Origin of the sequence: Streptomyces sp. NPDC088762 (genome assembly GCF_044750905.1) — a bacterium.
Classification (GTDB): Bacteria; Actinomycetota; Actinomycetes; order Streptomycetales; family Streptomycetaceae; genus Streptomyces.
The window spans coordinates 1-54,118 of the sequence record NZ_JBIVKT010000013.1 but is presented as its reverse complement, the minus strand read 5'-3'; the positions used below and the strand labels follow the sequence as shown (position 1 = coordinate 54,118).

The 54,118-nt window shown below is 69.9% G+C and carries 64 protein-coding genes (1 of these 64 cut by a window edge); 59 read left to right on the top strand and 5 right to left on the bottom strand.

What is annotated here, in order from left to right:
• The 4 genes from ACIP5M_RS26070 to ACIP5M_RS26055 all read left to right on the top strand — a co-directional run.
• Window positions 1-1,107, top strand: partial view of a hypothetical protein gene (locus ACIP5M_RS26070; RefSeq protein WP_401201285.1) — the 3' portion only. 228 nt of this gene lie to the left of the window's left edge; only the last 1,107 of its 1,335 coding nucleotides appear in the window; its start codon lies beyond the left edge, outside the window; its stop codon occupies window positions 1,105-1,107.
• A gap of 68 nt (window positions 1,108-1,175) precedes the next feature.
• The gene (locus ACIP5M_RS26065; RefSeq protein ID WP_401201284.1) at window positions 1,176-1,865 is read left to right on the top strand and encodes a glycosyltransferase family 2 protein; all 690 of its coding nucleotides are present in this window, start codon (window positions 1,176-1,178) and stop codon (window positions 1,863-1,865) included.
• A complete protein-coding gene (locus tag ACIP5M_RS26060) occupies window positions 1,862-2,323 on the top strand; it encodes a DUF2304 domain-containing protein (protein ID WP_401201282.1) in 462 nt (153 codons plus the stop codon). Before ACIP5M_RS26065 ends, ACIP5M_RS26060 begins: the two co-directional genes overlap by 4 nt.
• Window positions 2,324-2,329: 6 nt before the next feature.
• On the top strand, window positions 2,330-3,229 hold the full coding sequence (locus tag ACIP5M_RS26055) for a glycosyltransferase family 2 protein (RefSeq protein WP_401201281.1): 900 nt from the start codon (window positions 2,330-2,332) through the stop codon (window positions 3,227-3,229).
• A gap of 85 nt (window positions 3,230-3,314) precedes the next feature.
• Here ACIP5M_RS26055 and ACIP5M_RS26050 read toward each other — a convergent pair whose 3' ends face one another.
• Window positions 3,315-4,988, bottom strand: a complete 1,674-nt coding sequence (locus ACIP5M_RS26050; protein WP_401201278.1) for a hypothetical protein — start codon at window positions 4,986-4,988, stop codon at window positions 3,315-3,317.
• A gap of 256 nt (window positions 4,989-5,244) precedes the next feature.
• Between ACIP5M_RS26050 and ACIP5M_RS26045 the strand changes: the two genes are divergently transcribed.
• From ACIP5M_RS26045 to glmM, 40 genes are all read left to right on the top strand, one after another.
• Window positions 5,245-7,041 carry a hypothetical protein gene (locus tag ACIP5M_RS26045; protein WP_401201276.1) on the top strand — a complete coding sequence of 599 codons (1,797 nt, stop codon included), beginning with the start codon at window positions 5,245-5,247 and terminating at the stop codon, window positions 7,039-7,041.
• Between the two features lie 140 nt (window positions 7,042-7,181).
• A complete protein-coding gene (locus tag ACIP5M_RS26040; RefSeq protein WP_401201273.1) occupies window positions 7,182-9,830 on the top strand; it encodes an N-acetylmuramoyl-L-alanine amidase in 2,649 nt (882 codons plus the stop codon).
• 104 nt (window positions 9,831-9,934) lie between these two features.
• Window positions 9,935-11,050: a hypothetical protein gene (locus ACIP5M_RS26035; protein ID WP_401201271.1), complete on the top strand. Its 1,116-nt coding sequence runs from the start codon at window positions 9,935-9,937 to the stop codon at window positions 11,048-11,050.
• A gap of 470 nt (window positions 11,051-11,520) precedes the next feature.
• Window positions 11,521-11,829 carry a 30S ribosomal protein S10 gene (gene rpsJ, locus ACIP5M_RS26030; RefSeq protein WP_003948644.1) on the top strand — a complete coding sequence of 103 codons (309 nt, stop codon included), beginning with the start codon at window positions 11,521-11,523 and terminating at the stop codon, window positions 11,827-11,829.
• 14 nt (window positions 11,830-11,843) lie between these two features.
• A complete protein-coding gene (gene rplC / locus ACIP5M_RS26025) occupies window positions 11,844-12,488 on the top strand; it encodes a 50S ribosomal protein L3 (RefSeq protein WP_007265899.1) in 645 nt (214 codons plus the stop codon).
• A gap of 4 nt (window positions 12,489-12,492) precedes the next feature.
• A complete protein-coding gene (gene rplD, locus ACIP5M_RS26020; RefSeq protein ID WP_266574534.1) occupies window positions 12,493-13,143 on the top strand; it encodes a 50S ribosomal protein L4 in 651 nt (216 codons plus the stop codon).
• Window positions 13,143-13,466: a 50S ribosomal protein L23 gene (rplW, locus tag ACIP5M_RS26015; protein WP_007265901.1), complete on the top strand. Its 324-nt coding sequence runs from the start codon at window positions 13,143-13,145 to the stop codon at window positions 13,464-13,466. Before rplD ends, rplW begins: the two co-directional genes overlap by 1 nt.
• Window positions 13,467-13,505: 39 nt before the next feature.
• Complete coding sequence (gene rplB / locus ACIP5M_RS26010) at window positions 13,506-14,342, top strand: 50S ribosomal protein L2 (protein ID WP_007265902.1); 837 nt, start codon at window positions 13,506-13,508, stop codon at window positions 14,340-14,342.
• A 12-nt stretch (window positions 14,343-14,354) separates the two neighbouring features.
• Window positions 14,355-14,636 (top strand): 30S ribosomal protein S19, encoded by a 282-nt coding sequence (rpsS, locus tag ACIP5M_RS26005; protein WP_007265903.1) that lies wholly within the window; start codon window positions 14,355-14,357, stop codon window positions 14,634-14,636.
• A gap of 43 nt (window positions 14,637-14,679) precedes the next feature.
• Window positions 14,680-15,027 carry a 50S ribosomal protein L22 gene (rplV, locus tag ACIP5M_RS26000; RefSeq protein ID WP_401201266.1) on the top strand — a complete coding sequence of 116 codons (348 nt, stop codon included), beginning with the start codon at window positions 14,680-14,682 and terminating at the stop codon, window positions 15,025-15,027.
• Entirely contained in the window at window positions 15,027-15,866 is an 840-nt protein-coding gene (gene rpsC, locus ACIP5M_RS25995) for a 30S ribosomal protein S3 (RefSeq protein WP_007265905.1), read from the top strand. The genes rplV and rpsC overlap by 1 nt, the downstream gene beginning before the upstream one ends.
• Before the next feature lie 5 nt (window positions 15,867-15,871).
• Window positions 15,872-16,291, top strand: coding sequence for a 50S ribosomal protein L16 (rplP, locus tag ACIP5M_RS25990; protein ID WP_030026326.1), 420 nt, complete (start codon window positions 15,872-15,874; stop codon window positions 16,289-16,291).
• Window positions 16,291-16,515, top strand: coding sequence for a 50S ribosomal protein L29 (gene rpmC, locus ACIP5M_RS25985; RefSeq protein ID WP_054222532.1), 225 nt, complete (start codon window positions 16,291-16,293; stop codon window positions 16,513-16,515). Before rplP ends, rpmC begins: the two co-directional genes overlap by 1 nt.
• Entirely contained in the window at window positions 16,515-16,796 is a 282-nt protein-coding gene (gene rpsQ / locus ACIP5M_RS25980; RefSeq protein ID WP_030008467.1) for a 30S ribosomal protein S17, read from the top strand. Before rpmC ends, rpsQ begins: the two co-directional genes overlap by 1 nt.
• Before the next feature lie 106 nt (window positions 16,797-16,902).
• On the top strand, window positions 16,903-17,271 hold the full coding sequence (gene rplN, locus ACIP5M_RS25975; RefSeq protein WP_003956455.1) for a 50S ribosomal protein L14: 369 nt from the start codon (window positions 16,903-16,905) through the stop codon (window positions 17,269-17,271).
• A 2-nt stretch (window positions 17,272-17,273) separates the two neighbouring features.
• Entirely contained in the window at window positions 17,274-17,585 is a 312-nt protein-coding gene (gene rplX / locus ACIP5M_RS25970; RefSeq protein ID WP_150258782.1) for a 50S ribosomal protein L24, read from the top strand.
• Window positions 17,585-18,136, top strand: coding sequence for a 50S ribosomal protein L5 (gene rplE / locus ACIP5M_RS25965; protein WP_030298216.1), 552 nt, complete (start codon window positions 17,585-17,587; stop codon window positions 18,134-18,136). Before rplX ends, rplE begins: the two co-directional genes overlap by 1 nt.
• 5 nt (window positions 18,137-18,141) lie before the next feature.
• Window positions 18,142-18,327, top strand: coding sequence for a type Z 30S ribosomal protein S14 (locus ACIP5M_RS25960; RefSeq protein ID WP_003956452.1), 186 nt, complete (start codon window positions 18,142-18,144; stop codon window positions 18,325-18,327).
• Between the two features lie 223 nt (window positions 18,328-18,550).
• Window positions 18,551-18,949 (top strand): 30S ribosomal protein S8, encoded by a 399-nt coding sequence (gene rpsH / locus ACIP5M_RS25955; RefSeq protein WP_007265911.1) that lies wholly within the window; start codon window positions 18,551-18,553, stop codon window positions 18,947-18,949.
• Between the two features lie 20 nt (window positions 18,950-18,969).
• Window positions 18,970-19,509, top strand: coding sequence for a 50S ribosomal protein L6 (gene rplF, locus ACIP5M_RS25950; RefSeq protein WP_215015307.1), 540 nt, complete (start codon window positions 18,970-18,972; stop codon window positions 19,507-19,509).
• A 2-nt stretch (window positions 19,510-19,511) separates the two neighbouring features.
• On the top strand, window positions 19,512-19,895 hold the full coding sequence (gene rplR, locus ACIP5M_RS25945) for a 50S ribosomal protein L18 (protein ID WP_030026334.1): 384 nt from the start codon (window positions 19,512-19,514) through the stop codon (window positions 19,893-19,895).
• 45 nt (window positions 19,896-19,940) lie between these two features.
• Window positions 19,941-20,543, top strand: coding sequence for a 30S ribosomal protein S5 (gene rpsE, locus ACIP5M_RS25940; protein ID WP_030388857.1), 603 nt, complete (start codon window positions 19,941-19,943; stop codon window positions 20,541-20,543).
• Window positions 20,543-20,725 (top strand): 50S ribosomal protein L30, encoded by a 183-nt coding sequence (gene rpmD / locus ACIP5M_RS25935; RefSeq protein WP_005313525.1) that lies wholly within the window; start codon window positions 20,543-20,545, stop codon window positions 20,723-20,725. Before rpsE ends, rpmD begins: the two co-directional genes overlap by 1 nt.
• Window positions 20,726-20,727: 2 nt before the next feature.
• Entirely contained in the window at window positions 20,728-21,183 is a 456-nt protein-coding gene (rplO, locus tag ACIP5M_RS25930; protein WP_069921525.1) for a 50S ribosomal protein L15, read from the top strand.
• A 187-nt stretch (window positions 21,184-21,370) separates the two neighbouring features.
• A complete protein-coding gene (gene secY / locus ACIP5M_RS25925) occupies window positions 21,371-22,684 on the top strand; it encodes a preprotein translocase subunit SecY (RefSeq protein WP_401201254.1) in 1,314 nt (437 codons plus the stop codon).
• Window positions 22,684-23,331 carry an adenylate kinase gene (locus ACIP5M_RS25920; RefSeq protein WP_401201251.1) on the top strand — a complete coding sequence of 216 codons (648 nt, stop codon included), beginning with the start codon at window positions 22,684-22,686 and terminating at the stop codon, window positions 23,329-23,331. The genes secY and ACIP5M_RS25920 overlap by 1 nt, the downstream gene beginning before the upstream one ends.
• Window positions 23,332-23,424: 93 nt before the next feature.
• Window positions 23,425-24,285, top strand: coding sequence for a type I methionyl aminopeptidase (gene map / locus ACIP5M_RS25915; RefSeq protein ID WP_401201249.1), 861 nt, complete (start codon window positions 23,425-23,427; stop codon window positions 24,283-24,285).
• Between the two features lie 138 nt (window positions 24,286-24,423).
• Entirely contained in the window at window positions 24,424-24,645 is a 222-nt protein-coding gene (gene infA, locus ACIP5M_RS25910; RefSeq protein ID WP_003956442.1) for a translation initiation factor IF-1, read from the top strand.
• A gap of 74 nt (window positions 24,646-24,719) precedes the next feature.
• Entirely contained in the window at window positions 24,720-24,833 is a 114-nt protein-coding gene (gene rpmJ / locus ACIP5M_RS25905; protein WP_003956441.1) for a 50S ribosomal protein L36, read from the top strand.
• Window positions 24,834-25,031: 198 nt separating this feature from the next.
• Entirely contained in the window at window positions 25,032-25,412 is a 381-nt protein-coding gene (rpsM, locus tag ACIP5M_RS25900) for a 30S ribosomal protein S13 (RefSeq protein WP_007265919.1), read from the top strand.
• 54 nt (window positions 25,413-25,466) lie between these two features.
• On the top strand, window positions 25,467-25,871 hold the full coding sequence (gene rpsK / locus ACIP5M_RS25895; protein WP_003956432.1) for a 30S ribosomal protein S11: 405 nt from the start codon (window positions 25,467-25,469) through the stop codon (window positions 25,869-25,871).
• A gap of 131 nt (window positions 25,872-26,002) precedes the next feature.
• Window positions 26,003-27,025, top strand: coding sequence for a DNA-directed RNA polymerase subunit alpha (locus tag ACIP5M_RS25890; RefSeq protein WP_007265920.1), 1,023 nt, complete (start codon window positions 26,003-26,005; stop codon window positions 27,023-27,025).
• A gap of 105 nt (window positions 27,026-27,130) precedes the next feature.
• On the top strand, window positions 27,131-27,595 hold the full coding sequence (gene rplQ / locus ACIP5M_RS25885) for a 50S ribosomal protein L17 (protein ID WP_215023458.1): 465 nt from the start codon (window positions 27,131-27,133) through the stop codon (window positions 27,593-27,595).
• Window positions 27,596-27,691: 96 nt separating this feature from the next.
• Window positions 27,692-28,543: a tRNA pseudouridine(38-40) synthase TruA gene (gene truA, locus ACIP5M_RS25880; protein ID WP_401201245.1), complete on the top strand. Its 852-nt coding sequence runs from the start codon at window positions 27,692-27,694 to the stop codon at window positions 28,541-28,543.
• Window positions 28,544-28,662: 119 nt separating this feature from the next.
• Window positions 28,663-30,258 (top strand): hypothetical protein, encoded by a 1,596-nt coding sequence (locus ACIP5M_RS25875; RefSeq protein ID WP_401201242.1) that lies wholly within the window; start codon window positions 28,663-28,665, stop codon window positions 30,256-30,258.
• A 54-nt stretch (window positions 30,259-30,312) separates the two neighbouring features.
• The gene (locus ACIP5M_RS25870; protein ID WP_401201239.1) at window positions 30,313-31,932 is read left to right on the top strand and encodes an ABC-F family ATP-binding cassette domain-containing protein; all 1,620 of its coding nucleotides are present in this window, start codon (window positions 30,313-30,315) and stop codon (window positions 31,930-31,932) included.
• Window positions 31,933-31,977: 45 nt separating this feature from the next.
• Entirely contained in the window at window positions 31,978-33,231 is a 1,254-nt protein-coding gene (locus ACIP5M_RS25865) for a glycosyltransferase family 87 protein (RefSeq protein WP_401201236.1), read from the top strand.
• Window positions 33,232-33,466: 235 nt separating this feature from the next.
• A complete protein-coding gene (gene rplM / locus ACIP5M_RS25860) occupies window positions 33,467-33,910 on the top strand; it encodes a 50S ribosomal protein L13 (RefSeq protein ID WP_008739660.1) in 444 nt (147 codons plus the stop codon).
• A gap of 42 nt (window positions 33,911-33,952) precedes the next feature.
• Window positions 33,953-34,474, top strand: a complete 522-nt coding sequence (gene rpsI / locus ACIP5M_RS25855; protein ID WP_150518302.1) for a 30S ribosomal protein S9 — start codon at window positions 33,953-33,955, stop codon at window positions 34,472-34,474.
• Between the two features lie 135 nt (window positions 34,475-34,609).
• Window positions 34,610-35,968: a phosphoglucosamine mutase gene (glmM, locus tag ACIP5M_RS25850; protein WP_401201231.1), complete on the top strand. Its 1,359-nt coding sequence runs from the start codon at window positions 34,610-34,612 to the stop codon at window positions 35,966-35,968.
• A 27-nt stretch (window positions 35,969-35,995) separates the two neighbouring features.
• Here the strand turns inward: glmM and ACIP5M_RS25845 are convergent, their stop codons facing one another.
• A complete protein-coding gene (locus ACIP5M_RS25845; protein WP_401201228.1) occupies window positions 35,996-36,952 on the bottom strand; it encodes a DUF389 domain-containing protein in 957 nt (318 codons plus the stop codon).
• A gap of 20 nt (window positions 36,953-36,972) precedes the next feature.
• Window positions 36,973-38,022 carry a type I pantothenate kinase gene (coaA, locus tag ACIP5M_RS25840; RefSeq protein ID WP_401201225.1) on the bottom strand — a complete coding sequence of 350 codons (1,050 nt, stop codon included), beginning with the start codon at window positions 38,020-38,022 and terminating at the stop codon, window positions 36,973-36,975.
• Between the two features lie 291 nt (window positions 38,023-38,313).
• Here coaA and ACIP5M_RS25835 point away from each other — a divergent pair, with 291 nt between their 5' ends.
• The 8 genes from ACIP5M_RS25835 (at window position 38,314) to ACIP5M_RS25800 (ending at window position 46,266) form a co-directional block, all read left to right on the top strand.
• Window positions 38,314-39,084 (top strand): hypothetical protein, encoded by a 771-nt coding sequence (locus ACIP5M_RS25835; RefSeq protein WP_401201222.1) that lies wholly within the window; start codon window positions 38,314-38,316, stop codon window positions 39,082-39,084.
• A gap of 119 nt (window positions 39,085-39,203) precedes the next feature.
• Window positions 39,204-41,051 carry a glutamine--fructose-6-phosphate transaminase (isomerizing) gene (gene glmS / locus ACIP5M_RS25830; protein ID WP_401201219.1) on the top strand — a complete coding sequence of 616 codons (1,848 nt, stop codon included), beginning with the start codon at window positions 39,204-39,206 and terminating at the stop codon, window positions 41,049-41,051.
• Window positions 41,052-41,065: 14 nt separating this feature from the next.
• Window positions 41,066-41,434 carry a holo-ACP synthase gene (locus tag ACIP5M_RS25825; RefSeq protein ID WP_401201217.1) on the top strand — a complete coding sequence of 123 codons (369 nt, stop codon included), beginning with the start codon at window positions 41,066-41,068 and terminating at the stop codon, window positions 41,432-41,434.
• A 26-nt stretch (window positions 41,435-41,460) separates the two neighbouring features.
• The gene (locus ACIP5M_RS25820) at window positions 41,461-42,852 is read left to right on the top strand and encodes an NAD(P)H-hydrate dehydratase (RefSeq protein ID WP_401201215.1); all 1,392 of its coding nucleotides are present in this window, start codon (window positions 41,461-41,463) and stop codon (window positions 42,850-42,852) included.
• 109 nt (window positions 42,853-42,961) lie between these two features.
• On the top strand, window positions 42,962-44,098 hold the full coding sequence (gene alr, locus ACIP5M_RS25815) for an alanine racemase (RefSeq protein ID WP_401201211.1): 1,137 nt from the start codon (window positions 42,962-42,964) through the stop codon (window positions 44,096-44,098).
• A 35-nt stretch (window positions 44,099-44,133) separates the two neighbouring features.
• Window positions 44,134-45,417: an alpha/beta fold hydrolase gene (locus ACIP5M_RS25810; protein WP_401201208.1), complete on the top strand. Its 1,284-nt coding sequence runs from the start codon at window positions 44,134-44,136 to the stop codon at window positions 45,415-45,417.
• 19 nt (window positions 45,418-45,436) lie between these two features.
• Window positions 45,437-45,931 carry a tRNA (adenosine(37)-N6)-threonylcarbamoyltransferase complex ATPase subunit type 1 TsaE gene (tsaE, locus tag ACIP5M_RS25805; protein WP_401201485.1) on the top strand — a complete coding sequence of 165 codons (495 nt, stop codon included), beginning with the start codon at window positions 45,437-45,439 and terminating at the stop codon, window positions 45,929-45,931.
• A gap of 116 nt (window positions 45,932-46,047) precedes the next feature.
• Window positions 46,048-46,266, top strand: a complete 219-nt coding sequence (locus tag ACIP5M_RS25800; protein ID WP_401201205.1) for a hypothetical protein — start codon at window positions 46,048-46,050, stop codon at window positions 46,264-46,266.
• A gap of 52 nt (window positions 46,267-46,318) precedes the next feature.
• On the opposite strand, the gene ACIP5M_RS25795 is transcribed toward ACIP5M_RS25800, so the two are convergent.
• A complete protein-coding gene (locus tag ACIP5M_RS25795; protein WP_401201202.1) occupies window positions 46,319-46,882 on the bottom strand; it encodes a hypothetical protein in 564 nt (187 codons plus the stop codon).
• Window positions 46,883-46,991: 109 nt separating this feature from the next.
• On the opposite strand from ACIP5M_RS25795, the gene tsaB reads away from it, so the two are divergent.
• Genes tsaB through ACIP5M_RS25770 form a run of 5 tightly spaced genes read left to right on the top strand, consistent with a single transcriptional unit; the run spans window position 46,992 to window position 50,313 of the window.
• A complete protein-coding gene (gene tsaB, locus ACIP5M_RS25790) occupies window positions 46,992-47,654 on the top strand; it encodes a tRNA (adenosine(37)-N6)-threonylcarbamoyltransferase complex dimerization subunit type 1 TsaB (RefSeq protein ID WP_401201200.1) in 663 nt (220 codons plus the stop codon).
• Window positions 47,655-47,683: 29 nt separating this feature from the next.
• Entirely contained in the window at window positions 47,684-48,229 is a 546-nt protein-coding gene (rimI, locus tag ACIP5M_RS25785; protein ID WP_401201483.1) for a ribosomal protein S18-alanine N-acetyltransferase, read from the top strand.
• Window positions 48,222-49,367: a tRNA (adenosine(37)-N6)-threonylcarbamoyltransferase complex transferase subunit TsaD gene (gene tsaD, locus ACIP5M_RS25780; protein ID WP_401201197.1), complete on the top strand. Its 1,146-nt coding sequence runs from the start codon at window positions 48,222-48,224 to the stop codon at window positions 49,365-49,367. Before rimI ends, tsaD begins: the two co-directional genes overlap by 8 nt.
• Window positions 49,368-49,390: 23 nt before the next feature.
• On the top strand, window positions 49,391-49,645 hold the full coding sequence (locus ACIP5M_RS25775; RefSeq protein ID WP_401201481.1) for a hypothetical protein: 255 nt from the start codon (window positions 49,391-49,393) through the stop codon (window positions 49,643-49,645).
• Between the two features lie 53 nt (window positions 49,646-49,698).
• Window positions 49,699-50,313, top strand: a complete 615-nt coding sequence (locus ACIP5M_RS25770) for a hypothetical protein (RefSeq protein WP_401201194.1) — start codon at window positions 49,699-49,701, stop codon at window positions 50,311-50,313.
• A gap of 265 nt (window positions 50,314-50,578) precedes the next feature.
• On the opposite strand, the gene ACIP5M_RS25765 is transcribed toward ACIP5M_RS25770, so the two are convergent.
• On the bottom strand, window positions 50,579-51,778 hold the full coding sequence (locus tag ACIP5M_RS25765; RefSeq protein ID WP_401201191.1) for a methyltransferase domain-containing protein: 1,200 nt from the start codon (window positions 51,776-51,778) through the stop codon (window positions 50,579-50,581).
• A gap of 168 nt (window positions 51,779-51,946) precedes the next feature.
• Between ACIP5M_RS25765 and ACIP5M_RS25760 the strand changes: the two genes are divergently transcribed.
• Both ACIP5M_RS25760 and ACIP5M_RS25755 read left to right on the top strand, forming a co-directional pair.
• Window positions 51,947-52,891: a polysaccharide deacetylase family protein gene (locus ACIP5M_RS25760; protein ID WP_401201189.1), complete on the top strand. Its 945-nt coding sequence runs from the start codon at window positions 51,947-51,949 to the stop codon at window positions 52,889-52,891.
• Between the two features lie 305 nt (window positions 52,892-53,196).
• A complete protein-coding gene (locus ACIP5M_RS25755) occupies window positions 53,197-53,769 on the top strand; it encodes a polysaccharide deacetylase family protein (RefSeq protein ID WP_401201187.1) in 573 nt (190 codons plus the stop codon).
• Window positions 53,770-54,118: the final 349 nt, after the last annotated feature.

Below are 54,118 nucleotides of genomic sequence, written 5' to 3'. Positions count from 1 at the left end.
GCCCGCGTGGTCCTGGGCCAGGGCACCGCCCCGGTGCTGCGCCGGGCCACCCTGCTCACCGCCGGGATCCTCGGCGCGACCCTGCTCGTACTGGGCCTCGGCGCACGGCCGATCGCCGAGCTGCTGTTCCACGGCGACCGCGCCCTGGTGGCCGCCCTCGGCGGGGCCTTCGCCGGAATGGCCGCCTGCTACCTGACCCGTGGGGTGCTGGCCGGGCTCGGCCGCTTCGGCGCGTACGGCACCCAGCTCGCCGTCGACGGCGGCCTGCGGATCGTCCTCGCCTTCGCCTGCGCCCTGTTCGGGCTGCACTCGGCGCTCGCCTTCAGCCTCGTCCTGGCCGTCGCGCCCGTCGTCGCGACGCTCGTCACGCTGCCCGCGCTGCTGCGCGCCGTGTCTCCCGGCGAGCCGATCGCCTGGCGGGAGCTGTGCAACGGGCTGGGCCTGCTCGTCTGCGCGACCCTGCTGTCCCAGCTGGTGGTCAACGCCGCGGTGATGAGCACCAAGTTGCTGGCCCCCTCCGACAGCGCGCTGATCGCATCCCTGATGAGCGCCCTGGTCCTGGCGCGGGTGCCGCTCTTCGTCTTCGGCTCGCTCCAGGCCTCGCTGCTGAGCGGCCTCACCGCCGCCTTCACGGCCGGCGACCGAGTCGCCTTCTGGGCGATGCTCCGCCGGATCGGCATGGTCGTCGGCCTGCTCGGTCTGCTCGGCGGCGTGCCCGCGACCGTCCTCGGCCCGTGGCTGATCGAGGTGCTCTTCGGGGCCGAGGACCCGGTGCTCGGCTGCCTCGACTTCTTCCTGCTGTCCGCCGGCACCGTGGCGTACATGTTCGCGATGGTGCTCGGACAGGCGCTCATGGTATTCAAGCGGCACAACCTGCAGTTGCTCTGCTGGGCCGTCGGCACGGCGGTCCTGGTGGGCATCACCCTCACGCCGGGCGATGTGGCGATGCGCGTGATCGTCGCCTACGCCCTCGGCTCCGTCGCCACCGTGCTCGCTATGCTGGCAGCACTGAGGCTGAGCTTCCCCGGAGCGGCCGCGGCAGCCACCGAAGGGCCCGGACAGACGGCCGGCACCGGCCCCCTGGGCGTGGGTGCGGTCGGAAGATGACCACGCCGGCCCGAGACGTCACACCGATCACCGCGCACTCGTTTGTGCCACATTCCGCTGGAGCTACCGTGTCCCAATACGACGATGTCTGGCTGGTCATACCGGCCTATAACGAGGGCCAGGTGATCGCCGACGTGGTCGAGGGGGCCCGCAAGACGTTCCCCAACATCGTCGTCGTCGATGACGGCTCCACGGACGACTCGGCCAAGCACATAGCCACGACCGGCGCCCACCTGGTGCGCCACCCGGTCAACCTCGGCCAGGGCGCGGCCCTCCAGACCGGTCTCACGTACGCGCTCGCCCAGCCCGGCGCCCGCTACTTCGCCACCTTCGACGCGGACGGCCAGCACCAGACCAAGGACGTCGAGAAGATGGTCGCGGTGCTGCGCAGGGGAGAGGCGGACGTCGTACTCGGCTCCCGCTTCATCGAGCAGAACGGCCAAGTGCCGTGGATCAAGCAGGTCGTGCTGCGCACGGCCGCCGCCGTCAGCCCCACCGCCCGCAAGCTCAAGCTCACCGACGCGCACAACGGCCTGCGCGTCCTGGGCCGTGAAGCCGCGGAGCAGCTGAACATCACCATGAACGGCATGGCCCACGCGTCCGAACTCGTCGGCTTCCTGGCCGGCTCGGGGCTGCGCGTGACCGAGGTACCGGTGGACATCCTCTACACCGACTACTCGCGCGCCAAGGGCCAGTCCCTGATCAACGGCGTCAACATCCTTTTCGACATCTCTCTGCGGGAGCGTGGCCGTCGATGAAGTACTTCTGGATCCAGCTGGTGCTGATCGTCGGCTCGGTGTCGATGGCACTCATGTTCATACGCACGTGGGGCCAGGCCAAGAACCGCGCCTGGAAGCGCATCGCGTTCTCGGTGTTCGTCGTCGTCAACGTGTACGCGGTGCTCCGCCCGACCGACGTCACCTGGGTCGCCCAGCAGCTCGGCGTCGGCCGCGGCACCGACCTGGTGCTCTACGTGATGGTGCTCGCGATGGGCTTCCTCACGCTCAACACCTTCCTGCGTTTCCGCTCGCTGGAGAAGAAGATCACCGACCTGGCGCGGACCGTGGCCATCAACGAGGGCGTCCGGCACAACGACGAGCGCCTCGGCTCGGACGCCGAGGTCCCGGCGAAGGCCGCCGCCCCTGCCGCCACCGCCGACGTCGATGCCGATGCCGATGCCGATGCCGACTCCGACTCCGACTCCGTGAAGGCCTGACGCTCCATGGCGACCTTCGACTTCATGCTCCCCTACTACGGGGACGTGCAGCTGATGCAGGACGCGGTCCGCAGCGTCCTGGCGCAGACCGACCGTGACTTCCGGCTCGTCGTCATCGACGACGGCAAGGAGCCGGACGTACCCGGCTGGTTCGAGCAGCTCGGCGACGAGCGGGTGCACTACACCCGCAACGAGCAGAACCTCGGCATCACCAAGAACTTCCAGAAGTGCGTGCAGCTCTCCGAGGCCGACTACGTGGTCATCATGGGCTGCGACGACCTCCTGCACCCGCACTACCTGGAGACGGTCCGCGGGATCATCGCCGCCCACGAGGGCATCGGCATGGTCCAGCCGGGCGTCGAGGTGATCGACGGCGAGGGCCGGGTGACGCAGGGCCTGGCGGACAACACCAAGAAGCGGCTGTACGCGCCCCAGGTGAAGGGCCGTCGGCTGATGGCGGGGGAGGAGCTGGCCGCCAGCGTGCTGCGCGGCAACTGGCTCTACTTCCCCTCGATCGCCTGGCGCGGCGAGGTGCTGCGCAAGGTGAACTTCCGGGACGACTACTCGGTGATCCAGGACCTGGCGCTGGTCGTCGACCTCCTGGAGGCCGGCGAGGAGATGGTGATCGACAACTCGACCACCGTCTTCCGGTACCGCCGGCACGCCGTCAGCGAGTCCTCGGTCCAGGCGTTCTCCGGCACCCGCTTCGCCGAGGCCGAGCGGTACTTCGCCGCGGTGGCCGCCCGCATGGACGCCCGCGGCTGGCCCAAGGCGGCCCGTGCGGCCCGTTTCCACAGCGCCTCGCGGCTGCACGCGCTCACGATGCTCCCGGGCGCGCTGCGCCGCGGGCACCGCGAGGGCGTCCGCACCCTTGCCAAGCACGCCTTCACCTCCGGGCAGGGCTGACGAGCACCCCGGACACGAAGAAGCGGCCTGCCGCCGGTCCTCGGACCGCGGCAGGCCGCTTCTTCGCGTTCGTGCGCCGCCCGGGTCAGGGCTGCTTCTTCACCGGGCCGGGGCCCGGGCGCTCCGGCAGGTTGAACGCCCCGCAGACGTCCTTGGGGGCGTAGTGCGGGCACTTTCCGTTCGGCTGCTGGAGGGTGTGGGAGTACCAGGCCAGCGTGCCGAGCGATCCCTTGGAGGGGTCCTTCGGCATGAAGGCGTCGGCGGTCGCCGAGCCGGCCATGCCGTAGAGCAGCCCCAGACCGCACAGCGCGCCGATGACGACGGACCGGCGCGCGGGCCCCCGGCCGGGGCGGCGGGGCAGCACCAGCGTCTCGTGGCTGCGGGACCAGTCCCGGAGGCGCTGGGCGGAGTAGTACACGGCCAGCCCGGTCAGCGCGAGCAGGCAGTACATGATCTGGATGCTGGTCCGCGGGTAGAGCTGGACGGCGTGGTCGCGCGCCATGTGCGAGGCGTACCAGTAGCGCAGCAGGAACGCGCTCGCCGTGCACGCCGCCAGGGTCAGCACCATGGGCTGGCGCAGGGCGAGGCCGAGCGCCACCGCCAGTCCGAGTACCAGCAGGATCGGGAAGAGACCGACGCCGCCGAGCTCACCGAGCGGCGGCCAGCCGGCGAGCCGCTGCGGGCCGGGGCTGTCGACGCCCCACATCGCGAAGTACGCCGGGTCGGTGTAGGTGTCGAAGTAGAAGTACGTGTCCTTGGTCGTACCGCTCGCACCCAGCAGGCGGACCATGTACCGGCCGGCCAGCGCGAGGAAGACCACCGTGGCGGCCAGCAGCGGCAGCAGCCCCTGCCACAGCGCCCGCACCCCGCCGGAGCGGGCGAGCCCGCCCAGCACGATCGCGAAGAGCACGACCACGCCGACCGCGGACCAGACGAACCAGCCCGCGTACATCAGGAACAGCCCCGCGAGCAGGGCGCCGAGCCCGCCGCCGACGGCCAGGGCCTGGCCGCGGCTCAGCATCGCCGAGCGCATGGTCACCTGCACCAGCTTGGCGAACACCGGGATCACGACGACCAGGACGAGCGGGGAGTACGGCTTGTACAGGTCGAACAGCGGCAGGGCCGAGGTCAGCCCGATGCCGAGCGCCCACAGCGGGGGCAGCAGCATCCGCCAGGCCAGGTAGGCGACCGGGCCGGAGACGGCGAGGAAGCCGATCATCACCCACTTCGCCGCGTACGCCACCTGACCGTCGAAGAACAGCTGGGCGACGAGGGCGAGGAAGTGCGGGAAGCCCGGCGGGTACTCCGGCGGCAGCGGCACCCCGTCGATGACGTTGTACGCCCACGTCTGCAGGTTGCCGACGTCGCCGCCGTACCCGTTGAGGGGCCACGTCGTGCCGCGCAGGGCGACGACGTTGCCGGCCGCCGTCACGCCGGTCGCCAGCCCCGCCACCGTCGCGGCGCCGATGTTGACGGCGGCCCCCGGCCACCGCCGCGAGAGGGCGAGGTAGAGCAGAACGGTCACCGCGAGGAGCAGCAGCAACCGGAGCTGGATGGCCGCCAGGCCGCTGACCTGCCCGATTCGCTGCATCGGGTTCACATGCAGACGCTTGCCCAGGTAGGTGAGCAGAAGAGCGGCGAAGACCGAGACCGCAGCCTCGGCCGATACAAGGGCGATGGCGCGTCTGAGGCGGCCGCCGCGGCCGCGCGGGGCCCGGCGTTCGGCCACCGGGGACGGCGCGGGAGCGGTAACTATCATGACTGTTGACCTTACCGGCAGGCGCCTGCCGCATGTGAGTCGGTCGGCCTTGCCGGACAAGGCCTCCGCTCCCGCCCGCTTGGTAAGTTGGCCGTTGCGGGGGACGCGACGGCCGGGCACGCATGTGACACGGATCGCGCGATTTCACCAGCGGGTACCGGATCCGAGAGATCGGCGATCGCTTGCTGCCCGGCGTGCCCACACAACCGCGACCCGAGCCCTTCGGGTGCTCGACGCGGTGACACTCGCGACGGAAGTGGATGAGATGACGAACCTGGCCCCCGACCACCTGGCCGGAGAGGCCGGTGCGGCGCGCAGCCGGACCGAAGCCCCGGACGGCGCGTCGGCACCACGCCGGGGCCGGAGACTGCCCGCCTGGACCTCCACGCGCTGGGCGCTCATCCTCGCCGAGGTCGTGGTGAGCATCACCGCGGCCCTCGGCTACACGCTGCTGAGCAGGCACATCAGCGTGAACCCGATTCACCGCATCGGCCAGGTCAGCGGTCTCGCCAAGCTCCAGCAGTACGTGGCCGTCCTCGGCCTGCCGCTGCTCGCGCTGCTCCTGTACACCGCGTACCGGGGGACGCTGCGGCGCCACCAGAACGTGAAGCGCCTGGTCTGCGCGGCCCTGGCGGGCCTGGCGACCGGTGTGATCGCCGGTGGTGTGGTCGTCGCCCTGCGCGGCACGCCCTCGGCGCTCGGCGGCCAGGAGGGCGACCCCGGCGTCCTGATCGCCATGGCCAACTCGTTCCTCCACGGCGAGGGCATGTCCGGCATCTACCCGCCCGGGTTCCCGGGCCTGATCGCCGTCTGGGCGAAGATCCGCTACGGCGGCATCGGCGGGGCCGGCTACTCGCTGCACGACCTCCAGATCTTCTTCAGCGCGCTGGCCGGCCCGATGGCCTACCTGGCCTGGCGCCTGCTGCTGCGTCCCTTCTGGGCGCTGCTGATCGCCGTTCCCTCGGTCGTGCTCTTCCTCGACCCGATCCGCCCGTACAGCCACATCGTCATGATCGTGCTGCTGCCGCTGCTCGCGTACTGCCTGCGCGAGATGCGCCGGGCCGGCGAGCGGCCCCTGCGCTCGGCGCTGCTGCGCGGCGCCGGCCTCGGCCTCGTCTTCGGCCTGCTGTTCCTCTGGTACTCCGGCTGGTACGTGTGGTCCGCGCCCGGCGTGGGCCTGCTGGCGCTCTTCCTCTTCCCGTGGCGGCGGGGCGCCGCCGCCCGCAGGCGCGCCCTCGCCTTCGTCGGCACCACCCTGCTGACGGCCGGGGTCATCGGCGCCCCGCTGCTCTACCAGATGCTGCGGCTGGGCTCCCAGCACCCGGACCGCTACGCCTACCTCTCCGTCTACGTCGACCCGGCGTACGTCCTGGGCTGGGCGTCCGACCGGCCCGGCAAGCTGACGTACGAGAACTGGCCCGTGGCGGGCGAGATGGCGGGCCAGAGCGGATTCGCGCTGCTGCTGCTGCTCGGTGTGGGGCTCGGCGTCGGCCTGGGCCTGCGCAGCATCATGGTCCGCACGGCCGCGGCCGTCCTCGTCGGTGCCTGGCTGGTCCGGTTCTGGTTCGCCTCGCACATGGCACACGACCAGGCGGTGCAGCTCTTCCCGCGCACCACCTGGATGATCATGTACTGCCTGATGATCCTGGCCGTGCTGGGCGTGATGGCAGCGGTGCAGCGCGGCTCCGGCTGGCTCGAACGCTCGTTGCGGCCGAGCGGTCCGGCCCCGGCGCGGGTCATTCCGCGGCGTGCGGTCCAGCAGCTCGCGGCGGGCATGGTGTGCGTCCTCGCGCTGTTCGCGACGATGGGGGCGTCCTGGAACGTCAACCGCTACATGCCCTCGCCCGACACGGAGACGATGGGCATCGACGCCTACCGGGCGCACGGGCTCAAGAAGCCGAACGGCAAGTGCCCCCGCTACACCCCGTACAAGCAGTGCGCGGACGTCAGCACGTGGGACTGGAAGCCGAACCGCGACGACGGCAAGATCTGGTGCGGCAACATCCCGTACGACAAGTGGCCGGTCGTCTGCGGACGCAAGGGCCCGTCCTAGGACGACTCGGGCGCCGCCCCGCCCGCTGAAGCCGCAAACCCAGCCCCCGCCGGAGTGCCCGCCTCCGGTGGCCAGTAACATCCGGCCGAAACCAGGCTTGTCACCTGGTGGCTCGCTCGCTACAGGGGTTGGGGAACAACTTGAGACTTGGTCGTGCGCGCGGTACGGCTCTGGCTGCCGCGCTCGGTGTCGTGGCGGTGCTCGGTTTCCAGGGCGCGGCCAACGGACTCGGCTCGGACCCGCTGGACGGGATCGACTACAGCGCCCCCAACCAGGCCGGCGCTCCCGTCGAGGGCAAGGTCCACAAGCTCGCGCTGAAGGGCAAGGGAGGGGGCAAGGCCGCCCTCTCCCAGCAGGACACCAAGCCCTTCGGCCTGCTGGGCGTCTCCTGGAAGAACCCCTCCGCCCAGGTGAAGGGGGCCATCGAGGCCCGCACCCGGGACGCGGAGAGCGGCAAGTGGTCCCGGTGGATCACCCTGGAGCCGGTCAAGGCGGGCATGGACGGCAGGCGTCCCGGCGCACGCGGTGCCACCGAGCCCGTCTGGGTCGGCCTGTCGGACGGTGCCGAAGTCCGCGTGGACGGCGGCGGGGCGCTCCCCGAGGGCCTGGAGCTGAACCTGGTCGACCCGGGCACCGGCAAGCCGGCCAGGAAAAAGAAGAAGGGCGACCTGGCAGCGGCCCCGGTGGCCTTCGCGGCCCCGGCGGAGGACCCCGTACCGCCGACGCCCGCCGATCCGCCCACCACCCCGCCGACGGTCCCCGGGCCGGAGTCCACCGCGCCGAAGCCGACCGTGGTCTCGCGCGTGCAGTGGGGCGCGGACGAGTCCCTGAACGACGAGGGCCCGATCTACCTCCCCGGTGGCAAGGTCAAGGCGGTCTTCGTCCACCACACCGCGATCGCCACCCCGTACGAGTGCACCGAGTCCGAGGCGATCGTCCGCAGCCTGCACGTCTACCACGTGCAGACCAACGGGTGGCGGGACCTCGGCTACAACTTCCTCGTCGACAAGTGCGGCAAGGTCTTCGAGGGCCGGCAGGGCGGTGTGGACCAGCCCGTCTACGGCGCGCACACCTTCGGCTGGAACTCCGAGTCGACGGGCATCGCCGTACTCGGCGACTACACGGACGCCGGGGCCTCCGCGCAGGCGCTCGCGGCCGTGTCCGATGTCGCCGCCTACAAGCTGGGCCAGTACGACGGCGACCTCAACGGCACGACGACGCTGGTCGCGGGCGAGACCCAGAAGAACTACTCGGGCACCGCCTTCACCAAGGGCGAGACGTACACCTTCAAGTCGCTCTCCGGCCACCGGGACGGCTACAACACCCAGTGCCCCGGCAACTCGCTCTACCCGCAGCTGGCTTCGGTCCGCACCTCGGGTCCCGCCGGGAAGCTGAAGGTCGCCTCCGTGAACGGGGCGGCCGTCCAGCCGGGCGCCGGCTTCGAGACCCCCGGTCCGGTGACCGTCGGCTGGGAGACCAGCACGGCGAGCGCCCTGGTGAGCAAGTTCGAGCTGCTGGTCGACGGCAAGCCGGTCGTCACCACCGCGGGCACCGCCCGTTCGGCGTCCACGACGCTGCCACTCGGCAGCCACCAGCTCCAGGTGCTGGCGACCACGACGAACGGCAAGGTGGCCACCAGCCTCCCGGTCACCGTCCTCGCGGAGGCCAAGGCCATCAAGTTCGTCCCGGTCTCCCCGAAGCGCCTGATGGACACGCGTGAGGGTCTGGGCGTCGCGAAGGCGCCGGTCGGCCAGGGCGGCGTGGTGACCCTGCCGGTCGCGGGAGTCGGCGGCATCCCGGCGACGGGCGTGACCGCGGTCGTCCTGAACGTGACCGCGACCAACCCGACGGCCGCGAGCTACGTCTCGGTCTACCCGAGCGGTACGACCCGTTCGAGCGCCTCCAACCTGAACTTCACGGCGGGCCAGACGATCCCGAACCTGGTGGTCGTCCCCGTCGTCGACGGGAAGGTCAGCTTCTACAACAACGCGGGCAGCGTGGACCTGATCGCGGACATCACCGGCTTCTTCACCTCGGCCGGCGAGGGCGCCACGCACACCAGCTACGGCCCCACGCGTCTGATGGACACCCGTGAGGGCCTGGGCGTGCCGAAGGCCCCGGTCGGCCAGGGCGGCGTGGTCACCCTCCCGGTCGCGGGCGTCGGCGCGATCCCGGCCACCGGGGTCAAGGCCGTCGTGCTGAACGTGACGGCGACCAATCCCACGGCGGCCAGCTTCGTCTCCGTGTACCCGAGCGGCACGGCCCGCAGCAGCGCGTCGAACCTGAACTTCTCCAAGGGCCAGACCATCCCCAACCTGGTGGTCGTCCCGGTCGTCGACGGGAAGGTCAGCTTCTACAACAACGCGGGCAGCGTGGACCTGATCGCGGACATCACCGGCTACTTCTCCGACAGCGCCACCGGCTCCACGCACACCAACATCGGCCCGAAGCGCCTGATGGACACGCGTGAGGGTCTGGGCGTGGCGAAGGCGCCGGTCGGCCAGGGCGGCGTGGTGACCCTGCCGGTCGCGGGAGTCGGCGGTGTTCCGGCGACGGGCGTGACCGCGGTGGTCCTGAACGTGACCGCGACCAACCCGACGGCCGCGAGCTACGTCTCGGTCTACCCGAGCGGTACGACCCGTTCGAGCGCGTCGAACCTGAACGTCACGGCCGGCCTGACGATCCCGAACCTGGTGGTCGTACCGGTGGTCGACGGGAAGGTCAGCTTCTACAACAACGCGGGCAGCGTGGACCTGATCGCGGACATCACGGGCTACTTCACCAAGTGATCTGAGAGCACCTTCCGCACCGCGCACGACACACAACGGAGGCCCCGCACCCCACGGTGCGGGGCCTCCGTCCTGACGCAGAGACCGGACATCGGATGAGGGGCATGGGACAGAACGACGAGGGCAGGCCGGGCGTCTCCGACGAGGAGTGGGCCCGGTTCATGGAGCAGGCAGCCCAGGGACCGGGGGAGGCGCCCAAGGAGCCGTCCGCACGGGCACGCATGGTGACCGAGCGGTTGCGGGAGCAACAGGCCCAGGAACCGCCGGGGTGGCGGACGGGGCCCGCCTGGCAGGAGATGCGGGGCCGCGGCACGGCCCGCCGGAGGCTCAAGGCCACCCTGGCCATCGTCTTCATAGCGGGCCTCGCACTGGTGGCCGTACGGCCGGAACTGGTGATAGACCGCCTCACCGGCAAGGCCGGAGCCCGCCAGGAGGCCCAGAACGCCGCGCCGCTGCCCGCCGAGTCGGCGCGTCCCTCCGAGCCCGCGGCGGCCGCGCCGCCGGACCGGCCGACCCTGGCCGAACCCTTCCGCGGCTCCCCGGCGCTCCAGTGGGCCGACGGAGCCGCCGGCATCGAGGTGCCGGAGGCCACAGCGATCGGCGGGATGAGCAAGGAGCAGGTCGCGGACGCGCTGGAGAAGACCAGGCGGTTCCTGATCGCGTCGAATCTGGACCCGGCCACCCTGCGCGGGGAGCGGCCCACCGCCGCGCTGGCGATCCTGGATCCCCGGCAGCCGGAGGTTCCGGAGCGGCTGGAGCGCTCGCTGACGCATCCCACCGCGCAGGACACCCCGGTGACGCTCTTCACCCGCTTCGACCCCGCCCGGGTCAAGCCCGTCGGCGACGTCGTCAAGGTGCGCGGCAGCATGCACGCCGAGCCGGGGCAGCGCGGGGAGCTGCTGGTGGTCGCGGACTACACCTTCGTCCACCCCATGACGGAGGCCGGCGGCACGGGCGTGCAGCGCTCCATCGTGCGCCGGCAGATCACCCTGGCCCTGCTCGACCCGGCGCGCTGGGAGACCACGCGGGGCCGGCTCCAGGCGCGCGCGTACACCGCGGAGTGGTCGAACGTGGCGTGCGAGGCGGCCGACGGATTCCTGCACCCGCACTTCCCGCTGGACGCGCCGTCCGGGTCGGCGCCCTCCGGGCCCGCCACGGATCCGTACGACCGCAGCCAGGACATTCAGGGCGAAGGGTGCGGAACCATCACGCGCTCCTGACCGGCGGAGATCCCGCCGGGGTGACGCGCGTGGTGCAGTTTGACCACTCACCGTGGCGGGGTATTCTCTTCGGCCCGATTGGCCAGGTACGTGCCTCGTATGGCAGACTACTCAAGTTGCTCGGCTGAGTGCCGATGCTGCGCGCCTCCCGCCGGGAGGACCGGAAGCGAGTCCCACAGTACTCGTCGTCCTTAATCTGCCTTCCGGGGCAGCAATGGGGGCGGACGTACGGGAATCTTCTGGGAAGTGTCAGCACGGTGCCCACCAGGCACTCGGTGGGTGTTTCTCCCCCGAAACGCGGTCACAGGGACCGCACCCCCTTGGACGAGGGAATTTCCGTATGGGAATTTTCTGTAGAGGGAGTGCGACACGCCCGACCGCGTGGGTCGGAGAGAAGCCGCAGAACCCCGGTTCCGCAGCCTCCCGAGGGCCAGAGCGTTTCCACATAGAGACAGGACTACGGAGTAGCCATGGCGGGACAGAAGATCCGCATCCGGCTCAAGGCCTACGACCACGAGGTCATCGACTCCTCGGCGAAGAAGATCGTCGAGACGGTGACGCGCACTGGTGCGTCGGTCGCGGGCCCGGTGCCGCTGCCCACTGAGAAGAACGTGTACTGCGTCATCAAGTCGCCGCACAAGTACAAGGACTCGCGCGAGCACTTCGAGATGCGCACGCACAAGCGCCTGATCGACATCCTCGACCCGACGCCCAAGACCGTTGACTCGCTGATGCGCCTGGACCTTCCGGCCGGCGTTGACATCGAGATCAAGCTCTGAGAGGCGTCGAGAAGATGGCAAAGCAGATCAAGGGCGTCCTGGGCGAGAAGCTCGGCATGACCCAGGTCTGGGACGAGAACAACCGTGTCGTCCCGGTGACCGTCGTCAAGGCCGGGCCCTGCGTCGTTACCCAGGTCCGTACGAACGACATCGACGGCTACGAGTCGGTCCAGATCGCCTTCGGCGAGATCGACCCGCGCAAGGTGAACAAGCCCCTCAAGGGCCACTTCGCCAAGGCCGACGTGACCCCCCGCCGCCACCTGGTGGAGCTCCGCACCTCCGACGCCAGCGAGTACACGCTCGGCCAGGAGATCACTGCTGAGGTGTTCGAGTCCGGCGTCAAGGTTGACGTCACGGGCAACAGCAAGGGCAAGGGCTTCGCCGGTGTCATGAAGCGGCACAACTTCCGGGGCCTCGGCGCCGGTCACGGTGTGCAGCGCAAGCACCGCTCCCCCGGTTCGATCGGTGGCTGTGCCACCCCTGGGCGTGTCTTCAAGGGCATGCGCATGGCCGGTCGCATGGGTAACGAGCGCGTCACCACCCAGAACCTGACCATCCACGCGGTTGACGCGGAGAAGGGTCTGCTGCTCATCAAGGGCGCGGTCCCCGGTCCGAACGGCGGCCTCGTCCTGGTCCGTACCGCGGCCAAGGGGGCTTGAGGTAATGAGCACCATTGACATCCTTTCGCCGGCAGGCGACAAGGCCGGTACCGTCGAGCTCCCCGCGGAGATCTTCGACGCGAAGACCAGCGTTCCGCTGATCCACCAGGTCGTTGTCGCCCAGCTGGCTGCTGCCCGTCAGGGCACGCACAAGACCAAGACCCGTGGCGAAGTCCGTGGTGGTGGCCGCAAGCCGTACCGCCAGAAGGGCACCGGCCGCGCCCGTCAGGGTTCGACCCGCGCTCCGCAGTTCGCCGGCGGTGGCGTCGTCCACGGCCCGCAGCCGCGTGACTACTCGCAGCGGACCCCCAAGAAGATGAAGGCCGCCGCCCTCCGCGGTGCCCTCTCTGACCGTGCGCGTCACTCCCGCATCCACGTCGTCACCGGCGTGGTCGAGGGTGCCGCCTCCACGAAGGCCGCCAAGACGCTGTTCGGCAAGATCTCGGAGCGCAAGAACCTGCTCCTGGTCGTCGAGCGTGCCGACGAGGCCGCGTGGCTGTCCGCCCGCAACCTGCCCCAGGTTCACATCCTGGAGCCGGGCCAGCTGAACACGTACGACGTGATCGTCTCTGACGACGTGGTCTTCACCCAGGCCGCTTTCGAGTCCTTCGTGTCTGGCCCCAAGGCCGATGAGACCGAAGGGAGCGACGCCTGATGTCTGAGGCGACCGTTACCAGCAAGACCTTCACCGACCCGCGCGACCTGCTGATCAAGCCGGTCGTCTCGGAGAAGAGCTACGCGCTGCTGGACGAGAACAAGTACACGTTCATCGTCGCGCCCGGCGCCAACAAGACCCAGATCAAGCAGGCCGTCGAGGCGGTCTTCTCGGTCAAGGTCACCGGGGTCAACACGATCAACCGTCAGGGTAAGCGCAAGCGCACCAAGACCGGTTTCGGCAAGCGCGCCAACACCAAGCGCGCCATCGTGACCCTTGCCGAGGGCAACCGTATCGACATCTTCGGCGGCCAGGCCTCCTAACGGAGGTCTAGTCGTCCGGAATCGGACGAGGACTGAGAAATGGGTATCCGCAAGTACAAGCCGACGACCCCGGGCCGTCGTGGCTCCAGCGTCGCCGACTTTGTCGAGATCACGCGGTCCACGCCGGAGAAGTCGCTGGTCCGCCCCCTGCACAGCAAGGGCGGCCGTAACAACACCGGTCGTGTGACCGTTCGCCACCAGGGCGGTGGCCACAAGCGCGCCTACCGCGTGATCGACTTCCGTCGTCACGACAAGGACGGCGTGCCGGCCAAGGTCGCGCACATCGAGTACGACCCCAACCGCACCGCGCGCATCGCGCTGCTGCACTACGCCGACGGCGAGAAGCGCTACATCATCGCGCCGCGCGGTCTGCAGCAGGGTGACCGGATTGAGAACGGCCCCACGGCCGACATCAAGCCGGGCAACAACCTCGCGCTCCGCAACATCCCGGTCGGTACCACGATCCACGCGATCGAGCTCCGCCCCGGTGGCGGCGCCAAGTTCGCGCGTTCCGCTGGTGCCTCCGTGCAGCTGCTGGCGAAGGAGGGCGTCATGGCCCACCTCCGCATGCCGTCCGGTGAGATCCGTCTCGTCGACGCGCGCTGCCGCGCCACGGTCGGCGAGGTCGGCAACGCCGAGCAGTCGAACATCAACTGGGGCAAGGCCGGCCGCATGCGCTGGAAGGGCGTTCGCCCGACCGTCCGCGGTGTCGCGATGAACCCGGTTGACCACCCGCACGGTGGTGGTGAGGGCAAGACCAGCGGTGGTCGCCACCCGGTCTCCCCGTGGGGTCAGAAGGAGGGTCGTACTCGCTCGCCGAAGAAGGCTTCGAGCAAGTACATCGTCCGCCGCCGCAAGACGAACAAGAAGCGCTAGGAGCGGGTTTAGATGCCGCGCAGTCTCAAGAAGGGGCCCTTCGTCGACGACCACCTCGTAAAGAAGGTGGACGCCCAGAACGAAGCCGGCACCAAGAACGTCATCAAGACCTGGTCCCGTCGCTCGATGATCATCCCCAGCATGCTGGGTCACACCATCGCGGTGCACAACGGCAAGACCCACGTCCCGGTGTTCGTCACCGAGTCGATGGTCGGCCACAAGCTCGGCGAGTTCTCGCCGACTCGCACCTTCCGCGGCCACGTCAAGGACGACCGGAAGTCGAAGCGCCGCTAAAGGCGGGGTGGTTACGACTATGACTTACACCGAAGGGACAACCATGGAAGCCAGGGCCCAGGCGCGGTACATCCGCGTCACGCCCATGAAGGCCCGCCGCGTGGTGGACCTTATCCGTGGCATGGATGCCACGGAGGCTCAGGCGGTCCTGCGTTTCGCCCCGCAGGCCGCGAGCGTGCCCGTCGGCAAGGTGCTGGACAGCGCCATTGCCAACGCCGCGCACAACTACAACCACCCGGACGCCTCCACGCTGTTCATCAGCGAGGCGTTCGTGGACGAGGGCCCGACCCTGAAGCGGTTCCGTCCGCGTGCGCAGGGCCGTGCCTACCGGATCCGCAAGCGGACCAGCCACATCACCGTGGTCGTCAGCAGCAAGGAAGGTTCCCGGTAATGGGCCAGAAGGTAAACCCGCACGGGTTCCGACTCGGCATCACCACGGACTTCAAGTCCCGCTGGTACGCCGACAAGCTGTACAAGGACTACGTCAAGGAAGACGTCGCCATCCGTCGGATGATGACGTCCGGCATGGAGCGCGCCGGCATCTCGAAGGTTGAGATCGAGCGCACCCGTGACCGCGTGCGTGTGGACATCCACACCGCTCGTCCTGGCATCGTCATCGGCCGCCGTGGCGCCGAGGCCGACCGCATCCGCGGTGACCTCGAGAAGCTCACGGGCAAGCAGGTCCAGCTGAACATCCTCGAGGTCAAGAACCCCGAGCTCGACGCTCAGCTGGTTGCCCAGGCCGTTGCCGAGCAGCTCTCCTCCCGCGTCTCCTTCCGTCGTGCCATGCGCAAGAGCATGCAGGGCACGATGAAGGCCGGCGCCAAGGGCATCAAGATCCAGTGTGGCGGCCGCCTCGGCGGCGCCGAGATGTCCCGCTCCGAGTTCTACCGCGAGGGTCGTGTGCCGCTGCACACGCTGCGCGCGAACGTGGACTACGGCTTCTTCGAGGCCAAGACCACCTTCGGCCGTATCGGTGTGAAGGTCTGGATCTACAAGGGCGACGTCAAGAACATCGCCGAGGTTCGCGCCGAGAACGCTGCGGCCCGTGCGGGTAACCGCCCGGCCCGTGGTGCCGGCGCTGGCGACCGTCCCGCCGGCCGTGGTGGCCGTGGTGGCGAGCGCGGCGGCCGTGGTGGCCGCAAGCCGCAGCAGGCTGCTGGTGCCGAGGCCCCCAAGGCCGACGCTCCCGCCGCCGCTCCGGCCGAGAGCACCGGAACGGAGGCCTGACCGACATGCTGATCCCTCGTAGGGTCAAGCACCGCAAGCAGCACCACCCGAAGCGCCGCGGTATGGCCAAGGGCGGTACTGAGGTCTCGTTCGGCGAGTACGGCATCCAGGCGCTCACCCCCGCCTACGTGACGAACCGCCAGATCGAGGCGGCTCGTATCGCGATGACCCGCCACATCAAGCGTGGCGGCAAGGTCTGGATCAACATCTACCCGGACCGCCCGCTCACGAAGAAGCCTGCCGAGACCCGCATGGGTTCCGGTAAGGGTTCTCCCGAGTGGTGGATCGCCAACGTGCACCCGGGCCGGGTCATGTTCGAGCTGTCCTACCCGAACGAGAAGATTGCTCGTGAGGCGCTCACCCGCGCTGCTCACAAGCTTCCGATGAAGTGCCGGATTGTTCGGCGCGAGGCAGGTGAGTCGTGATGGCGACGGGAACCAAGGCGTCCGAGCTCCGCGAGCTCGGCAACGAGGAGCTCGTTGGCAAGCTGCGCGAGGCCAAGGAGGAGCTGTTCAAGCTCCGCTTCCAGGCGGCCACGGGTCAGCTGGAGAACAACGGCCGGCTCAAGTCCGTCCGTAAGGACATCGCTCGCATCTACACCCTGATGCACGAGCGTGAGCTCGGTATCGAGACGGTGGAGAACGCCTGATGAGCGAGAACAACGTGACTGAGAAGACCGAGCGCGGTTTCCGCAAGACCCGTGAGGGCCTGGTCGTCAGCGACAAGATGGACAAGACCGTCGTCGTCGCCGTCGAGGACCGCGTGAAGCACGCGCTGTACGGCAAGGTCATCCGCCGTACGAACAAGCTCAAGGCGCACGACGAGCAGAACGCTGCCGGCGTCGGCGACCGCGTCCTCATCATGGAGACGCGTCCGCTGTCGGCGAGCAAGCGCTGGCGCATCGTCGAGATCCTCGAGAAGGCCAAGTAATTCGTCCGGGGGGTTTCCCCCGGATTCGTTCCGCCAGGCTCGGTGGGGGCCTCGCTCCTCGGAGTGAAGCCCCCGCCGGGAACCGGCAGACAAACAGGAGATAGACGTGATCCAGCAGGAGTCGCGACTGCGTGTCGCCGACAACACTGGTGCCAAGGAGATCCTTTGCATCCGTGTTCTCGGTGGCTCCGGTCGCCGCTACGCGGGCATCGGTGACGTCATCGTCGCCACCGTCAAGGACGCGATCCCCGGTGGCAACGTGAAGAAGGGTGACGTCGTCAAGGCGGTCATCGTTCGCACCGTCAAGGAGCGCCGCCGCCAGGACGGCTCGTACATCCGCTTCGACGAGAACGCCGCTGTCATTCTCAAGAACGACGGCGACCCTCGCGGCACCCGTATCTTCGGCCCCGTGGGCCGTGAGCTGCGCGAGAAGAAGTTCATGAAGATCATCTCGCTCGCGCCGGAGGTGCTGTAAGCATGAAGATCAAGAAGGGCGACCTGGTCCAGGTCATCACCGGTAAGGACAAGGGCAAGCAGGGCAAGGTCATCGTTGCCTTCCCCGCTGAGAACCGTGTCCTCGTCGAGGGTGTCAACCGGGTCAAGAAGCACACCAAGGCTGCGCAGAACCAGGCCGGTGGCATTGTGATCACCGAGGCCCCGGTCCACGTCAGCAACGTTCAGCTGGTTGTGGAGAAGGACGGCAAGAAGGTCGTCACCCGCGTCGGCTACCGCTTCGACGACGAGGGCAACAAGATCCGCGTTGCCAAGCGGACGGGTGAGGACATCTGATGGCTACCACTCCGCGTCTCAAGACGAAGTACCGCGAGGACATCGCGGGCAAGCTGCGTGAGGAGTTCTCCTACGAGAACGTCATGCAGATCCCCGGCCTCGTGAAGATCGTGGTCAACATGGGTGTGGGCGACGCCGCCCGCGACTCCAAGCTGATCGACGGCGCCATCCGCGACCTGACGACGATCACCGGTCAGAAGCCGGCCGTCACGAAGGCCCGCAAGTCCATCGCGCAGTTCAAGCTGCGCGAGGGTCAGCCGATCGGCTGCCACGTCACCCTCCGTGGTGACCGCATGTGGGAGTTCCTGGACCGTACGCTGTCGCTCGCGCTGCCGCGTATCCGTGACTTCCGTGGTCTGTCGCCGAAGCAGTTCGACGGCCGTGGCAACTACACCTTCGGTCTCACGGAGCAGGTCATGTTCCACGAGATCGACCAGGACAAGATCGACCGTACCCGGGGTATGGACATCACCGTGGTCACCACGGCGACCAACGACGACGAGGGCCGTGCCCTCCTTCGTCACCTCGGCTTCCCCTTCAAGGAGGCGTAAGCGAGATGGCGAAGAAGGCTCTTATCGCGAAGGCTGCCCGCAAGCCCAAGTTCGGTGTGCGTGCGTACACCCGCTGCCAGCGCTGCGGTCGTCCCCACTCCGTGTACCGCAAGTTCGGCCTGTGCCGCGTCTGCCTTCGTGAGATGGCTCACCGTGGCGAGCTGCCGGGCGTGACCAAGAGCTCCTGGTAAATCCCCCTCGTCCGCAAGGACTTGGGAAGTACCAGGCACTCTCGGTAAGCATCTGGACGGCGGCTGCCCGGCCCTGCATGCCTTAGGCTTGTGTGGTTGGGCGTCCGCCGCCCATAACGACTTACTACGCCGTAGGTCCCCGCACCGCACCCGTCCCGCCACTGAGCGGGGAGAGGGATGGCGCATACAGGAAACCCCGGCGAGAGAGGCCGAAGGCCACTTCATGACCATGACTGACCCGATCGCAGACATGCTCACGCGTCTGCGTAACGCTAACTCGGCGTACCACGACACCGTCGTGATGCCGCACAGCAAGATCAAGTCGCACATCGCAGAGATCCTCAAGCAGGAGGGTTTCATCACCGGCTGGAAGGTCGAGGACGCCGAGGTCGGCAAGAACCTCGTCCTCGAGCTGAAGTTCGGGCCGAACCGTGAGCGCTCCATCGCGGGCATCAAGCGGATCTCGAAGCCCGGTCTGCGCGTGTACGCGAAGTCCACCAACCTGCCGAAGGTCCTCGGTGGCCTGGGCGTGGCGATCATCTCCACGTCCCACGGTCTCCTGACCGGTCAGCAGGCAGGCAAGAAGGGCGTAGGTGGGGAAGTCCTCGCCTACGTCTGGTAGTCGGGAACGGAGGAAAAGCAATGTCGCGAATCGGCAAGCTCCCCATCCAGGTTCCCGCCGGTGTGGACGTCACCATCGATGGCCAGACGGTCGCCGTGAAGGGCCCCAAGGGTTCCCTCGCGCACACCGTTAAGGCGCCCATCGCAGTCGTCAAGGACGAGGACGGCGTTCTGAACGTCACCCGCCCGAACGACGAGCGTCAGAACAAGGCCCTGCACGGCCTGTCCCGCACGCTGGTGGCGAACATGATCACCGGTGTGACCACGGGATACGTCAAGGCTCTCGAGATCAGCGGTGTCGGTTACCGCGTGGCCGCGAAGGGCTCCGACCTGGAGTTCCAGCTCGGCTACAGCCACCCGATCCTGGTGGAGGCGCCCGAGGGCATCTCCTTCAAGGTCGAGTCGCCGACCAAGTTCTCGGTCGAGGGCATCGACAAGCAGAAGGTCGGCGAGGTCGCCGCCAACATCCGCAAGCTGCGGAAGCCCGACCCGTACAAGGCCAAGGGTGTCAAGTACGCCGGCGAGGTCATCCGCCGCAAGGTCGGAAAGGCTGGTAAGTAGCCATGGCATACGGTGTGAAGATCGCCAAGGGCGACGCGTACAAGCGCGCTGCCAAGGCTCGCCGCCACATCCGCATCCGCAAGAACGTCTCGGGTACGGCGGAGCGTCCGCGCCTCGTCGTGACGCGTTCGAACCGCAACATCGTTGCTCAGGTCATCGACGACCTCCAGGGTCACACCCTGGCGTCGGCGTCGACCCTGGACGCTTCGATCCGCGGTGGCGAAGGCGACAAGAGCGCCCAGGCCCAGGCTGTCGGCGCGCTCGTCGCCGAGCGTGCCAAGGCCGCGGGTGTCGAGACCGTCGTGTTCGACCGCGGTGGCAACCGATACGCCGGGCGCATTGCCGCTCTGGCTGACGCCGCCCGCGAAGCCGGGCTGAAGTTCTAAGCCCCGGTTCCGGGACTCACGGACGTAACAGAGAGAGGTAATCCAATGGCTGGACCCCAGCGCCGCGGAAGCGGTGCCGGTGGCGGCGAGCGGCGGGACCGGAAGGGTCGCGACGGTGGCCCTGCCGCCGAGAAGACCGCTTACGTTGAGCGCGTTGTCGCGATCAACCGCGTCGCCAAGGTTGTCAAGGGTGGTCGCCGCTTCAGCTTCACCGCGCTGGTCGTGGTGGGCGACGGTGACGGCACCGTAGGTGTCGGTTACGGCAAGGCCAAGGAAGTTCCCGCGGCCATCGCCAAGGGTGTCGAGGAAGCCAAGAAGAACTTCTTCAAGGTTCCGCGCATCCAGGGCACCATCCCTCACCCGATCCAGGGCGAGAAGGCTGCGGGCGTCGTCCTGCTGAAGCCTGCTTCCCCCGGTACCGGTGTTATCGCCGGTGGCCCGGTGCGCGCCGTTCTGGAGTGCGCCGGCGTTCACGACATCCTGTCGAAGTCGCTCGGCTCCGACAACGCGATCAACATCGTGCACGCGACCGTGGCGGCCCTCCAGGGCCTGCAGCGTCCCGAGGAGATCGCGGCTCGCCGTGGTCTGCCCCTCGAGGACGTCGCCCCCGCGGCTCTGCTTCGTGCGCGTGCTGGGGCGGGTGCGTAATGGCTCGCCTCAAGATCACGCAGACGAAGTCGTACATCGGCAGCAAGCAGAACCACCGCGACACGCTGCGTTCGCTCGGGCTCAAGCGCCTGAACGACGTCGTCGTCAAGGAGGACCGCCCCGAGTTCCGCGGAATGGTTCACACCGTCCGCCACCTCGTGACGGTTGAGGAGGTTGACTAATCATGGCTGAGAACAGCCCGCTGAAGGCCCACAACCTCCGTCCGGCCCCCGGCGCCAAGACCGCGAAGACCCGTGTCGGTCGTGGTGAGGCGTCGAAGGGTAAGACGGCCGGTCGTGGTACGAAGGGCCAGAAGGCCCGCTACCAGATCCCGGAGCGCTTCGAGGGTGGGCAGATGCCCCTCCACATGCGTCTCCCGAAGCTCAAGGGCTTCAAGAACCCGTTCCGCACCGAGTACCAGGTCGTGAACCTGGACAAGCTCGGCGCGCTCTACCCCGAGGGTGGAGAGGTCACGGTGGCCGACCTGGTCGCCAAGGGCGCGGTTCGCAAGAACAGCCTCGTCAAGGTCCTGGGCCAGGGCGAGATCTCCGTGGCGCTGCAGGTTTCGGTTGACGCCGTCTCCGGCTCCGCCAAGGAGAAGATCGCTGCTGCCGGTGGCACTGTCACCGAGCTCGTCTAAGACGAATCCAGTGGCTAAATAGCTCGAAACCCGACCGGGGATGCCTCACATATGGGGCATCCCCGGTTGGTCGTTCCACGGGGGCCGCAGTCGCCGGTAAGGTGGCCTGCACCTTTGCATGTACGTATTCGTCGATCCCTCAGACCGTCACCTCTGACGCAGTAGCGCGGGGGTCGCAGGAGGCACCGTGCTCACCGCGTTCGCCCGGGCGTTCAAGACGCCCGACCTGCGCAAGAAGCTGCTCTTCACGCTCGGCATCATCGTGCTGTTCCGGCTCGGGTCCCACATCCCGGTACCCGGCGTGAGCTACAAGAACGTTCAGATCTGTGTCGACCAGGCAGGCAACAGCAACGGGCTGTTCGGTCTCGTCAACATGTTCAGCGGCGGTGCGCTGCTGCAGATCACGATCTTTGCGCTCGGCATCATGCCGTACATCACGGCGAGCATCATCCTGCAGCTGCTGACCGTGGTCATCCCGAAGCTGGAGAACCTCAAAAAAGAGGGTCAGGCCGGCACGGCGAAGATCACCCAGTACACGCGCTATCTGACGGTCGCACTCGCGATCCTGCAGGGCACCGGCCTCGTCGCCACCGCCCGCACCGGCGCCCTGTTCCAGGGCTGCCAGGTCGCCAGCCAGATCGTCCCGGACCGGTCCATCTTCACCACGATCGTCATGGTGGTCACCATGACCGCCGGTACCTGTGTCGTCATGTGGCTCGGTGAGCTCGTCACCGACCGCGGCATCGGCAACGGCATGTCGATCCTGATGTTCATCTCCATCGCCGCCGGCTTCATCGGCGCCCTCTGGCAGATCAAGCTCCAGGGCAAGATCGCCGACGGCTGGGTCGAGTTCGGCGTCGTCATCCTCGTCGGCCTCGCGATGGTCGCCCTGGTGGTCTTCGTCGAGCAGGCGCAGCGCCGGATCCCGGTCCAGTACGCGAAGCGCATGATCGGTCGCCGTGCGTACGGCGGCACGTCGACCTACATCCCGCTCAAGGTGAACCAGGCCGGTGTGATCCCGGTCATCTTCGCCTCGTCGCTGCTGTACATCCCGGCCTTGATCGTCCAGTTCAGCGGGTCCACCGCGGGCTGGGCCACCTGGATCCAGAAGCACTTCGTCAAGGGCGACCACCCGTACTACATCGCGGCCTACTTCCTCTTGATCGTCTTCTTCGCGTTCTTCTACGTGGCGATTTCCTTCAACCCCGAGGAAGTTGCAGACAACATGAAGAAGTATGGTGGGTTCATCCCGGGTATCCGCGCCGGTCGACCTACCGCCGAGTACCTGAGTTATGTGCTCAACCGGATCACCTGGCCGGGGTCGCTGTACCTGGGTCTCATCGCTCTTGTGCCGACGATGGCGTTGGCCGGCTTCGGAGCGAACCAGAACTTCCCGTTCGGCGGGACGAGCATCCTCATCATCGTGGGTGTCGGTCTGGAAACCGTGAAGCAGATCGAGAGCCAGCTCCAGCAGCGCAATTACGAAGGGTTCCTCCGCTGATGCGAATCGTCCTCGTCGGACCGCCCGGTGCGGGCAAGGGAACGCAGGCCGCGTTCCTTGCCAAGAACCTGTCGATCCCGCACATCTCCACGGGCGACCTGTTCCGGGCCAACATCAGCCAGGGCACCGAACTCGGCAAGCAGGCCAAGGCGTACATGGACGCCGGCGACCTGGTCCCGGACTCGGTCACCATCGGTATGGCCAAGGACCGGATGGAGCAGCCCGACGCCGTGCACGGCTTCCTGCTCGACGGTTTCCCGCGCAACGTCTCGCAGGCCGAGGCGCTCGACGTGATGCTCCAGGCGGAGGGCATGAAGCTCGACGCCGTCCTCGACCTGGAGGTCGAGGAGGACGAGGTCGTCAAGCGCATCGCCGGCCGCCGGATCTGCCGCAACGAGTCGGCGCACGTCTTCCACGTGACGTACGCCCCGCCGAAGGCCGAGGGTGTCTGCGACACCTGCGGCGGCGAGCTGTACCAGCGCGGCGACGACTCCGAGGCCACGGTGCGCAACCGGCTCGAGGTCTACCACACGCAGACCGAGCCGATCATCGACTACTACAAGGCCCAGGGCCTGCTGGTGACCATCCCAGCCCTCGGTGAGGTCGCGGACGTCACCAAGCGCGCGATGGACGCCCTCAAGAAGTAGTACCCCCGCTGTGCGGATACGGCCGCGGTGTCCCCAGGACGCCGCGGCCGTACTGTTGAGAAGACTCGTACCGAAGCTGGAAGGCGTTCTTTCATGGTCCAGATCAAGACCCCCGAGCAGATCGCGAAGATGCGCGAGGCGGGGCTGGTCGTCGCGGCGATCCACGCGGCGACCCGTGAGGCGGCCGTTCCGGGCGCCACGACACGGGATCTGGACATGGTGGCCCGCAAGGTGATCGCCGACGCCGGGGCCAAGTCGAACTTCCTCGGCTACGGCGGCTTCCCCGCCACGATCTGCACCTCGGTGAACGAGGTCGTCGTCCACGGCATCCCGGACGACAAGACGGTCCTCAAGGACGGCGACATCATCTCGATCGACGCCGGCGCGATCGTGGACGGCTGGCACGGCGACGCCGCCTACACCGCCTTCGTGGGCACCGGGCACGCCCCCGAGCTCCTGGAGCTCTCCCGGGTGACCGAGGAGTCCATGTGGGCCGGTATCGCCGCCATGAAGCTCGGCAACCGCCTCGTGGACATCTCGAAGGCGATCGAGACCTACATCAAGCGCCAGCCGCGCCCGAGCACGGGCGACCACAGCCTCGGCAGGTTCGGGATCATCGAGGACTACGGCGGCCACGGCATCGGGTCCGAGATGCACATGGACCCCCACCTGCTGAACTACGTCTCGCGCAAGCGGGGCAAGGGGATCAAGCTCGTCCCGGGCGTCTGCCTGGCGATCGAGCCGATGGTCTCCCTGGGCACGGCCCAGACGGAGGTCCTGGCGGACGACTGGACGGTCATCACGACGGACGGCACCTGGTCCTCGCACTGGGAGCACTCCATCGCGCTGACGGAGGCCGGGCCCATCGTGCTGACCGCTCCGGACTGCGGTAAGGCCAAGCTGGCGGAGTACGGGGTCACGACGGCTCCCGACCCCCTGGACCTGGCCGGTTAATGATCTACACTCTGGGGCAAACTTTCCGGATTCGTGTTTCTGGGAGCCCTGACGTAGACTGACTCGTCGGCTCTCGTGCACTTCCATGCCTGCATGGCGCGCGAGGCCGATCAAGGTAGCCGATTCGAAAGGCGAAGCGTGGCCAAGAAGCAAGGTGCCATCGAAATCGAGGGCACCGTGATCGAGTCCCTCCCGAACGCGATGTTCAAGGTGGAACTCCAGAACGGTCACAAGGTCCTCGCGCACATCAGCGGCAAGATGCGCATGCACTACATCCGCATCCTCCCTGATGACCGGGTTGTCGTGGAGCTCTCTCCCTACGACCTGACGCGTGGCCGGATCGTCTACCGATACAAGTAGATCTTGTCTTCACTCCCGCCTGGGCGTCTTGTCCCGGCGCGGGTGGTGGCACTGACCCGGAGAACCTCACCAACATGAAGGTCAAGCCGAGCGTCAAGAAGATCTGCGACAAGTGCAAGGTGATCCGCCGTCACGGCCGGGTCATGGTCATCTGCGACAACCTGCGCCACAAGCAGCGCCAGGGCTGACGCACGCCGACCGACCTGCCTTCCGCAGTTCTTCGCGCGACGTAAGAAAACGTACATACGCAGAACCCGCCCAGCCCTGAGAGGGGCCGGCGGTACCTCCGGCGGGGGCCGGGGACCCGGACGTACCACCACCCAGCAGGGTGGTCGGCGGTCGGGAGTGGTTCTGCGGAAGACCCCCGAACACACAGGAGCCATTGAATGGCACGCGTTTCCGGTGTTGACATCCCGCGCGAAAAGCGTGTGGAGATCGCACTCACCTACGTCTTCGGTATCGGGCGCACCCGGTCCAAGGAGATCCTCGCCTCCACCGGCGTGAACCCGAACACCCGCGTTCGTGACCTGGCCGAAGAGGACCTCGTCAAGATCCGCGAGTACGTGGACGCCAACCTCCGTACCGAGGGTGACCTCCGCCGCGAGATCCAGGGCGACATCCGTCGCAAGATCGAGATCCAGTGCTACCAGGGCATCCGCCACCGTCGTGGCCTGCCGGTGCACGGTCAGCGCACCAGCACGAACGCGCGTACCCGCAAGGGCCCGCGTCGCGCGATCGCCGGTAAGAAGAAGCCGGGCAAGAAGTAGTCCTGTTCAGCGGTCTTGCGCTGTAGGACCGACCACCTCCCGTAGGAGATTTAGATGCCCCCCAAGGGTCGTCAGGGCGCTGCCAAGAAGGTGCGCCGCAAGGAAAAGAAGAACGTCGCTCACGGGCACGCCCACATCAAGAGCACGTTCAACAACACCATCGTTTCGATCACCGACCCCTCGGGCAACGTGATCTCCTGGGCCTCCGCCGGCCACGTCGGCTTCAAGGGCTCGCGCAAGTCCACCCCCTTCGCCGCGCAGATGGCCGCCGAGTCGGCCGCCCGCCGCGCGCAGGAGCACGGCATGCGCAAGGTCGACGTCTTCGTCAAGGGTCCCGGCTCCGGCCGTGAGACCGCGATCCGCTCCCTCCAGGCCACCGGCCTCGAGGTCGGCTCGATCCAGGACGTCACCCCCACCCCGCACAACGGCTGCCGCCCCCCGAAGCGCCGCCGCGTCTGACGCACCTGTGCGTTCTTGAGTGTCCGGGCGGTACGAACCCTTCGGGGGACGTACCGCCCGTACCCTTGTAGTACCCAGCAGTACATGTCGGGCGTCAAATAGTGGGCGTCCACGACTGAAGGAACACAGACATGCTTATCGCTCAGCGTCCTTCGCTGACCGAAGAGGTCGTCGACGAGTACCGCTCGCGGTTCGTGATCGAGCCGCTGGAGCCGGGCTTCGGCTACACCCTCGGCAACTCCCTGCGCCGTACGCTCCTGTCCTCGATCCCGGGTGCCGCTGTCACCAGCATCCGCGTGGACGGCGTCCTGCACGAGTTCACCACCGTGCCGGGTGTCAAGGAAGACGTCACCGACATCATCCTCAACATCAAGCAGCTGGTCGTCTCCTCGGAGCACGACGAGCCGGTCGTGATGTACCTGCGCAAGCAGGGCCCCGGCCTGGTCACCGCTGCCGACATCGCGCCCCCGGCCGGTGTCGAGGTGCACAACCCGGACCTGGTCCTCGCCACGCTGAACGGCAAGGGCAAGCTGGAGATGGAGCTGACCGTCGAGCGCGGTCGCGGTTACGTCTCCGCCGTGCAGAACAAGCAGCTGGGCCAGGAGATCGGCCGCATCCCGGTCGACTCCATCTACAGCCCGGTCCTCAAGGTCACCTACAAGGTCGAGGCGACCCGAGTCGAGCAGCGCACCGACTTCGACAAGCTGATCGTCGACGTCGAGACCAAGCAGGCCATGCGCCCGCGCGACGCCATGGCGTCCGCCGGCAAGACCCTGGTCGAGCTGTTCGGCCTGGCGCGCGAGCTCAACATCGACGCCGAGGGCATCGACATGGGCCCCTCGCCGACGGACGCGGCCCTGGCCGCCGACCTGGCGCTGCCGATCGAGGAGCTCGAGCTCACGGTCCGCTCGTACAACTGCCTCAAGCGCGAGGGCATCCACTCCGTGGGTGAGCTCGTGGCGCGTTCCGAGGCCGACCTGCTCGACATCCGCAACTTCGGTGCGAAGTCGATCGACGAGGTCAAGGCGAAGCTGGCCGGCATGGGCCTGGCCCTCAAGGACAGCCCGCCCGGATTCGACCCGACCGCCGCCGCCGACGCCTTCGGCGCCGACGACGACGCGGACGCCGGTTTCGTCGAGACCGAGCAGTACTAGAAAAGCTTGCGGGGGGCTCACGCCCCCCGCACACCCCTCTCGCGACCGCCTGAGGGAACTGACTCCGGTACCTGACACGGCCGGTGCAGATATGAAGGAGTAACAATGCCGCGTCCCGCAAAGGGTGCCCGCCTGGGCGGCTCCGCCGCGCACGAGAAGCACCTCCTCGCGAACCTCGCGAAGGCGCTCTTCGAGCACGGCCGCATCACCACCACCGAGGCCAAGGCCCGCCGCCTGCGTCCCTACGCCGAGCGTCTGGTCACCAAGGCCAAGAAGGGCGACATCCACAACCGTCGCCTGGTGCTGCAGACGATCACGGACAAGAGCATCGTGCACACGCTGTTCACCGAGATCGCCCCGCGCTACGAGAACCGCCCCGGTGGTTACACGCGCATCACCAAGATCGGCAACCGTCGTGGCGACAACGCCCCGATGGCCGTGATCGAGCTGGTCGAGGCCCTCACGGTCGCCCAGCAGGCCACCGGTGAGGCCGAGGCCGCCACCAAGCGCGCGGTGAAGGAGGCGGAGGCCGCCGAGGCTCCCGCCGCCGAGGAGACCAAGGAGGCCTGATCCCTCCCGGGATCACGCTGAAACGGCTCTGAACGGGCCCGCCCCTCTCGGGGCGGGCCCGTTCTGCATGTGGGAGCTTCTGAGAGGATCGGTCACGTGAGTGACGAGGTGGAGCCCGGGCACGTCCGGGTGCGGCTGGACCTGAGCTACGACGGCAAGGACTTCTCCGGCTGGGCGAAGCAGCGCGTCCTGCGGACCGTGCAGGGCGAACTGGAGTCGGCCCTGCAGACCGTCATGCGGCTGTCCGAGCCGGTCGAGCTGACCGTGGCCGGGCGTACGGACGCGGGCGTGCACGCCCGCGGGCAGGTCGCGCAGTTCGACCTGGCCGAGGAGGTGTGGGCCGAGCACCACGACAAGCTGCTGCGCCGCCTCGCGGGACGGCTGCCGCACGACGTACGGGTGTGGAAGGTCGCCGAGGCCCCCGAGGGCTTCAACGCGCGGTTCTCGGCCATCTGGCGCCGCTACGCCTACCGCGTCGGCGACCACCAGGGCGGGGTCGACCCGCTGCGCCGCGGGCACGTGCTGTGGCACCCGTGGCCCCTGGACGTGGACGCCATGAACGAGGCCGCCGCCCCGCTGCTCGGCGAGCACGACTTCGCCGCGTACTGCAGGAAGCGCGAGGGTGCCACGACCATCCGTACGCTCCAGCAGCTCAGCTGGGTGCGCGGGGAGGACGGGATCATCACCGCGACCGTCCGCGCCGACGCCTTCTGCCACAACATGGTCCGCTCCCTGGTGGGCGCCCTGCTGCACGTCGGGGACGGCCACCGGCCGACCGACTGGCCCGGCAAGGTGCTGGAAGCGGCCGTACGGGACTCCTCCGTGCACGTGGTGAAGCCGCACGGGCTCACCCTGGAGGAGGTCGGCTACCCGGCGGACGAGCTGCTGGCCGCCCGCAGCAAGGAGGCGCGCAACATGCGCACCCTGCCGGGGAAGGGCTGCTGCTGAGGTTCGCAGGGCCGTTGCGGATTCGTTATGTGCCGTGAGGCAACTTTCGATCTTCGTCTCGGTCGGACAAAGGGGCGCGCACGACGCGCCCTGTCGTCCGATAGGGGAGTGGTTTGAGAGTGCGATTCCGATCGCTTGCCGCGGGTCTCGCGGCCGGTTCGCTGGTGCTGCTCGGGGCGACGGCCCCGGTGCACGCGGCGGATGCCGAGTACAGCACCGCGATCAATGACGGCGAGGTGACACTGGACCCGGGACCGTACCAGCGCACGGACTTCGACGTCACGATCAAGGCGGCCGCGGGTGCCACGAAGGCCGACGCGCCGTTCACCGTCACCCTCGACCTCACCGACACGGCCGGGGTCGCGGACTTCGCCTGGGCCTGGCCGGGCCACGGGTGCAAGACCACGGGGCGGATCGTCAGCTGCACGCCGTTGGACGGCGGCCTTCCGAAGGCCGGTACGAGCCGGAAGGTGACGGTCGGCCTCACCGGTGTCAAGGGTGGCGCCCCCGACGCCAAGGGCACGATCAAGGTGTCTGCGACGACCCCCGACGGGACTGCGATCGCAGGGTCCTCCTCCGTGGTGTCGGTCCGCAAGGCTCCGCTCCTGCGGATGGTGAAGACCGAGCCGAAGTGGGGCATGAAGGTCGGTGAGACGCAGCCCATCACGTTCGGCCTGACCAACTCGGGCGGTGTACGGGGCGGGGACGTGCTCGTGCTCTTGAGTTCCATGAGCGGCCTGGAGACCTCGGAGCGGTTCTCGAACTGCGAGTACGGCCGAGGCAAGCACGCCACCGGGTACGAGGTGCGGGCGCTCTGCACGTTCAAGGGGCCGTTCGAGCCGGGCAGCTGGTACAAGATCTCGCAGCCGATGACGGTAAAGGCCCTGCCGACCTCCTACATCGAATTCCTCCAGGCGCAGCTGTTCGAGGACACGCCGGCGAACCGGACCATGTTGAGGGGCGGCATCCAGTACCAGAAGGGTGATGGCCCGGAGCTGGTCATGGCCGCGGCGAAGCCCGGATGGGGCGAGATCGGCGAATTCGAGAACACCGTGTACGTGAACAACACGGCGGACTTCTCGCTCACCGGTCCGACCGATCTCTCGGCGCCGGCCGGGGGCACCGTGGCCGCCGACTTCGTCTTCCGCAGCGAGGGGCCGGCGACGGTCTACTCGCCGTGGGAGCCGGTCCCCGCCGGATACGTGCACGTCGTCACCCCGAAGGGCGTGACCGTCGTGGAGGGCTGCAAGGCCGCCGACGGTGGTGACGCACCCAACGAGCCCACCGAGACGACCGGTTACGTCTGCGGCCTGACGTCGTCCCCGCTGCCCAAGGGCTACGAGACGCGGTTCTCCTTCAAATTCAAGATCGACTCCTCGCTGCCGGACGGCGCCGTCATCACGGCGAAGATCCACAACAAGGCCGGCCGGGACACCAAGCCCGAGAACGACGCCCTCAAGACGAAGGTCAAGCTCGCCACCGGGCCCGCTCCGACCGGTAGCGCCACGGCCACCCCGGCCCCGACCGGTACGGCCACCGGAACCCCGGCCCCGACGGGCACCGCCACCGCCACCGCCACCCAGGCGGCCGGCGGCAACGGGGGTGGGCTTGCGAGCACCGGCACCGCCGTGGCAGGCGCCGCCGGGCTGGCCGTCCTGGCGCTCGGAGCCGGTATCGGCCTGCGGGTGATCTCCCGGCGTCGCGGGGCCGCGTAGGCCCGCGGCCCTATCCGTTTGAGCGCGTCCCGTGCGGGGCTGTTGAATGCCCGCATGGGACATCTCGAAGCCAGCCACCTGGAGTACTACCTTCCCGACGGGCGGGTCCTGCTCCCCGACGTCTCCTTCCGCGTGGGGGAGGGGTCGGTCGTCGCCCTCGTGGGGGCGAACGGCGCCGGCAAGACCACCCTGCTCAAGCTGATCTCCGGCGAGCTCCAGCCGCACGGCGGTGCGGTCACCGTCAGCGGCGGCCTCGGTGTGATGTCGCAGTTCGTGGGCTCCGTACGGGACGAGACGACCGTACGGGACCTGCTGGTCTCGGTGTCCCAGCCGCGCATCCGGGAGGCCGCGAAGGCCGTGGACCGGGCCGAGCAGCTGATCCTCACCGTGGACGACGAGGCCGCGCAGATGGCCTACGCGCAGGCGCTCAGCGACTGGGCCGACGTCCAGGGCTACGAGGCCGAGACCCTGTGGGACGTCTGCACCACGGCCGCGCTGGCCATCCCGTACGACACGGCGCAGTTCCGCGAGGTGCGCACGCTCTCCGGCGGTGAGCAGAAGCGGCTGGTCCTGGAGGCGCTGCTGCGCGGGCCGGACGAGGTGCTGCTGCTCGACGAGCCGGACAACTACCTCGACGTCCCGGGCAAGCGGTGGCTGGAGGAGCAGCTCAAGGCCACCCGCAAGACCGTGCTGTTCGTCTCGCACGACCGCGAGCTGCTGTCCAGGGCCGCCGAGAAGATCATCAGCCTGGAGCCGAGCCCCATGGGCACGGACGTGTGGGTGCACGGCGCCGGCTTCGACACCTACCACGAGGCCCGCAAGGAGCGCTTCGCCCGCTTCGAGGAGCTCAAGCGGCGCTGGGACGAGGAGCACGCCCGGCTGAAGGCGCTGGTCCTGCGGCTGCGCAACCAGGCGGCGAGCAGCCCCGACATGGCCTCCCGGTACAAGGCCATGCAGACCCGCTTCCAGAAGTTCGAGGAGGCCGGCCCGCCGCCGGAGCCGCCGCGCGAGCAGGACATCCGGATGCGGCTCAAGGGCGGCCGTACGGGCGTGCGCGCCCTCACCGTCGAGAACCTGGAGCTCACCGGCCTGATGAAGCCCTTCTCCCTGGAGGTCTTCTACGGGGAGCGGGTCGCGGTGCTCGGCTCGAACGGCTCCGGGAAGTCGCACTTCCTGCGGCTGCTGGCGGGCGAGGACGTCAAGCACACCGGCACCTGGAAGCTGGGCGCCCGCGTGGTCCCCGGACACTTCGCGCAGACCCACGCCCACCCGGAGCTGTTCGGCCGCACGCTCGTCGACATCCTGTGGACGGAGGCGGCGAAGCCGCTGGGCGCCGCCATGGGCGTCCTGCGCCGCTACGAGCTGGAGCGCCAGGGAGACCAGAAGTTCGAGAAGCTCTCGGGCGGCCAGCAGGCGCGATTCCAGATCCTGCTGCTGGAGCTGGCCGGGACCACGGCGCTGCTGCTGGACGAGCCGACGGACAACCTGGACCTGGAGTCCGCGGAGGCGCTGCAGGACGGCCTGGAGGCGTACGAGGGCACTGTGCTGTGCGTCACGCACGACCGGTGGTTCGCGCGCACATTTGACCGTTACCTGGTCTTCGGTTCGGACGGTGTGGTGCGGGAGACTCAGGAGCCCGTCTGGGACGAACGTAGAGTCGAACGCAAGCGGTAGGAGCGAGGGGGAGACGTCGTGGGCCTGCGGCCTAGCATCTGGCTCGTGAAATGGGACAGCCCGGCCGCCGGGGACCGTCTGATCGGCTGGCTGCTGCGGCCCTCCTCGCGCCCCCTGCGGCTCGCCGCCCTCGCGGTGGTCCTCGGGATCTCCGTCTCCACGAGCCTGCGGGAGAACTGGGGTTCGGACAACGCCTTCGTGGTCAAGGCCGCGCAGACGCTGCTGGCGGGCGGCTCCCCGTACGAGGACAAGCGCTTCCTGTACCTGCCGAGCGCGGTGCTCATGGCGGTGCCGGAGGCGGTGCTGCCGCAGACGGTCCTGCGATGGCTGCTGCCGCTCGGGATGTCCGCGCTGCTGGGCGCGGGCTGGCTGGCCGCGCTGAGGCTCTTCTCGGTGCCGCTGCGCTCGCGCCTTGCGGTCGGCGGGTTCGCGGTGCTGGCGCTCGCCTACAAGCCGTACGTGAACCTCGTGCTGATCGGGAACTGGACGGCCATCTCGGCGGCCGCGCTGCCGGCGGCGCTGCTGCTCGCGCACCGCAGGGCCTGGGGCGCGGCCGGGCTGGTGGTGGGGCTGGCGATCGCCTGCAAGCCGATGCTGGTGCCGATCGGGCTGCTGTTCCTGCTGGCCCGGCAGTGGCGGGGGCTGGCCGTGGCCGTGCTGGTGCCGCTGGGGCTCTCGCTGGCCGGCGCGCTGCTGATGCCGAGCCCGTCGCTGTTCTTCACCAAGACGCTGCCGTTCCTGCTCCAGGGGCAGGACGCCTACGCGCTGCCCTGGGACGCCTCGCCGATCGCGGTGCTGCCGAGGCTGGGGGTGCCGGAGCCGCTGGCGGTGCTGGTGGCCTTCGCCGGGGCCGCGGCCGGGCTGTGGGCCGCCTGGACGCGGTGGCGGCGCACGGACGACGCGGACGGGGGCGAGCTGCGGCTGGTGGAGACGGCCTGCATGGTGATGCTCGCCGCATTCCTGGTGTCGCGGCCGTCCTTCGACCACTACCTGCTGGTGGTGCTGCCGGTGCTGCTCGCCTCGGGGGTGCGGCCGGGGTCGATGCCCCGCTCGCCCTGGTTCTGGCTGGCGCTGACGCCCCAGGTGGCCTTCGTCCCGTGGCCCTCGGAGCTGGCCCACAAGCGGCGCGCGTTCAAGGACTGCGCCACCCTCTGCGGACTGGCAATCCTGCTGGGGCGTCGTGCGCTGCGCTCCGGTCGGGTTATTCTGGAGCCCGTAACAACTGCGGGGTCCCCACCCAGGACCGAACCGGAGTGCGCCGCGACGCCAGCAGAATCGGCATCGCGGACCGCGTTTTGACCCATACGGGTCTTCTTGGGTACTCTGCTGGTTTGTTATGCGTATTGGCTTTCTCATTCTCACGTGAAAGGGCCTTACGCCGGTCCACCGGACCGATGACCAGCGGTTCACACGGGTTGCGTCCCCGATGTGAACGAGGGCTGTCGTGATCGTCCGTGGTGACCCTGTCAGGACCCTTCCCGCGGGGCTTGCGCCCTATGGGATGACCCACCACTGAAGAAGCGAAGGCATACGCGTGCGTACGTTCAGCCCCAAGCCCGGCGACATCTCGCGCCAGTGGCTCGTCATCGACGCCCAGGACGTTGTCCTCGGCCGTCTGGCGACCCAGGCCGCCGCCCTCCTGCGCGGCAAGCACAAGCCGACTTACGCCCCCCACATGGACATGGGCGACTTCGTCATCATCGTCAACGCCGACAAGGTTCACCTGTCCGGCAACAAGGCGTCGCAGAAGATGGCGTACCGCCACTCCGGCTACCCGGGTGGTCTCCGCTCCGTGCGTTACGACGACCTCCTGGCGAACAACCCGGAGAAGGCCGTCGAGAAGGCCATCAAGGGCATGCTCCCCAAGAACACCCTGGGCCGTCAGATGCTCTCGAAGCTGAAGGTCTACTCGGGCGACCAGCACCCCCACGCTGCCCAGCAGCCGGTGCCGTTCGAGATCACCCAGGTCGCGCAGTAGTTCCGGCCACCCCCTAAGACGTAGAAAATTCTGAGGAGCATCGTGGCCGAGACCACCGCCGAGACGACCCCCGTCGACGAGTTCGAGGGCAACGTCGAGGAGTACACCAGCGAGTCTGAGGTCGTCGTCGAGGGCGACTACACCTCCGAGTCCCTTGCCGGTCGCTTCGGCGACCCCCAGCCGGCCGCCGGCCTGGGCCGTCGCAAGAACGCCATCGCCCGCGTCCGGATCGTTCCGGGCACCGGCAAGTGGAAGATCAACGGTCGCACCCTTGAGGACTACTTCCCCAACAAGGTGCACCAGCAGGAAGTCAACGAGCCGTTCAAGCTGCTCGAGCTCGACAACCGCTACGACATCATCGCCCGCATCTCGGGTGGCGGCGTCTCCGGCCAGGCCGGCGCCCTGCGCCTGGGCGTGGCCCGCGCGCTGAACGAGGCGGACGTGGACAACAACCGCCCGGCGCTGAAGAAGGCCGGCTTCCTCTCCCGCGACGACCGTGCGGTCGAGCGCAAGAAGGCCGGTCTCAAGAAGGCCCGTAAGGCTCCGCAGTACAGCAAGCGTTAATCTGCGCCTGCTGTTCAGCAACGAAACCGCCCCGGCAGCACTCTCCGTGCTGCCGGGGCGGTTCGTTTACCGCCACAAGCGGCACATACCTGTCACATGCGGTCACAGACAAAGCGGAAACTCGGGAGGACAACAGTGGGACGACTCTTCGGGACGGACGGTGTACGCGGCGTTGCCAACGCGGATCTGACGGCGGAGCTCGCGCTCGGCCTCTCCGTGGCGGCTGCCCACGTACTCGCCGAGGCGGGCACCTTCGCGGGCCACCGGGCCACTGCCGTGGTCGGCCGGGACCCCCGGGCCTCCGGTGAATTCCTCGAGGCCGCGGTCGTGGCCGGCCTCGCGAGCGCGGGCGTGGACGTCCTGCGCGTCGGTGTGCTGCCCACCCCGGCGGTGGCGTATCTCACCGGTGCGCTGGGTGCCGACCTCGGCGTGATGCTCTCCGCCAGCCACAACGCGATGCCCGACAACGGCATCAAGTTCTTCGCGCGTGGGGGCCACAAGCTCGCCGACGAGCTGGAGGACCGGATCGAGTCGGTCTACGACGAGCACCGCACCGGCGCTCCCTGGGACCGGCCCACCGGCGCCGGCGTCGGCCGGGTCTCCGACTACACCGAGGGCTTCGACAGGTACGTCGCCCACCTCATCGGGGTGCTCCCCAACCGCCTCGACGGCCTGAAGGTCGTCCTCGACGAGGCCCACGGCGCCGCCGCGTACGTCTCGCCCGAGGCCTTCGCCCGGGCCGGCGCGGAGATCATCACGATCGGCGCCGAGCCGGACGGCCTGAACATCAACGACGGCTGCGGCTCCACCCACCTCGCCCTGCTCAAGGCGGCCGTCGTGGAGCACGGCGCCGACTTCGGCATCGCGCACGACGGCGACGCCGACCGCTGCCTGGCCGTGGACGGCACCGGAGCGGAGGTGGACGGCGACCAGATCCTCGCGGTGCTGGCGCTGGCCATGCGCGAGGCCGGGCAGCTGCGCGAGAACACCGTCGTCGGCACCGTCATGTCCAACCTGGGCTTCAAGCTGGCCATGGAGGCCGAGGGCATCCAGGTCGTCCAGACCGGCGTCGGCGACCGGTACGTGCTGGAGTCGATGAAGGAGCACGGCTACGCGCTGGGCGGCGAGCAGTCCGGCCACGTGATCATCCTCGACCACGCGACGACCGGCGACGGCACGCTGACCGGCCTGCTGCTGGCGGCGCGGGTCGCGGCCACCGGCAAGTCCCTGGCCGAGCTGGCCGGCGTCATGCAGCGGCTGCCGCAGGTGCTGGTCAACGTCCCCGACGTGGACAAGTCCCGGGTCACCACCTCCGCCGAACTGGCCGCGGCCGTGGTCGACGCCGAGCGCGAGCTGGGCACGACCGGGCGGGTGCTGCTCCGTCCGTCCGGTACGGAGCCGCTCGTACGGGTGATGGTGGAGGCCGCCGACATCGAGCAGGCCCGCGCGGTCGCCGGCCGGCTGGCGGACGTCGTGAAGTCGGCGCTCGGCTAGCCGTAGTCGCGTCAGCGGCACGTACGTTCAGATGCGTGGCGCACCCGGTGGCCGGATCATCCGGTCGTGCTGGGTGCGCCACAGCAGTTTCCAGGCGACGAGGGTGAGCGTGCCCGCGAGGATGATGCCGCCCAGGTTGAGCATCAGCTGTACGGCCGAGCCCCACATCTGGGCGAAGTCGCCGTAGCTGAGGGCCACCGCGGCGTTCGCGCCCGCCGGGACGGTGGTGACGGAGATCGCCACGCCGACCAGCGCACCGGCCTTCGCCGACGTCAGCGACAGCATGCCGGCCACGCCGGCGAGCAGCGCCACGACGAAGGAGAACGGGTCGGGCTGCCAGATGAAGCTGGTGTTCGGCCGGGGGGCCTCGAGCATTCCCTCGTGGAACTGGCCGATCGCGTCCATCACCAGGCTGAAGACCGTCGTGGCCACGATCGCGGAGGCGAAACCGACGATCAGGGCGATCAGCGACCGCGCGGCGAGCTTCGGGGCGCGCTGCACCAGGCCCGTGCAGATCCCGGCGAGCGGGCCGAACTCGGGGCCGACCGCCATGGCGCCCACGATCAGGATCGCGTTGTCCAGGGCCACACCGCAGGCCGCGATCATCGTCGCCACGATCATGAAGGCGCTGTAGGTGATCGTGAGGGTGGACTCCTCGTGGGTCGACTCGGAGAGCTGTTCCCAGATCACCGCGTCGGCGGCCTCGCCCGGTGCCTCCTCCTCCGCCTCATCGGCGCGTTTGGAGATCGACAGGTCGATGTTCTCGACGGCGATCGACCCGCTCTGGTCGATGCCGAGCGTGCGCATCTCCTGGAGCAGCTCGCCGGCCGCCTCGCGGGCCACGTCGCACAGCACGACATCGCCCTCCGGGTTGCGGGCGGCGCCCGTCAGTACGACCAGATGGGTGGTCCCGACCGTCTGGTCGATCAGTGACACCACCTGGTCCGTGAGGTGGGGCGGGGTGATCATCCGCAGATGCAGCATGCCCGCACCCTAGCGACGGACTAGAGCTTGCGCAGGCTCAGCTTCTGGACCTTGTGGTCCGGGCCCTTGCGGACGACCAGGGTGGCGCGGCCGCGGGTGGGGGCCACGTTCTCCAGCAGGTTGGGCTTGTTGATGGTCCGCCACATCGTCTGCGCGTACTCCATGGCCTCCTCCTCGGAGACCTGGGTGTACTTGCGGAAGTAGGAGAAAGGATTCTGGAACGCGGTCTCGCGCAGCTTCCGGAAGCGGTTGAGGTACCAGCGTTCGATGTCCTCGGGGCGGGCGTCCACGTACACGCTGAAGTCGAAGTAGTCGGCGAGGCCGACGCGGGTGCGGCCGTCCTTGCCGGGGAGGGCCGGCTGGAGCACGTTGAGGCCCTCGACGATCAGGATGTCCGGGCGCCGTACGACGAGCTCCTCGCCCGGGACGATGTCGTAGATCAGGTGCGAGTACACCGGGGCCCTGACCTCGTCCTTGCCGGCCTTGATGTCGGCGACGAAGCGGGTGAGCGCGCGGCGGTCGTAGGACTCGGGGAAGCCCTTGCGGGAGGTGAGCCCGCGCCGCTGGAGCTCCTTCATCGGGTAGAGGAAGCCGTCCGTGGTGACCAGCTCCACGCGGGGGTGCTCGGGCCAGCGCGCGAGGAGGGCCTGGAGCAGACGGGCCACGGTGGACTTGCCGACGGCGACCGAACCGGCGACCCCTATGACGAAGGGGGTGCCCTGCTGGGCGCCGTGGCCGTTGCCCGCGTCACCGAGGAAGGTGTTGAGGGTGCCGCGGAGGTTGCTGGTGGCGCCGACGTACAGGTTCAGGAGGCGGGAGAGCGGGAGGTAGACGTCGCGGACCTCGTCCAGGTCGATGACGTCGCCGAGGCCGCGCAGCCGCTCGACCTCCTCGGCCGTCAGCGGCAGCGGGGTCCGCTCGCGCAGCGCGCTCCACTCGGCGCGGGTGAGGTCGACGTACGGCGAGGCCTCGGGACCGCGGCGGTGGGCGGGGCGCGTGGGGTGCCCCTCCTGGCCGGTGCGCTCCGTTGCACTGTCCGGCGTGTTGCTTCGTGGCGGCGAAGTGATCACACCGCCATTGTCGGGGCTCGGGGGCCGTTGTGGGTGGTGTGGTCGGTCACGTACGTCAGGTGCGCCGGGCAGGCGCGTGCCGGGGTGCAGGTTGCACGAGGGACGGTACCGATTCGAGTCTCTTGGGGTCTCGTGCCGGTCACGATTGGCCGGGAGGCGGGGAAATCTCCGATCAGGTGATCGTTTCGGCAGTAGATTGCCGGAATACCGCGGTCCTGATGCGTGCCCGCCCCGTTTTTGCCGGGGCGCCGCTCCCGCGGTTCCTGTTCTCGTTTTCGGGGGAGTCCTCACGTGCGTACCGCTCTTGTCCGTCGTACTGTCCTGACCGCGTCCGCGGTGTCGCTGGCCCTGCTGGGCACCGCCTGCGGCGCCGAGAAGGGCGACACCAAGGCCGACGCCACGCCGTCCGCCGCCGCGGCCACCTCGGCGGCCCCGGCCGCCAAGGGCAAGACGGACGCGGAGCTGGCCAAGGTCCTGCTGTCCCAGGCCGACCTCGCGGACCACACCTTCAAGGCGGCCGACCCGGCCGAGTCCACCGCGGGCGCCGCCGCCACCAGCGACAAGCCCGAGTGCAAGGTGCTCGTCCAGGCGCAGAGCTTCGCCCCGGCCGGCACGCCCACGGGCACCGCGCGCACCAAGGTCGTCGCCAATCCGAAGGCCGCCGCCGAGGGCGCCTCGGAGGAGGAGAAGGCGAAGGCCATCCTGGGCGCGCTCAGCTCCACCGCTACCGCCGTCACCCTCGCCTCGTACGACGCCAAGGGCGCCGAGGAGGCCTTCGCCGCCGTCAAGACCGCGAGCCAGAAGTGCGCCGGGGGCTATGGCGCCACTCTGGGCGGCGACACCGGCAAGGTCACCAAGGTCTCCCCGGGCGCTTCCGTGACCGCCGGCGACGAGGCCCTGGCCCTCACCGTCGAGGGTGACGCCGACGGCGAGAAGCTGACGACCCAGCTGGTGTTCGTGCGCAAGGGCAACACCGTGGCGACCTTCTCGGCCCTGAGCCTGTCCGGCACCGCCGAGCAGCCCAAGACCGTCATCGACGCGCAGGTCAAGAAGCTCGGCTGACCCCCGCGCGCGCCACGGGCGCACCACGCGTCACACCCGCTCCGGCACCTTCGCCGGGGCGGGTTTTCGTCTTGTTCGGCTACAGGGCAGACGGCCAACTTCGGCGTACGCTGCGGCGTATGTGCGGAATTGTGGGTTACGTGGGAGCGCAGTCGGCGCTCGATGTGGTCATCGCCGGACTCAAGCGGCTCGAGTACCGCGGCTACGACTCGGCGGGGGTCGCCGTGCTCGCCGACGGGGGGCTGGCCGCCGTCAAGAAGGCCGGGAAACTGGTCAACCTGGAGAAGGAGCTGGTCGGCAATCCGCTGCCGGCCGGATCCACCGGGCTCGGGCACACCCGCTGGGCCACCCACGGCGGGCCCACCGACGCCAATGCCCACCCCCACCTGGACAACTCCGGGCGGGTGGCCGTCGTGCACAACGGCATCATCGAGAACTTCGCCGTGCTGCGCGCCGAACTGGCCGAGCGCGGACACCGGCTGGAGTCCGAGACGGACACCGAGGTCGTGGCCCACCTGCTCGCCGAGGAGTTCTCGGCCACCGCGGACCTCGCGGCGTCGATGCGGCTGGTGTGCCGGCGCCTCGAGGGGGCCTTCACGCTGGTCGCGGTGCACGCCGACGAGCCGGACGTGGTGGTCGGCGCGCGCCGGAACTCGCCGCTGGTGGTGGGCGTTGGAGAGGACGAGAACTTCCTCGCCTCGGACGTGGCCGCCTTCATCGCCCACACCCGGGCCGCGATCGAGCTGGGGCAGGACCAGGTCGTCGAACTCCGCCGCGACGGGGTCACGGTGACCAACTTCGACGGTTCGCCCGCGACCGTGCGGGCGTACCACGTGGACTGGGACGCCTCGGCGGCCGAGAAGGGGGGATACGACTACTTCATGCTCAAGGAGATCGCCGAGCAGCCCAAGGCTGTCGCCGACACCCTCCTGGGCAGGATCGACGCGAGCGGCTCGCTGACCCTGGACGAGGTGCGCATCCCCGACTCGGTGCTCAGGGAGGTCGACAAGGTCGTGATCGTGGCGTGCGGTACGGCGTACCACGCGGGCATGATCGCGAAGCTGGCCATCGAGCACTGGACCCGCATCCCGTGCGAGACGGAGCTGGCGAGCGAATTCCGCTACCGCGACCCGATCCTGGACCAGCGGACGCTGGTGGTCGCGATCTCGCAGTCCGGCGAGACCATGGACACCCTGATGGCGCTGCGGCACGCGCGCGAGCAGGGCGCCAAGGTGCTGGCCATCTGCAATACGAACGGGTCGACGATCCCGCGCGAATCGGATGCCGTGCTGTACACGCACGCCGGTCCCGAGGTGGCCGTCGCCTCGACCAAGGCCTTCCTCACGCAGCTGGTGGCCTGCTACCTGGTCGCGCTGTACCTCGGTCAGGTGCGCGGCACCAAGTGGGGCGACGAGATCGAGTCGGTGATCCGGGAGCTGTCGGACATCGCCGCGGCCGTGGACACCGTACTGGAGACGATGGAGCCGGTCCGGGCGCTCGCGCGGTCCCTGGCGGACAAGGACACGGTGCTGTTCCTGGGGCGGCACGTCGGCTACCCGGTGGCGCTGGAGGGCGCGCTCAAGCTCAAGGAGCTGGCGTACATGCACGCCGAGGGCTTCGCGGCGGGCGAGCTCAAGCACGGGCCGATCGCGCTGATCGAGGAGGACCTGCCGGTGGTGGTGGTCGTCCCGTCGCCGCGCGGCCGTTCGGTGCTCCACGACAAGATCGTGTCGAACATCCAGGAGATCCGGGCGCGCGGGGCGCGGACCATCGTCATCGCGGAGGAGGGCGACGAGGCGGTCGTCCCGTACGCCGACCACCTGATCCGGATCCCGGCCACGCCGACGCTGCTCCAGCCGCTGGTGGCGACGGTGCCGCTGCAGGTGTTCGCGTGCGAGCTGGCCACGGCGCGGGGCAATGAGGTGGACCAGCCGCGTAACCTCGCCAAGTCGGTGACGGTGGAGTAGGCGGGGTTGTCGTTGTGATTATCGGTGTGGGGATCGACGTCGCGGAGATCGAGCGGTTCGGCGCGGCGCTGGAGCGGACGCCGAACATGGCGCAGCGGCTCTTCCTCGATACCGAGTTGACGCTGCCGAGCGGCGAGCGGCGCGGAATCGCCTCGCTCGCCGCCCGGTTCGCGGCGAAGGAAGCCCTGGCCAAAGCGCTGGGCGCGCCCGCCGGACTGCTGTGGACCGATGCCGAGGTGTACGTGGAGGACTCGGGCCGGCCGCGGCTGCGGGTGTCCGGGACGGTCGAGGCGCGGGCCCTGGAGCTGGGCGTGAAGTCCTGGCACATCTCGCTCAGTCACGACGCCGGTGTCGCGTCGGCCGTGGTGATCGCCGAGGGCTGACGCCCGCCGTGGGGCAGGGTGGTGGCATGCGTACTGCTTACAGCGTGGAGACCGTACGGGCCGCCGAGCGGGAGTTGATGGCGCGGCTGCCCGAGGGCGCCCTGATGCAGCGGGCGGCGGCCGGACTGGCCGCCGTCTGCGCGGGGCTGCTGAGGAAGGTGTACGGGGCGCGGATCGTGCTGCTCGTGGGGCCCGGGGACAACGGCGGCGACGCCCTGTACGCGGGCGCGCGGCTGGCGCGGCGCGGGGCCGGGGTGACGGCGGTCCCGATGGATCCGGAGCGGATGCACGCGGGCGGGCTCGCCGCGCTGCGGGCCGCCGGGGGGCGGGTCGCGCAGGCCGTCCCGCAGCGGGCGGACCTCGTCCTGGACGGGCTGCTCGGGATCGGCGGGCGCGGCGGGCTGCGGCCGGCGGGCGCGGCGCTGGTGGAGCGGATCCCGCCGGGGGCGCCGGTGGTGGCCGTGGACCTGCCGAGCGGGGTGGACGCGGACAGCGGCGAGGTGGCGGGGCCGGCGGTACGGGCCGATGTGACGGTGACCTTCGGGGCGTACAAGCCCGGCCTGCTGATCGACCCCGGGGCCTCGCGGGCGGGGGCGGTGCGGCTGGTGGACATCGGGCTGGAGCTCCCGGAGCCGGAGGTGGAGGCCCTCCAGCACGCCGATGTGGCGGGGCTGTTGCCGCTGCCGACGGCGTCGAGCGACAAGTACCGGCGGGGCGTGGTCGGGATCGTCGCCGGGTCCGTGCAGTACCCGGGGGCGGCAGTACTGGCCGTGGCGGGTGCGCTGCGGGGCGGGGCGGGCGCGGTGCGGTACGTGGGGCCGGCCGCGGACGCGGTGCTGGCCCGGTACCCGGAGACGCTGATCGGGCCGGGGCGGGTGCAGGCCTGGGTGGTCGGTCCGGGCCTGGGGGAGGGGCGCGCCGGGGAGGTCGCGGAACTGCTCGCGCAGGACGTCCCCGTACTGGTCGACGCGGACGGGCTGCGCGGACTGGACGCGGCGGCGCTGCGGGCCCGGACGGCCGAGACGCTGCTCACCCCGCACGCGGGCGAGGCGGCGGCCCTGCTGGAGGTCCCGCGGGAGTCGGTGGAGGCGGGCCGGCTGGGCGCGGTGCGGCAGCTGGCGCGGGTGTACGGCTCGTCGGTGCTGCTGAAGGGCTCGACGACGCTGGTCGCCTCGGGCGGCGGTCCCGTACGGGTGAACCCGACGGGGACGGCGTGGCTGGCGACGGCCGGAAGCGGTGACGTGCTGTCCGGTCTGGCCGGATCCCTGCTGGCAGCGGGCCTGTCGGGCGCGGACGCCGGGGCGGTGGCGGCGTACCTCCACGGCCTGGCGGCCCGGCGCGCGGCCTCGGGCGCCCCCCTGCTGGCCCACGAGGTCGCCGCGGCCCTCCCCGACGCCTGGCGCAACGTCCGCCCCTGACCCGCCGGCGCGGCCCCGCGAGCCCCGCAGGCGCGTGAGGCGGGTCCAGGGTGGAGGACGGTGGGCGGGCTCCGTGGAGCCGGCGGGGGGTTCTGAGAGACTGTGCGGGATGAACGAGACACCGACGCGCGTGTACGCCGAGATCGACCTTGATGCCGTACGGGAGAACGTGCGCGCGTTGCGCGAGCGGGCGCCCCGGGCCGGGCTGATGGCCGTCGTCAAGGCGGACGCCTACGGGCACGGCGCCCTGGCCTGCGCCAAGGCCGCCCAGGAGGCCGGCGCCACCTGGCTCGGGACCGCCACGCCCGACGAGGCGCTCGCGCTGCGCGCCGCCGGGGTCGAGGGGCGGGTCATGTGCTGGCTGTGGACCCCCGGCGGCCCCTGGCGGGAGGCCGTCGAGGCCGATGTCGACGTCTCCGTCAGCGGGATGTGGGCCCTGGACGAGGTGTGCGCGGCGGCGCGCGCGGCGGGGCGGACCGCCCGCATCCAGCTGAAGGCCGACACGGGACTGGGCCGGAACGGCTGCCAGCCCGCCGACTGGGAGGACCTCGTACAGGCGGCCGTGGCCGCCGAGGCAGAGGGAACGGTCAAGGTCACCGGCATCTGGTCGCACTTCGCCTGCGCCGACGAGCCCGGCCACCCCTCCATCCAGCTCCAGCTCTCCGCCTTCCGCGACATGCTCGCGTACGCCGAGAAGGTGGGCGTCGAGCCCGAGGTGCGGCACATCGCCAACTCGCCCGCCACCCTCACCCTCCCCGAGTCCCACTTCGACCTCGTGCGCTGCGGCCTGGCCGTCTACGGGGTCTCGCCCGCGCCCGAGCTCGGCACCCCGGCCGAGCTGGGCCTGCGGCCCGCCATGACCCTCAAGGCCTCCCTCGCGCTGGTCAAGACCGTCCCGGCCGGCCACGGCGTGAGCTACGGCCACCACTACGTCACGAACGCCGAGACCACCCTGGCGCTGGTTCCGGCGGGCTACGCCGACGGCATCCCGCGGCACGCCTCCGGCAGCGGACCGGTCCTCGTCGCCGGCAAGGTCCGCCGCGTCGCGGGGCGCGTGGCCATGGACCAGTTCGTGGTCGACCTGGACGGTGACGCGGCCCGCGTCGGCGACGAGGCCGTCATCTTCGGGGACGCGGAGCGCGGTGAGCCCACCGCCGAGGACTGGGCTCAAGCGGCACACACGATCGCGTATGAGATCGTCACCCGTATCGGAGGGCGCGTGCCCCGGGTGTACCTGGGCGCCTGAGACGGGAGTGCCCGAGAGGGAGTGAGGGCGGCGGCGTGAGTGGCGTGGACGGCGTGAGCGGCGTGAGCGAGAACTGGCGCAGGGCCGGCTGGGCCGGCGCCGCCATCGGCGTGCTGGCCGCCGGCGCGGCGGCCGGCGTCGCGGTCGAACGGATCACCGTCGGGCGCGGCATGCGCAGGAAGGCGCGGCTGGCCCTCGACGCCGCAGGGGACTACGGGTCCCTGCGCGGCTCCGAGGGGACCTGCCGGGCCGAGGACGGCACGCTGCTCCACTACGAGGTCGACGAACTGCCGGAGGAGGCCAACCGGCGCCGCATGCGCCGCAAGCCCGTGCCGCCGGCGACCGTCGTCTTCTGCCACGGCTACTGCCTCTCCCAGGACTCCTGGCACTTCCAGCGTGCCGCCCTGCGCGGAACGGTCCGCTCGGTCTACTGGGACCAGCGCAGCCACGGCCGCAGCGCCCGCGGGCTGGCCCAGGCGGACGGCGAGCCGGTGACCATCGAGCAGCTCGGCCGCGACCTGAAGGCCGTCATCGACGCGGCCGTGCCCGAGGGCCCGCTGGTCCTGGTGGGTCACTCGATGGGCGGAATGACCATCATGGGATTCGCCGAGCAGTACCCCGACCTCGTGCGCGAGCGTGTCCTCGGCGTCGCCTTGGTGGGCACTTCCAGCGGCCGCCTGGGCGAGGTGACGTACGGTCTGCCCGCCGTCGGCGTGGGAGTCGTACGCAAGCTCGTGCCCAGCGTGCTCAAGGCGCTCGGCTCCCAGGTGGAGCTGGTGGAAAGGGGCCGCCGGGCCACCGCCGACCTCTTCGCCGGCATGATCAAGATGTACTCGTTCGGCTCCCGGGACGTGGACCCGGGCGTCGCGCGCTTCGCCGAGCGGCTGATCGAGGCCACCCCCATCGACGTGGTCGCCGAGTTCTACCCGGTCTTCCAGACCCACGACAAGACCGCCGCGCTCCATCGGTTCGGGGACATCCCGGTCACCGTCATCGCCGGGGACAAGGACATGATCACCCCGGCCGGGCACAGCGTGGCCATCAAGGAGGCGCTGCCGAGCGCCGAGCTGGTGGTCCTGGAGTCGACCGGGCACCTGATGATGCTGGAGCGCCCGGAGACCGTGACGCGGCTGCTGACCGGCCTGCTGGCGCGCACCGGGGCGGTCCCGGCCTCCGCACCGACTAACGTTGGCAGGCATGGAAGAAGTACCGCGGGAAGCACAGCGCAGCCAGGCCCCGGCAACGGCACCGGGAACGGGAACGACACCGGCCGCGGGCCGGGAAGAGGCGCCGGCGGCGCCGCAGGCACCGGCGCCTGAGGGCGCGGTCGAGGCCCGGATCACCGTCGACTCCCCGGACGCGATGCAGGAGCTGGGCCGCAGGCTCGCCCGCCTGCTGCGCCCCGGCGACCTGGTGCTGCTCACGGGTGAGCTGGGCGCCGGCAAGACCACCCTGACCCGCGGCCTCGGCGAGGGCCTGGGGGTGCGCGGGGCGGTGACTTCGCCGACCTTCGTGATCGCCCGCGTACACCCTTCGCTGACCGGCGGGCCGGCGCTGGTGCACGTGGACGCGTACCGGCTCGGCGGTGGGCTGGACGAGATGGAGGACCTGGACCTCGACGCCTCGCTGCCCGAGTCCGTGGTCGTCGTGGAATGGGGCGACGACAAGGTGGAGGAGCTCTCCGACGACCGGCTGCACGTCGTGATCGCGCGCGCGGTGGGCCACGAGGAGGTCCTGGACGACGTACGGGAGGTCTCGGTCCGCGGGATCGGCGAGCGTTGGACGGCCGACGGGGCGGGGCTCGAGGTGCTCGCGGGCGCCCTCTCGGAGTAAACGTACCGACAACTCGTCGGCAAGATATTGCGCCCGTGCCGACGGGCGTGGTCCCATGGTACCGAGAGTTTCTTAGGTATGCCTAAGTTCGGCGTTCCGGGGCCCAGGAGGCAGCCATGTCGGCACCAGCGGGAGCACCGCGCGACCCCCGTCCGTCCGCCGTGTCCATGCGGGCGCTGCTCGCAGCGGGCATGGCCGCCACCGCCGTATCGACTCCGCCCGCGCGCGAACACGCGCCCGGGAGTGAGCCGGAGAGCGCCGCGGGAGCCACCGGAGCCGAGCGGGCCGAAGGCGCCGCACGCGAAGGGGCCGCTCCGGAGACCGAAGCGGCCTGACTCGCCCGTACGGGTGAAAAATCCGGTCGGCCGTGAAAAATCGGGTCGGCCGTCAGGGAACGACGACGACCTTCGAGTTGATGGTCGCGAAGGCCCACATCGCGTCGCCGTCGGCCTTCGCCATGCGGATGCCGCCGGTCTTCTTGTTCGGGTCGGGCTCCGGCGTCGCGCCGTCCGCGCGGGCGCTGAAGCCGATCGCCACGCCCTCCGTGCTCGTGAACCGCACGACGTGCTCGATCGGCACCCCGTCCGAGCCGGTCACCGCGCCCGAGCGGGAGCCCACCGTGTAGGTGCCGGCCTTCGGGTGCACCGTGCTCGGCATGACCGTGAAGGACCTCGGCTGCTGGCCGGCGGCCGGGTCGCCCACCAGCCAGACCCGCTTCTGGCCCACCGAGTACACGACGCGCACGCCGGTGCCGGAGCCCTCCGGCACGGGCACCGGCTTCGCCGGATCCTGCTTGGCCGCGGACTGGCTCGGGGCGGGGGCCGGGCCCAGTTCGGCCGCCTTCGGGGGGTGCGCGGGAGCCGTCGCGGACGCCTGGTAGCCGAGGAAACCGACGGCGGCGATCGCCGCGGCGGTGAGCCCCGCCACGATTCCCGAGCTGCTGCGTGCCACCTTGCTCCACCTCTCCGCGCCACCAGGATTCCCTGGTCGAAAGGTAGCAGCCGGCCCGCTCCGCGCCCGGCCGCAAGGGCCCGGGTTCAAGGAGTCGTAGGCTGTTCGCGTGCTCTTGCTCGCTGTAGATACCGCCACGCCCGCCGTCACCGTCGCCCTGCACGACGGCGAGTCCGTCCTCGCCGAGTCGAACCAGGTCGACGCCCGCCGCCACGGGGAGCTGCTCCTGCCCTCCGTGCACCAGGTGCTCGCCGAGGCCGGGACGAAGCTCGAAGCCGTCACCGGCATCGTCGTGGGCGTCGGCCCCGGCCCCTACACCGGCCTGCGCGTCGGCCTGGTCACGGCCTCCACCTTCGCGGCCGTGCTGGGCGTGCCCGTGCACGGCCTGTGCACCCTCGACGGCCTCGCCTACGCGGCCGGCGCCGCCGGGATCGAGGGCCCCTTCACCGTCGCCACCGACGCGCGGCGCAAGGAGGTCTACTGGGCACGCTACGAGGACCCCCGCACGCGCGTCGGCGAGCCCGCCGTGGACCGCCCGGCCGACATCGCCGAGCAGGTCGCGGGACTCCCCGCGGTGGGCCAGGGCGCGCTGCTCTACCCGGAGGTCTTCCCGGACGCGCGCGCCCCCGAGCACCAGTCGGCCGCGGCCCTGGCCGCCCTGGCGGCGGAACGACTGGCCTCCGGCGCGGAGTTCCTTCCTCCGACTCCGCTCTACCTGCGCCGGCCCGACGCGCAGGTGCCCAAGAACTACAAGGTGGTCACCCCGAAGTGACGCCCGTCCCCGATGTGGTGCTGCGTGAGATGCGCTGGTGGGACATCGAGCCCGTGCTGGAACTGGAGCACGAGCTGTTCCCCGAAGACGCCTGGTCCGCCGGGATGTTCTGGTCCGAACTCGCGCACGCCCGCGGCCCGCGGGCCACGCGCAGGTACCTCGTCGCCCAGGACCCCACGACCGGCCGCCTGGTGGGTTACGCCGGCCTGGCCGCCGCCGGGGACCTGGCCGACGTACAGACCATCGCGGCCGCCCGCGACCAGTGGGGGACCGGGCTCGGCGCCCGGCTCCTGACCGAACTGCTGCGCGCCGCCACCGCCTTCGAGTGCGCCGAGGTGCTGCTGGAGGTACGGGTGGACAACACCCGCGCCCAGAAGCTCTACGAGCGCTTCGGCTTCGAGCCCATCGGCTTCCGGCGGGGCTACTACCAGCCGGGGAACGTGGACGCGCTCGTGATGCGGCTGACCGACCCCGCACAGGCGACGACGGGGCTCCCCGAGACCCCTGACGCTCCTGACACCCCTGAGACTTCTGACACCCCTGAGAACACTGAGAGCAGTGAGAGCAATGGCTGACGAACCTCTCGTCCTCGGCATCGAGACCTCCTGCGACGAGACCGGCGTCGGCGTCGTCCGCGGCACCACCCTCCTCGCGGACGCGGTCGCGTCGAGCGTCGACGAGCACGCGCGCTTCGGCGGGGTCGTGCCCGAGGTCGCCTCGCGGGCCCACCTGGAGGCGATGGTCCCCACCATCGAGCGCGCCCTGAAGGAGGCCGGCGTCAGCGCCCGTGACCTCGACGGCATCGCGGTCACGGCCGGTCCCGGCCTGGCGGGGGCGCTGCTGGTGGGCGTCTCGGCGGCCAAGGCGTACGCGTACGCGCTCGGCAAACCGCTGTACGGCGTGAACCACCTGGCCTCGCACATCTGCGTGGACCAGCTGGAGCACGGGCCGCTGCCGGAGCCGACCATGGCGCTGCTGGTGTCGGGCGGGCACTCCTCGCTGCTGCTGGCCCCCGACATCACGAGCGACGTACGGCCCCTCGGCGCGACCATCGACGACGCGGCGGGCGAGGCCTTCGACAAGATCGCGCGCGTGCTGCAACTCGGCTTCCCCGGCGGTCCGGTCATCGACCGGCTCGCGCGCGAGGGAGACCCGACGGCGATCCACTTCCCGCGCGGGCTGACGGGGCCGCGCGACGCCGCGTACGACTTCTCCTTCTCCGGGCTCAAGACGGCCGTCGCCCGCTGGATCGAGGCGAAGCGGAAGGCGGGCGAGGAGGTTCCGGTGCGCGATGTGGCGGCTTCCTTCCAGGAGGCCGTGGTGGACGTGCTCACCCGCAAGGCGATCCGGGCGTGCAAGGACGAGGGCGTCGACCACCTGATGATCGGCGGCGGTGTGGCGGCCAATTCCCGGCTGCGCTCGCTGGCGCAGGAGCGGTGCGACGACGCGGGGATCATCCTGCGGGTGCCGCGGCCGAAGCTGTGCACCGACAACGGCGCGATGGTGGCGGCGCTGGGTGCGGAGATGGTGAAGCGGAACCGGGCCGCCTCGGACTGGGACCTGTCGGCGGACTCTTCCCTGCCGGTGACGGACCCGCACGTTCCGGGCACGTCCGAGGAGCACGGAGACGGCCACACCCACACCCACGGTCACGCCCATTCCCACGACCACGACCACGTGCACGAGCTGAGCAAGGACAACCTCTACTCGTGAGCACCGTCGGGCTGGTCGCGCTGATGTGGGAGGCCCGGGCCGCCGCCGGCCGGGGCAACGAGCTGCTGGAATGGGCGCGTGCCCAGATCCTGGCCCGGGAGCCGGTACGGCGCGAGGTGTTCCGGGCCCCGCACGACCGGGTGCTCGTCATCACGTGGTGGGAGACGGCCGAGGGCGTCTCGGCGGACCTCCCCGAACTTCCGGAGCCCGCCGCCGACTTGATCACCCGGGCGGTGCACCGCTGGCGGTTCGAGTCGGTGGAGACCACCGGCGCCTGACGGCTCCCGCCCGGGCTCGGACCGGGGCGGGGACTGCGGCTATCGTCATGCACATGTCCCGCCCTGACCTGCCCCCTCCGCCTCCGCCGGCGCACGTGCGCGCCTGGATGGACGAGACCGTCGTACGGGCCGACCGCGCGCACTTCCTGCGCGACCTGAGCCGGCGCAGCCTGGGCCTCGGGAGGCTGCTGCTGCTCTGGTCGGTCTCGGCCGTCTTCCTCCTCGGCTGGTCCTTCGTCGGCATGGCCGTGATGGCCTTCGAGTCGGGCGACCCGCTCTCCGCCGTCTTCGGCATGGTCTACGCCGTCCTCGGCGCGGGGGTGCTGATCCCGGCCGGCTTCTGGTTCGCCTGGGGCGCCCGCCGGGACCGCCAGGTGCGGCGGCTGCTGTCCGCGTGGGCCGAGGCGGGTCGCGACCCGGCGACGGACTCCCGGCTCCGCGCGCCGGGCCTGAGCCTGACCTGGCTGCTGTCCTCCTTCGCCCTGGGCGCGCTCGGCCTGTGGACCACCTTCGCCGTCGCGGCGACGGCCCGCCCGGGTCATGACACGTACGGCGAGGTCACGTACTTCATGGGCATCGGCATGATCCTCTGGATCACCGCCCTCCTGGGCGCGGCCAAGGCCGCCGCCCACTACCGCTGGGCCGTGCGGGCGCTCCACCGGACCTGACCCCTGCAGCCTCAGCGCCTCGGATCTTTGAGCCGCACGTGCCCAGCGGCGGGGTCCGAATCCATCCCCGCCGGCTTGAGGCGCGGGGTGCAGCCTCGGAGCCCCGGATTTTTCTGCCGCACGTGCCCAGCGGCGGGGTCCGAATCCAGCCCCGTCGGCGTTTGAGGCGCGGGGTGCGGGGCGGAGCCCCGAAAAGCCCGGGCGCAGCCCGGGGCCGCTTGCGCGACGGCGCCCGCACCCGAGCGGGCCGGGCCGCCCGGGTCAGTCAGAGGGCAGGCCCCGCCGGAGGCGGTGAAACCGCCGGCGCCCCGATCAGCATCGACGGAGCCCCCGCCACCCGCGTCAGGAACACCGTCGCCGAGTTCGGCCCCTGCGGCTTCACCCGCCTGCGCAGCTCCTCCGGCTCGATCGCCGACCCCCGCTTCTTCACCGTGAGCACCCCCACCCCCCGCTCCCGCAGCAGCGCCTTCAGCTTCTTCAGGCCGAACGGCAGCACGTCCGTGATCTCGTACGCCGTCGCGTACGCCGTCTCGCGCAGCTCGTCCGCCGTGATGTAGGCGATGGTCGGATCGATGAGCCGGCCGTCCAGCTGCTCGGCCACCTCGGCGACCAGGTGGGCGCGGATCACGGCGCCGTCGGGCTCGTAGAGCCAGCGGCCGACCGCCCCCGGCTCCGGATCCGGCAGCGGATCGGCGGTGTGCAGGGCGCGCGGCCCGGGCAGCAGGGTGGCGCGCACGGTCCCGGGCGAGGTCCCGAACCAGAGCACCGCCTCCTTCACGTCCCCCTGGTCGGAGATCCACTCGGCCTCGGCCTCTTCCGGCACCGCCTCGTGCGGGATCCCGGGCGCGATCTTGATGGCGGCGTACGTCGCCGTACGGGCCGTCTCCACGGCCCACGACAGCGGCGGCGAGTAGGACTCCGGATCGAAGATCCGGCCGCGCCCGCCCCGCCGCGCCGGGTCGATGAAGACGGCGTCGTACGAGGACACGTCCACGTCCGTCACGTCCGCCTCCCGCACCTCGATCAGGTCCGCCAGCCCCAGCGCCTCGGCGTTGGCCCGCGCGACGGCGACCGTCAGCGGGTCGCGGTCGACCGCGAGCACCCGGATGCCGAGCCGCGCCAGCGCGAGGGCGTCCCCGCCGATGCCGCAGCACAGGTCGGCGAGGGACCGTACGCCCAGGCCGGCGAGGCGCCCGGCCCGGTACGCGGCCACGGACGCGCGCGTGGCCATCTCCCCGCCGCCCGGCGTGAAGTACATCCGGAACGCGTCCTCGGCACCGAACTTCGCCACCGCGCGCTGCCGCAGCCGGGCCTGCCCGAGCGCGGCGGAGACCAGCCCGGCGGGGTGCTCGCGGCGCAGACGGGTGGCGACGGCCAACTCCTGGGCGGGGTCGTAGTCGCGGAGCGAGTCGAGGAGGGCGCGCCCCTCGGGGGTGAGGAGGGCGGCGAAGTCTTCGGGGGTCACGGGTCCATTGTCGGCGACGGGGCGGGAGGGGTGCCGCTCCGGTGCTGCTCCGCTGCTCCGCTGCTCCCGGCGCCACGCCGGGCGGTGTGGGCCAGTCGAAGGAAGGTGGGCCCCCCGCTCGCGGTGTCGTCCGGGGAGACCGCGTGTCGGATGCCAGGATGCGCAGCTATGCAGCTAGTACGACAAAAGGAAGATAAGGCGCAACAAGGTCACCGGTACGCGGCGGGTCCGCGCGGCCGGTTCGGGGTGGCCGTGGCCACCCTGCTGGTAGCTGCCCTCGGCACGGCATGCTCCGGGGGATCCGGGGCAGACAAGACCGAGAAGGTGAAGACGGGCAACGGCGCGGAGGCGGGCGCGGCGGGCGCCCTCAGCGCCGCCGAGAAGGCCAAGGCGGCCCAGCAGGCACGCATCGCCGCGGCGAAGAAGTGGGGCCTGCGCAAGGTGCCGCTGACCGCCCCGGCCGCCCCGAAGGCAAAGCCGGAGATCACCACGCGGGACGGCTTCGAAGTCGAGGATCAGGAGGAGTACCCGCCGGTCTTCACCACCATCCCGACGGAGGACAAGGTCGTCTTCCTGACGATCGACGACGGGGCGGAGAAGGACCCGCAGTTCCTGAAGATGATGCAGGAGCTCAAGATCCCGTACACGGCCTTCCTCAGCGACTACCTGGTACGGGACAACTACCCCTACTTCAAGGCGATGCAGGCCGCGGGCGTCACCCTGAACAACCACACGCTCAACCACCGCTACATGCCGGCGCTCTCGTACGAGAAGCAGCGCGAGGAGATCTGCGGTCAGCAGGACACGATCCAGAAGCAGTTCGGCAAGCGCCCGACGCTCTTCCGCCCGCCGTACGGGAACTACAACCAGGACACGCTGAGGGCCGCGAAGTCCTGCGGCATCAAGGCAGTGCCGCTGTGGAACGCGGAGGCGTTCACGAACCGGATGGACTACCGGGAGTGGGACCGCGACCTGCACCCCGGTGACATCATCCTCACGCACTTCCGGGGCAAGGAGGACTGGAAGGGCACGATGCCTGACATGATCCGTCAGGTCATGAAGACCGTCACGGACAAGGGGTACGCCGTGGCTCGCCTGGAGGACTATCTGTGAAACGTGCGCGCCGGTTGGTAGCCGGAACGCTGACGGCCGGCGCGCTCGCGCTGTCCCTGACGGGGTGCGGGGACGGCGTCGACACCACCGAACGGATGGGGCGCAGGACGGCGGGGGCGTCGGCGACCGCGTCGCCCGCTCCGTCGTCCGCTCCGTCGTCCGCTCCCGTGCCGGGGAACGCGTCTGACGAGGCGTACCGGAAGTGGGGCCTGACGGCCCCCCTCACCTACGCACCGAAGCCCGCCCAGAAGCCGCAACTCCCGAAGGCGGGGCCGGGCAAGGTTCCGGTGATAGACCGAATACCCATGCCCGCAGACGAGAAAATAGTCTTCCTCACCTTCGACGACGGTGCGGAGAAGGACCCCGAGTTCCTCAAGATGGCGGCCGATCTGAAGCTGCCGATCAGCATGTTCCTGACGGACAACGTGGCGTCGGCGGACTACGGGCACTTCGAGAAGCTCCGCGACAACGGCTCCGCGAGCACGATAAACAACCACACGCTGACGCACCCGAACCTCCGGACCCTCTCCTTCGAGGCGCAGAAGAAGGAGATATGCGGCCAGCAGGACCGCCTGGAGCGGCGCTTCGGCCACCGCCCGCCGCTCTTCCGCCCGCCCTTCGGCAACTACAACGACGACACCCTCCGCGCCGCCTCGGAGTGCGGCGTCTCGTCCCTGGTGCTGTGGCGGGTCTCGATGCAGATCAACAACTTCCAGTACGCCGAGGGCTCCGCCCTCAAGCCGGGCGACATCATCCTGGCCCACTTCCGCGGCCCGTCCGAACTCAAGGGCTCGACGGAGACCCAGATGACGACGCGCATGCTCCAGCGCATCCAGGAGCAGGGGTACCGGATTGGGCGGCTGGAGGATTACTTGTAGGGGGGGCTGGGCGGCTGGGGGGCTGGGCGGGGCTTTGGCCCCCCTCTCACCCCCTTGTCGGTCGGCGGCTGCCCACCCACCGCGGGCGGGGGAGGGGGCGGGGCGAGCCGATATGCGGGCGGGGGCTCCGGGGCGGAAGCGTGCCAGGCGGCACCGTGAAGTGAAGCGGCACACGATGGGCGGGAGCCGACTTACCCGGAAGCGGTGAGGGTTTGGGGGTTTCCCGTCAGTCCCATCGTCTCTCCGGTTCGGGTCGGTCCCTCAAGGGCGCTCCCTGCGGTCGCGTCGCTTCGCGATGGCCTGCGGCCACCCTTGACCGACCGACCCGAACCGGAAAGCCGAAAGACTG

Excerpts from the sequence above, each read along its gene's own strand:
- ACIP5M_RS25920 (WP_401201251.1), top strand. The coding sequence starts at position 22,684 with ATGCGAATCGTCCTCGTCGGACCGCCCGGTGCGGGCAAGGGAACGCAG.
- rpsM (WP_007265919.1), top strand. The coding sequence starts at position 25,032 with ATGGCACGCGTTTCCGGTGTTGACATCCCGCGCGAAAAGCGTGTGGAG.
- map (WP_401201249.1), top strand. The coding sequence starts at position 23,425 with ATGGTCCAGATCAAGACCCCCGAGCAGATCGCGAAGATGCGCGAGGCG.
- rpsK (WP_003956432.1), top strand. The coding sequence starts at position 25,467 with ATGCCCCCCAAGGGTCGTCAGGGCGCTGCCAAGAAGGTGCGCCGCAAG.
- ACIP5M_RS25845 (WP_401201228.1), bottom strand. The coding sequence starts at position 36,952 with ATGCTGCATCTGCGGATGATCACCCCGCCCCACCTCACGGACCAGGTG.
- alr (WP_401201211.1), top strand. The coding sequence starts at position 42,962 with ATGAACGAGACACCGACGCGCGTGTACGCCGAGATCGACCTTGATGCC.
- rpmC (WP_054222532.1), top strand. The coding sequence starts at position 16,291 with ATGGCGACGGGAACCAAGGCGTCCGAGCTCCGCGAGCTCGGCAACGAG.
- ACIP5M_RS26050 (WP_401201278.1), bottom strand. The coding sequence starts at position 4,988 with ATGATAGTTACCGCTCCCGCGCCGTCCCCGGTGGCCGAACGCCGGGCC.
- ACIP5M_RS25800 (WP_401201205.1), top strand. The coding sequence starts at position 46,048 with ATGTCGGCACCAGCGGGAGCACCGCGCGACCCCCGTCCGTCCGCCGTG.
- ACIP5M_RS25820 (WP_401201215.1), top strand. The coding sequence starts at position 41,461 with ATGCGTACTGCTTACAGCGTGGAGACCGTACGGGCCGCCGAGCGGGAG.
- rpmJ (WP_003956441.1), top strand. The coding sequence starts at position 24,720 with ATGAAGGTCAAGCCGAGCGTCAAGAAGATCTGCGACAAGTGCAAGGTG.
- ACIP5M_RS26055 (WP_401201281.1), top strand. The coding sequence starts at position 2,330 with ATGGCGACCTTCGACTTCATGCTCCCCTACTACGGGGACGTGCAGCTG.
- ACIP5M_RS25775 (WP_401201481.1), top strand. The coding sequence starts at position 49,391 with ATGTGGGAGGCCCGGGCCGCCGCCGGCCGGGGCAACGAGCTGCTGGAA.
- rplQ (WP_215023458.1), top strand. The coding sequence starts at position 27,131 with ATGCCGCGTCCCGCAAAGGGTGCCCGCCTGGGCGGCTCCGCCGCGCAC.
- rpsS (WP_007265903.1), top strand. The coding sequence starts at position 14,355 with ATGCCGCGCAGTCTCAAGAAGGGGCCCTTCGTCGACGACCACCTCGTA.
- rplW (WP_007265901.1), top strand. The coding sequence starts at position 13,143 with ATGTCTGAGGCGACCGTTACCAGCAAGACCTTCACCGACCCGCGCGAC.
- ACIP5M_RS26060 (WP_401201282.1), top strand. The coding sequence starts at position 1,862 with ATGAAGTACTTCTGGATCCAGCTGGTGCTGATCGTCGGCTCGGTGTCG.
- rpsH (WP_007265911.1), top strand. The coding sequence starts at position 18,551 with ATGACCATGACTGACCCGATCGCAGACATGCTCACGCGTCTGCGTAAC.
- rplR (WP_030026334.1), top strand. The coding sequence starts at position 19,512 with ATGGCATACGGTGTGAAGATCGCCAAGGGCGACGCGTACAAGCGCGCT.
- rpsQ (WP_030008467.1), top strand. The coding sequence starts at position 16,515 with ATGAGCGAGAACAACGTGACTGAGAAGACCGAGCGCGGTTTCCGCAAG.
- ACIP5M_RS25960 (WP_003956452.1), top strand. The coding sequence starts at position 18,142 with ATGGCGAAGAAGGCTCTTATCGCGAAGGCTGCCCGCAAGCCCAAGTTC.
- ACIP5M_RS25755 (WP_401201187.1), top strand. The coding sequence starts at position 53,197 with ATGCCCGCAGACGAGAAAATAGTCTTCCTCACCTTCGACGACGGTGCG.
- rplE (WP_030298216.1), top strand. The coding sequence starts at position 17,585 with ATGGCTACCACTCCGCGTCTCAAGACGAAGTACCGCGAGGACATCGCG.
- rpsJ (WP_003948644.1), top strand. The coding sequence starts at position 11,521 with ATGGCGGGACAGAAGATCCGCATCCGGCTCAAGGCCTACGACCACGAG.
- rpsE (WP_030388857.1), top strand. The coding sequence starts at position 19,941 with ATGGCTGGACCCCAGCGCCGCGGAAGCGGTGCCGGTGGCGGCGAGCGG.
- rplB (WP_007265902.1), top strand. The coding sequence starts at position 13,506 with ATGGGTATCCGCAAGTACAAGCCGACGACCCCGGGCCGTCGTGGCTCC.
- ACIP5M_RS25890 (WP_007265920.1), top strand. The coding sequence starts at position 26,003 with ATGCTTATCGCTCAGCGTCCTTCGCTGACCGAAGAGGTCGTCGACGAG.
- rplC (WP_007265899.1), top strand. The coding sequence starts at position 11,844 with ATGGCAAAGCAGATCAAGGGCGTCCTGGGCGAGAAGCTCGGCATGACC.
- rplP (WP_030026326.1), top strand. The coding sequence starts at position 15,872 with ATGCTGATCCCTCGTAGGGTCAAGCACCGCAAGCAGCACCACCCGAAG.
- rplF (WP_215015307.1), top strand. The coding sequence starts at position 18,970 with ATGTCGCGAATCGGCAAGCTCCCCATCCAGGTTCCCGCCGGTGTGGAC.
- rplD (WP_266574534.1), top strand. The coding sequence starts at position 12,493 with ATGAGCACCATTGACATCCTTTCGCCGGCAGGCGACAAGGCCGGTACC.
- ACIP5M_RS25870 (WP_401201239.1), top strand. The coding sequence starts at position 30,313 with ATGGGACATCTCGAAGCCAGCCACCTGGAGTACTACCTTCCCGACGGG.
- ACIP5M_RS26035 (WP_401201271.1), top strand. The coding sequence starts at position 9,935 with ATGGGACAGAACGACGAGGGCAGGCCGGGCGTCTCCGACGAGGAGTGG.
- rplV (WP_401201266.1), top strand. The coding sequence starts at position 14,680 with ATGGAAGCCAGGGCCCAGGCGCGGTACATCCGCGTCACGCCCATGAAG.
- rplO (WP_069921525.1), top strand. The coding sequence starts at position 20,728 with ATGGCTGAGAACAGCCCGCTGAAGGCCCACAACCTCCGTCCGGCCCCC.
- glmS (WP_401201219.1), top strand. The coding sequence starts at position 39,204 with ATGTGCGGAATTGTGGGTTACGTGGGAGCGCAGTCGGCGCTCGATGTG.
- rimI (WP_401201483.1), top strand. The coding sequence starts at position 47,684 with ATGCGCTGGTGGGACATCGAGCCCGTGCTGGAACTGGAGCACGAGCTG.
- rpmD (WP_005313525.1), top strand. The coding sequence starts at position 20,543 with ATGGCTCGCCTCAAGATCACGCAGACGAAGTCGTACATCGGCAGCAAG.
- rplX (WP_150258782.1), top strand. The coding sequence starts at position 17,274 with ATGAAGATCAAGAAGGGCGACCTGGTCCAGGTCATCACCGGTAAGGAC.
- ACIP5M_RS25760 (WP_401201189.1), top strand. The coding sequence starts at position 51,947 with ATGCAGCTAGTACGACAAAAGGAAGATAAGGCGCAACAAGGTCACCGG.
- ACIP5M_RS25770 (WP_401201194.1), top strand. The coding sequence starts at position 49,699 with ATGTCCCGCCCTGACCTGCCCCCTCCGCCTCCGCCGGCGCACGTGCGC.
- tsaD (WP_401201197.1), top strand. The coding sequence starts at position 48,222 with ATGGCTGACGAACCTCTCGTCCTCGGCATCGAGACCTCCTGCGACGAG.
- rpsC (WP_007265905.1), top strand. The coding sequence starts at position 15,027 with ATGGGCCAGAAGGTAAACCCGCACGGGTTCCGACTCGGCATCACCACG.